The following is a 54,895-nucleotide window of genomic DNA, read 5'->3' as shown; positions in this document are numbered from 1 at the left end:
AACCTTCCACATGAAGCGGAGCTATCCCTTCCTTTTCTAAGGTTTCTGTGATGTATTCCGCAAGGGCTCTTGCGTGAATCGCAGAGTTAGCGGTTGCTATTATAAAGTAATCTGCAATGTTGGTAAGCTCGGAAACATCCAAAATAACTATATCCTCTGCTTTTTTTTCTTCGAGTAAATTTACGATTTTTTTATGTAATTCCATTACCTCTTAGTAAGCTTTTCCAATTCTCTGTAATAGTTATTTTCTCCATAAAGCTCTTTGTATCTCTGCATCAGCCTTATGCCCTCTTCTTTACTACTTTTTGCCAGACCATTCCACCTATTGATCTGTTCTTCAAGAAAAGCTATCCTTTTTTCTACAGCTTTTTTGTCTTCATCTGTTTTTGCCTCTTTCAGACTCTTTTTCGCCTCTTCTAACCAACTTTTGTAAGCTTTCTTCCTTTTTTCAGCTTGTCTTTCCACCAAAAGCAAGGACTTTATGTACCTATATAAAACATCCGCCTGAGAGATTTGCTCGGGGTAATTTATGAGTAGGTCTCTGTATCTTAGGGAAGCAGAGTAGTAAAAACCGTAATCTTCGTAAAACTTACCGATCAGGTATTCATGATCTGCCAGCTTTTTCTCAGCTTTTTCTATAATTTCTAAGACCTTATCCTTATAGGGGCTTTCTGGATACTTGTTTAAAAAGTCCTTTGCCTTTTCTATGGCTATGTAGGTGTAGCTTTGGTCTCTATAAGCATCCGGTGCCACCTTCATGTAGCTATCTATAAGCAAATAATATACCTTTTCCGATTCCCTTGCTTCTGGATAGCTAAAAAGGAAGTCTTCCAGATAGACAATGGCGTTTATGTAATTTTTACTCAGGTAATAACTCTCGCCTAAAACCATCTTGATTTCTTTTATCTGCGATGGCGTGAGGTTCTCAATATACTTTAGAGATTCTTTTAATTTTTCTGTGGCTTTTTTGTAATCCCTGTTGGCAAAGGCGCGCATACCTTCTGTGTAAGACTCTACTGCCAATTGGGCCCTTTTTTCTTCCGTTACTTTTGCGCAAGAAAAAACCAAAAGGAGACCAAGAAAAAAGGTCAGCCATTTATCTTTCATACCTTACCTCATAGTTATTGTAATCTAAATCTTCCTTTTCAACCACTTTTACGTTATCCAAACCCTTAATGGATTCTTCTACTGCCCTTTTCCTGCCTTTTGGCACGAAGATCTCTAAGAACCCAGCGGGATAGTTTTGTATTTCCAAACTAAGCTCAAAAGAGTAAAGGGCATTGCCTTTAACTTTGCCCAATCCGCTACATAGGGGACACTTTTCAAAGAGAAGCTCTGGCACACTTTTCCCTGCCCTTTTCCTTGCCATCTCTAAAACACCCAACTTGGTAAATCCGTAGATCTGCACGTTGCAAAGATCATCTCTAAGAGCTTCCTTTAGAGCGTTCATAACTTTATCTTTATTTTCTTGACTTTTCATGTCTATAAAATCTATCATTATTATTCCGCCAAGGTCTCTTAACACGATCTGTTTTGCTATCTCTTCAGCAGCTTCCAAGTTTGTTTTTAAAGCGTTCTCTTCTTGGGTGTCTCCGCACGGGTCCCCACTGTTTACGTCTATAACAGTCATAGCTTCCGTTTCATCTATGACGATATACCCTCCTCCCCTAAGCCAAACGTACCTCTGAGAAATTTTCCTAAGCGCGTTTTTGAGCAGGAAAGCATCGTGCGTTTGCTTAATGTAAAATACCCTTTTCATAAGACTTCTCTCAAATTCTTCCAAAAAGCCCATTATCTTGTACCATATTTCAACGTCATTGCAAAATATAGTCTCCATATCATACCAGTAGGACCTTATCAGAGATAGATATTCAGGTGGGTCTTCCCATAAAATTTGTGGTTTTTTTAGGATTTCTAATTGATCCTTTAGCTTCATGTATGTTTTTCTTAAAACTTCCAACTCTTTTAGAATTTCTTCCTTCTTTGCCCTTGCGGAAGGCGTTCTTAGGATCACCCCTTCTTTGTCTAAATGATCGGCTATAAAGTTTATCATATCCCACTTTTCTTCTTTTGACAGCTTGGAAGAACACTTTACTTCTTGACTTTCTGGCATATAAACTATGTACTTTCCTGGTATTTTTATTTTAGTTGTTAGCTTTGCTCCCTTTTCCCCTATACCTTCTCTTACCACTTGGACCAAAAGACTTTCTCCTACCTTAACCTCTTCTCCCTTTAAAGGCAAATAGGCTTCCTTTTCCAAGCCAATATCTATAAACACTCCACCCATCCCCTTTGCCAACCTCTTTACTTTGCCTTTAAAAATACTCCCTACAAGTTTTGAAGCGCCTTTTTTATCAACCCTTACTTTTATTACCTCTTCTCCTTCAAAAAGAAAGGAGAATATAGTATCTTGGTGGGTCAAAACCACTAACTTTTTTGCCATGATGAGATTATTTCCCTAATCGTAAGGATTATGACAAAAGACACCAAAGAGACGTAAAGCATCCCCAAAAATGCATTGGTGTAGTCGTTTATTATCACCCTTTGGGCTATTTCTACGGACTTTATGGCGGGCGGAAGCTCTCCTGCGGACAGCTTTTTTGAAAGCCATTCGGCGTGCGACAGAAAACCAACCCTTTGGTCTGGATGGAAAACTTTTAAAATCCCAGCGCTTATGGTGTTTACAGCCATCAAAAGGGCTGGAACGCCTGCCACCCAAATGTACTTAAACCTTCCAGTCTTCGCAAGGTATAAAGTGGCAATGGTCAAAGCGGTGGTGGCCAAAAGTTGGTTTGATATACCAAAAAGGGGCCAAAGGCTTCTTATTCCTCCGTAGGGATCTACCACTCCCCCGTATAGGAAGTATCCCCACAGAGCAACAGTTATAAGACTTGCGGTGATGTTTGCGGTTTTGTTTGAATAATCCTTAAAGCTCTTTATAAAGCTACCCAACAGGTCTTGGAGGATATACCTTCCTACCCTTGTGCCTGAATCTATGGTTGTTAGAATAAACACCACTTCAAAGAGGATAGCAAAGTGATACCAAAAGGCAAGGAGAGTTTCCCCTGTGAGCTTTGCAAAGATTAGAGCTATGCCGAGGGCAAAGGCTGGTGCCCCACCAACTTTGGAAAGTATGCTTTCCTCCCCTATGAGTTCTGCTAGTCTTTTTAGCTCCTGCGCGGAAACGGGAAAACCCCACGAGGTTATTATCTGTGCTGCAGACTCTTCGGTCTTTCCTATAAGGCTTGCTGGGCTATTTACGGCAAAGTATATACCAGGCTCCATAGAAACTGCTGCAATCAAAGCCATTATGGCAACAAAGGACTCTCCGAGCATGCTACCGTAGCCTACCAGTCTGACGTGGCTCTCTTTGTCCAAAAGCTTTGGAGAAGTGCCGGAAGAGATAAGAGAGTGAAAGCCAGAAACTGCACCGCATGCTATGGTTATCATCAAAAACGGAAATAGGTCTCCTTGCCACACAGGACCTATGCCCGTCTCAGCATACTGAGTTAGAGCTGGCATTTTTGTCTGCGGATTGGCTATAAAAACACCTACGCCAAGGATGAAAATAGTTCCAAGCTTCATAAAGGTGCTAAGATAGTCCCTTGGAGCAAGCAAAAGCCAGACGGGTAGTACGGAGGCAAGAAAGCCATATACCATAAGCCCAAAGGCTATTTGCACCTCGGAGTAGGTAAAGAATTTGCTAAGGCTTGGATGATCCGCTACTAGCTTTCCAGCTACCAAAGATGCAATCAAAAGACCTATTCCCAAAAGAGTGGCTTGCAAGACTGCCCCTGGTCTTATCTTCCACATATAAACACCCATCAGCATTGCTATGGGTATGGTTGCGAAGGATGTGAAGGCAGACCAAGGGCTTTGGGCTGTTGCCTTTACTACCACTAAGGCAAGGACCGCTAAAAGGATGATAAGTATGGAGTAAATTACCAAAAGAACCACAATTCCCCCAAACCTTCCAAGGTAATCTCTTGCTATCGCTCCCAAGCTCTTGCCACCGGTGCGCATGGAAATGGTAAGAATTAGCATGTCTTGGACCGCACCCGCTATGACCGCTCCTATGGGGATCCAAAGCACTCCCGGAAGATATCCCATCTGCGCTGCAAGCACAGGACCTACCAAAGGACCTGCACCAGAGATTGACGCAAAGTGGTGTCCAAAGAGAACCCATTTATTAGTAGGCACGTAATCTATACCGTTGTAAAACCTGTGGGCTGGTGTGGGATTTTCGTCAGAAACACCAAAAACTTTGTAGGCTATATAGTAGCTATAGTACCTATAACCGATTATATAGAGGGAAAAAGCGCAAAGAAGAATCCAAAAGGCACTTATGGGCTCTTTTCTGTAGAAGGCAACTACGGAAAAGGCTAAGGCAAAAAGAAGCGATAGAAAGGCAAGGATGAGCTTGTCCCTTAAGCTCATGTAAGGTGTGTTTTGAAGAACTCTATGGTCTTTTGCCACACGTCCCTTGCGTATTCTTCGTGATAAACCTCCGGTCTTGTGTCGTTAAAGAAGGCGTGATCCACGCCAGCGTAGATCAAAAACTGGGCATTTACCTTGTTTTCGTTACACTTTTGGATCGCTTCCATTACCTCAGACAGTGGAATAAAGGCATCCATGCCCGCATGAACTGCAAGCACTGGTGCTTTTATCTTTGAAAAGTCTATGTTTGCTAACTTGTAAAGTCCGTAGTAGGGAACCAAAGCTTTAAAGTCCTCAAACTTGGCGCCAAAATACCAAGTGCACGTGCCACCACAGCAGTAGCCAGTAGCACCAAACATAAAATCACCCACCCTTGGTACATAACCTATGTTCTCCCTCCTGAAGTATTCAAGAGAAGCCCCCACCATTCTTTCTGCTTCATCCAACCTGTTTTGCATAAGGTCCATCATAAGCCTTCCCGCATCTTCTGGATTGTCCGCAGTAGCTCCCTTATACAGGTCTATGGCAAAAGCATAAAAGCCTTTCCTTGCGAACCTATCACAAACATCCTCTATGTGTTTGACAAGCCCCCACCACTCGTGAAAAACCATTATCAAAGGTGCCTGTTTTTGCAGATTTTCTGGCTCTGCCAGGTAGCCAGAAACTTCTATCCCGTTAATGCTAAAGCTTATCCTTTGACCCATAGCTATCACCTCCTGCCTTTGAATTATAACATCTCAAGGGCACTTTTTATCACTTCCTGTGTTTGCTCTTGTGTTGGCATCTCTGCATAAACTCTTATGAGTGGCTCTGTGCCAGAAGCTCTCATAAGCAGCCATCCGTCGTTTTCAAAGACAAGCTTTAGTCCGTCCTTTGTGATAGCCTCTCTGACTTTGAACCTTCCCAAAAGGGAAGGCGGATTTTCTACAAAAGACTTTAGTTTCTTCTTTTTTTCTTCATCGGCGTATAGGTCTTTGCGCTCAAAGTAAGCGCTTCCGTAAGTTTGGAATACTTCCTGAACTATTTCTGAAAGTGCTTTTCCTTTGGTGTACATAAGCTCCAGTATGCTAAGGCCAGAGAAAAGCCCATCCCTTTCTGGCAAAAAGTGAATGATTCCATATCCTCCGCTCTCTTCTCCACCAAAGATGACCTTTTCCTTTAAGATTAGCTCGTTTATGTGCTTAAAGCCCACAGGCACCTCCCTTAATTCCACCCCTTCAGATTTGCAGATTCTATCCACTAAATAGCTTGTGGATACTGTCTTTACTACCAAGCCCTCTTTTATCCCTTTGTTTTTCAGAAGGTGTAACAAAAGCAAAACGTATATGAGCTGAGTATTTATAAACCTTCCCCTTTCGTCGCAGAGAGCTATACGGTCCCCATCTCCATCGTTGGCTATTCCTATTTTTGCCCCCACACCCCTGACCTTTTCAAACATTGGGACTAAGTGCTTTTCTATAGGTTCCGGCGGATGTCCTCCAAAGAGAGGGTCCCTCCGCGATCTTATGGAGATTACCTCCAAAGGAGTGTCAAGCAAGACCTCAGAAAAAAGCCCTGCGGAAGAGCCATACATAGCGTCGTGTACCAAAAGCCCTTCCTCAAATAGCTCAAGATTTATAAGCTCTTTTATCCTTTCCAAGTAAGGACCCTTTAGGTCTATCGTTTCTGGTTTATAGTTTTCCACTTTGACGTTTTGAATGGAGTTGGCCACTTCTTCCACCTTTTTAACAAACTCAGGAGTGGCCGAACCACCAAAGGACTCTTTTATCTTGTATCCGTTGTACTTGCCCGGATTATGGGACGCGGTTATCATAACCCCGCCGTCAAAGCCCATATACTTTACCGCAAAGGATACCATAGGAGTGGTACAGTCTCTATCCGAGATATAAACCTCAAAGCCCAGGGTTTTAAAAACTCTATAAACTTCTTCCGCAAATTCCCTGCTTAAAAACCTTCTGTCGTAGCCTACAACTACCCTTTTTTTGCCCTCCTGCTCCAAAACTTTTGCATGGGCATAGGCCACCTTTCTAACGCTTTCAAAGGTAAATTCGTCTCCTATTACTGCCCTCCATCCATCTGTGCCGAACTTTATAGCCATGCTAATATTTTAATTTAGATAGTGCCCGTAGCTCAGTTGGATAGAGCGTGGGTCTCCGGAACCCAAGGTCGGGGGTTCAAGTCCCCCCGGGCACGCTTATAATTAAAATAAACGGCCCGTAGCTCAACTGGATAGAGCGTGGGACTACGGATCCCAAGGTTGCGGGTTCGACTCCCGCCGGGCTGGCTTGAAACATGAAACAAAGAGAACCCATAGTAGCCATAGCTACACCATACGGAGAAAGTGCTATAGGTGTTGTAAGGTTAAGTGGTCTTGGCGTGCTTGAAAAGGTTTTGCCTTTTGTAAAGACAAAGGGGAAAATAAAAGAGAGGTATGCCCATCTTGTTAAGCTCTTTGACGAAAGAGGAGAGCAGATAGACGAGGGAATAATGATTTACTACAAAGCTCCCAAAAGCTATACGGGAGAGGATATGGTGGAGTTATTTTTGCACGGAAACCCTCTTATTCTCAAAAGGGTTGTTGAGCTTTTCTTGAACAATGGAGTTAGAATGGCTCAGAGGGGAGAATTTACCAAGAGGGCTTTTTTGAATGGAAAGATAGACCTGCTTCAGGCGGAAGCTGTTGGGGACCTAATAGGAGCAAAGTCAGAGCTAGCGCTAAAAAGCGCTCTAAGACAGCTAAGAGGAGATCTATCGGAGTTTATAAAACCGCTTAGGGAAAAACTTATTAACCTCTGCGCCTTTGTGGAAGCAAGCATAGAGTTTGAAGATCAAGACATCCCCACTATCAGCAAGCAGGAGATAATAGAGTCTCTTAAAGATATCTTGGATAAGATAGAGAGCTTGCTTTCTACTGTAAAAACGGGAGAGTTTTTGAGAAAGGGTCTTAACTTGGCTATTGTGGGAAAGCCAAACGTAGGTAAGTCTTCGCTTTTTAACAGATTGCTTGGAACCCAAAGGGCTATAGTAACGGACATACCAGGCACCACAAGGGACTTTTTGCAAGAACCTCTGAACTTGGAAGGTATTCCCATAAACCTCATAGACACAGCGGGGATAAGACACTCTTTGGACCCAGTGGAGAGGATAGGTATCCAAAGGAGCATAGAGAAATTAAACAGCGCGCACTTGATACTTTTCGTAGCCCAAGCCCACGAGCCACTTCAAGAAGAAGACCTTTACATATATTCCCTCGTCAAGGATAAGAACCACATCGTAGTGTTAAACAAGGTGGATCTGGGATTCTGGGATGGGCACATGGAAACGTTTAAAAACTTTGTTAAGGTTAGTGCTAAAAGTGGGGAAGGTCTGCAAGAGTTAAAAGATCTTGTGCTAGAAGTAGTGGGGAGAAGTATGGGCGAGGGACTTTATATTTCAATCAGACATGCAGACCTCTTGCAAAAATCCTCAGAGGTGATAAAATTAGTATTGAATAAAATAAACAGAGAAGAGGTGTCCCCAGAAATCCTAATGCTTTATCTGAGAGAGATCCAAAGTTATTTGGACGAATTGGTAGGTGAAATAGCAACAGAGGAAATTTTAGGAGAAATATTTTCTAATTTCTGTATAGGCAAGTAAGGAGGTAAGCGATGGAGGAATCCCAAATTCAGGAGAGAAAGATTTATTCATACGAAGAGTTAAAGAAGCTCTCCTTCTCCGAGCTTCAGAAAATAGGTAGAGAGTTAGACCTGAAGCGGGTTACTGGACTTAGGAAGGAAGAGCTTATGGAAAGTATCCTGCAGGCGCAAGCCCAACTGGAAGGTTTGAACTTCATAAAAGGTGTGTTGGAAATATTACCTGAAGGTTATGGTTTTATAAGAAGACAGGAAAATAATTACATGCCTAACTCCAACGATGTTTATGTGGCACCATCTCAGATAAAGAAATTTGGCCTTAGAACTGGAGATGTAATAGTAGGTTTTGCAAGGCCGCCCCAAGAGAGGGAAAAGTACCAAGCTCTTATAAAAATAGAAACAGTTTCTGGTTTGAGCCCAAACCCAGACATTTTAAAAGCAAGACCCCAATTTGAAAAGCTTACCCCCTTTCATCCCACAGAAAGGTTTAAGTTGGAAACCACACCGGAAGAGCTGTCCACAAGGGTAGTAAGTCTGATAGCCCCCATAGGCAAGGGGCAAAGAGGACTTATCGTGGCACCCCCAAAAGCTGGTAAAACTGTGCTTTTGCAAAAAATAGCAAAGGCAATCATACAGAACCATCCGGAGGTCTACCTGATTATCCTTCTAATAGACGAAAGGCCCGAGGAAGTGACAGAAATGAGAAGGATCGTGGGCGAAGGGGCCGAAGTTGTTGCTTCTACTTTTGACGAGCCACCAGAAAGGCACATGCAGGTGGCAGAGCTGGTAATAGAAAAGGCAAAGAGGATGGTAGAGCTGGGAAAAGATGTGGTCATACTTTTGGACTCTATGACACGCTTTGGCAGAGCTTCCAACGCAGTAACTCCATCTACGGGTAGGGTCCTATCTGGTGGCATAGAGGCAACCGCCCTTCAAAGACCTAAGAAGTTCTTCGGTGCTGCAAGAAACATAGAAGAGGGAGGCTCTTTGACTATAATAGCTACCGCTCTTATAGAAACTGGTTCAAGGATGGACGATGTTATATACGAGGAGTTCAAAGGCACAGGAAACATGGAAATACACTTGGATAGAAGACTTATGGAAAGAAGGATATTCCCAGCCATAAACATTGAAAAGTCTGGCACAAGGAAGGAAGAGCTTTTACTTGAAGAGTGGGAACTGCAAAGAATATGGGTTCTAAGAAAGTTTTTGGCAACGATGGACCCCATAGAGGCTATGGAGTTTCTACTGGACAAGCTCAGAAAGTTCAAGACAAACAAAGACTTTCTAAAAGCCATGCACTCTTGACAACGATAGACTAAAGTTTATTATAAATATTCATGCAATCTTCAAAAAAAGACTACTATGAAGTGCTTGGGATTTCAAGAAATGCTACCCAGGAGGAGATAAAGAAGGCATACCGAAGGCTTGCCAGAAAGTATCATCCAGATTTTAACAAAGATCCAGAGGCGCAGGAAAAGTTCAAGGAGATCAACGAAGCTTATCAAGTTCTATCGGACCCAGAAAAGAGAAAGCTCTATGACCAGTATGGACACGCTGCCTTTCAGGGGGCCGGTGCTGGAGGATACTCTCAAGAAAGTTGGGGAGATCTGTTTGAAACCATAGAAGACATATTTAAGGGTTTTGGTTTTGAGGATGTTTTTGAAAGGAGAGGAAGAAGGCGCACTCAAAGAAGACCGATTAAAGGTGAGGATATCTATTATACCATAGAGCTAACCCTTGAAGAGGCTTACTCTGGGAAAGTGGTAAGCATACCAGTGGTCAGAGAAGTCCCTTGTCCAGTCTGCGAAGGCTACGGTTATGATAAAAGCAAAGGGGAAAGGACGTGTCCCACGTGCGGTGGAAGGGGTGTAATCTATCAAAGACAGTTTTTTATAAGCATATCTCAAACTTGTCCAACTTGCAATGGAGAGGGTGTGATAAGAGATCCGTGTAGCAGGTGTGCTGGAAAAGGAACCATTCCGCAGAAAGAAGAAATAAAGGTGCGTATTCCACCTGGTGTAGATAATGGAAGTAGGGTTTTTGTGGAAGGTAAAGGTCATGCTGGGCTATACGGAGGACAGGCGGGGGACCTATACCTTCTAATTAAGGTAAAACCCCATCATACGTTTGAAAGGAGGGGGGACAATCTATACTTAGACATCAGTATTAAGCTCACAGAAGCAGTCTTAGGTACAGAGGTTGAGGTGCCCACTCTAACGGGCGAAAGGATCAAGGTAAGGATCCCACCTGGCACAAAGGAAGGGGACACCTTTAAGGTGGAAGGTAAAGGTATGCCAAGGTTGAGAGGTGGCGGTTTTGGAGACCTTATCCTCAGGATACACATAGACGTGCCTAAGCTGGGTCTGGTAGAAAAGCTCTTTGGCGATGGAAGAAGAGTTAAGCAACTTTTGGAAGAGTTAGACAAACTACTGCCAGAACCTCAAAGGATTAAAACGAGACAAGCATGAAGAAGGAAGTTAAGAAAAGATACACCATAAGCGTTGTGGCGGAGATGTATAATATACATCCACAAACTCTCAGGCTCTACGAAAGAGAGGGTTTGATAAAGCCATACAGAAGCAGGGGAAGAACAAGATACTACACGGAGGATGACCTCAAAAGGCTTGAGCTAGTCCTTACTCTTTCCAGAGATCTTGGAGTGAACCTGGCTGGCATTGAGATAATAATCAGGATGAAGGAGCAGATGGAAGAGATGGAAAGGCAAATACAAAAGCTTCTGGAAATCATACAGAGTGGTTTTATTGGAGAGGAAAGAGAAGATGTAAGAGCAATAGTCTTGGCTAGCAAAAACTTAATTGCAAGAGTTAGGGATATAATCTATAGCGATGAAGATAAGAGAGACTGATCTGCCAGGCATAGGCAAAAAATATGGAGTTCTGCTAAAAAGTGGTAAGGAGCTTGTAATAATCATACACAACACTGGACGAAGGGAAATATACCTGATGGAAGATGAGGAGCCAAGTTGTTTTATAGAACTAACGGATGAAGAAGCAAAGGAGCTTGGTTTTCTTGTAGCTGGAGCTACTTACCAACCGGTTTCTGCAGAGAAGATGGAGATGATCCTTCAACAAGTGGTTATGGAGTGGATTAAGGTAGAGGATGGGTCAAACCTTGCTAACAAAACCATTGCCCAGCTTGAAATCAGAAGAAAGACAGGTGTTTCAATAATAGCCATAGAGAGAGGAGGAAAGGTCATACCGAGCCCGGATCCCTATAAGGAGAAGATAGAGGTAGGGGATGTCCTTATAGCGGTAGGAACCAGAGCACAGATAAAGGCATTTTTAGACCTTTGTGGAAGGTGTAGCACTTAAATGCATTCGGAGGAAATCCTAATATGGGTTGGGGTACTATTTAGTCTGCTTTTTTTCTTAGCTCTATCCCTTAAATTCCTGCGCGTTCCGTATATCATCTCCTTTATGTTGGCTGGTTTTTTGGGAAAGGCTATTTTCCCAGAGAAGGTGATTGATTGGGTGGCCATCTTGGAGCACTCCGCCATTGTATTTTTGTTTTTCTTCATAGGGCTTGAATACTCTTTTGAACGCCTGTGGAATATGAAGAATGTGCTAAAGCCAGGTTTGGTTGATTTTGTATTTAACTTCTTCCCGATTTTTTTAGCAGCCTATGCTATTACTAAGGACCTTTCTTTTTCTATCGTAGTTTCAGCCGCCCTTTATCCTTCAAGCACATCCATAGTGGCTAAGCTTCTATCCGACTATAAAAGATTGGTTCTTCCAGAAGCAGACCTTCTTATAGGTATACTCATATTTGAGGATATCCTATCCATAATCCTTCTGTCTCTGATTTCTGGTGTAGGAAAAGTAGATGAGGATCGGACTTTTCTAATACTTAGAAGTGTAATCTTTCTCGTACTTTTGTTCTTTGTATTTTACCTACTTAGAGATTTAGCACACAGAGGAGTTAGCCATGCAGATAAAATCGCTTACGAGCCAATTTTCCCTTTCATGATATTGGGTTTGCTATTACTGTTATGTGGCGTGGGAGAGTGGTTGGGAATATCTTCTGCCATGATTGCCTTTTTACTTGGTGTTATAGTCCCAGAGCAGAGCCTTACCTATAAGGCTGTGGAGGAAAAACTTACAGATCTAAAAGAGCTTTCCTTAGGTGTCTTTTTCTTCAGTTTTACTTACACCTCTGATGTATCCATTGAGCAAAGTCTTTTACTTTTGCTCGTAGCTCTCGTTCTTTCCATAATCACAAAGGCAATTTCCACATACATAGGAGCAAGGCTGTATGGACTTAGCAGAAGAGCAGCCATCAGGGCAAGCCTATCTTTCTTACCAAGGGGTGAGTTTTCCCTGATCTTTGCCAGTCTACTTCCCAGTGCTCAGCCTTTTGTCTTTCTTGTAGTATTTTTGAGCTCAATACTTGGAAGCATAAGCTTTGTCTACTCTCCAAAAATAGCCTCTTTTCTAGGAAAGAAAATTTCTTAGGTAGTTTTTTGTTTTAGATACTCTCTTATTAACACACCCTCCTTAATACCCCAGTCGCTTACGATTATCTCCCTTTTGCCAAACAACATCATAGCTCTGTAGAATATCACAAGCCCCGGGATGATCACCTTAGCCCTCTTTGGTTCTATGTGTGGGAAATGCTTTACTCTATCATCCGCTTTCATACTACTTAGAGTTTCAAGCCAAAACATTATATCGTCCAAGCTAAGCTTAGTTCCATGCACCTTTTCTCCTTCGTATGGAAATACTCCATGCTTTATAGCACTTATGGTAGTTATCGTTCCACCCAAGCCAATCAGCACATCGCAGGGTGTAATTACTTGATAAATAGCATTGTCCAAAAAGTTCTTTAGAGACTCAAGCTCGTAGTTGGTAGGTGGGTCGTTTTTTATAAACTCCTCAGTTAGATTAACTATACCTACTGGTAAAGATCTTAGGTATTCAACTTCAAACCCTCTTCCGCACACAAACTCTGTGGAACCACCCCCCTGGTCTATGATGCAGAATTTACCTTCGGGCTTTAAGGAAAAAGCCACCGCCAGAAAAGCCAAGCTTCCCTCTTCCTCCGGTGTGATGACATTTAAGTCATAACCAGTTTCTTCCTTCACCCTTTTTAAAAAATCGTCAGCATTCTTTGCTCTTCTAAGAGCTTCGGTTCCTACAAGAACTATTCTATCCACTCCTAAATCTTTTGCCTTTGAGATATAGTGCTTTATTACTTTTAGAGTTTCCTCCATCCTTTCTTCCAGAAGGTAATTTCCATCTTTTAGACCAGTTGCCAAGGCTGTGATATTACCCTCTTCATAGATCAGTTGGAAGGAATTGGAAAAATCTGCCACGCTAAACCTACAGGAATAGGAACCCACATCAACAGATGCAAGCCTCATTTGTTCCCCTTCTCAGATTTAGTAAGATTTTCAAATTATATATTAATGTGCTAATATAATTTTTGGAGATGAAAGATGGAGTATCAGGACCAAGAAATACTTGAAGAGTGGGCCGAGTTTCTGAAGGCTTTGGCACATCCTATAAGGTTGAGAATACTGGCAACTTTGATAGAGGGGAAGCAATGCGTTAAAAATCTGAGCGAACTTCTTAAAATCTCTCAACCTAACGTCTCTCAACACCTGGGAATATTAAGAAACAAAGGCATAGTTGGTTGCAAGAGGGACGGTTCCATAGTCTGCTATTATATTAAGGATGATAGAGCGCTTAAAATTTACGAAATCTTAAGCAAGGAGGTGATCAAATGGCAGGAAACGTGATAGTTTTGAGTGAAAGCAATTGGCATGCGGAAGTCCTAAACTCGGACAAGCCGGTTTTGGTGGATTTTTGGGCACCGTGGTGTGGGCCATGTAGGATAATCGCACCTCTGATAGAGGAGCTTGCTATGGAATTTGGAGATAGAGTAAAATTTGGCAAGTTAAACACAGATGAGAACCCTAACATAGCCATGCAGTATGGCATAAGGGCTATACCTACTTTGATGCTTTTCAAAAACGGTGAAGTGGTAGATACAAGGATAGGAGTTCAACCTAAGGAAGCTCTTAGACAGATGATACTAAGCCATATATGATTTCAGAAGACATCCTCTACGACTGCGTGATAGTGGGGGGAGGTCCTGCTGGTCTAACTGCCGGCCTATACTGCGCAAGGGCTAAACTTCATACTTTACTCTTAGAGAAAGGCACCCTTGGAGGACAGATAGCTATAACGGACCTCGTGGAAAACTATCCTGGCTTTCCAGAGGGAATAAGTGGAAAAGAGCTTACCCAGAGGTTCAAACAGCAGGCAGAGCGGTTCGGTTTGGAAATTCACAGAAAGGAAGTAGTGAAGATAGAGAAAATAGAAAAAGAAATCTTTCTCCATCTGAGAACGGGTGAGTTGTTGAGAGCCAAGACAGTTATACTGGCAGTGGGTGCTAATCCAAGAAAGTTGGGAGTCAAGGGTGAAGAGGAATTTCTAAACAGAGGAGTTTCTTATTGTGCTACTTGCGACGGTGCCCTTTTTGACGGTGTGCCCATAGCTGTGGTGGGGGGTGGCGATTCAGCCTGTCAGGAAAGTTTATTCTTGACCCATTTTGCAAGCCTAGTTTATCTGATTCACAGGAGGGACCAGCTTAGAGCTCAAAAACATCTTCAAGAGAGAGTTCTGTCCCATCCAAAGATAAAGTTTATACCTAACAAGGTAGTAGAGGAAATAAGGGGAGGAGAAGCTGTGGAAAGCCTTCTCCTTAAGGATACACAGACGGGAGAATTTTCTACCTTAGCTGTAGAAGGTGTTTTTATATTTATAGGGTTGGAGCCCTCTACTGGTTTCCTTAAAGGGACTGTGGAAATGGACGATAAGGGATACATAATCACCGACAATAGGATGAGGACTAATTTGGAGGGTGTATTTGCATGTGGAGACTGCAGGAGTGGAGCTACTGGCCAGGTGGCAGTGGCAGTGGGGGAAGGGTGTATAGCTGCTATAGAGGCAGAAAGATACATAGAAGAGCATTTTTAAGGAGGACCTCTTCTTTATGAACTATCAGGGAAGATTTGAAACTTTTAAAGAAGCGACAAAATACATGTTTGAGCCCAGCTTGCAGGATATTATAATTTCCCTTTTTGGTCTGTTTGCCTCCATATCAGTTTTGATACTACTTCCCTACTTTATTTCTAAATACATTAAAAGTAACATGTTAAAAAGAGAATTTAAAGTTGTTGGTGAATCTTTTGGACTTGAAGAAGAGGAGATCAATGTGCTATACGAGTGTGCTCGTAATTTAAGTGAGCCTAGTAAACTATTCCATAGCAAGTATGTATTTGAAAAGTGTGCTGGAAAGCTGATTAAAAAGAACTCAGATAATATTCCAATCATAGTAAGTGTTAGGAAAAAACTTAAATTTGAACATCTACCCTGGTTTTTGCCTCTGTCTACCACAAGGGATATAGAGCTCTATCAAACCGGTTTTATTTCTTATAAAGGAAATTCATACAGTGCCGCTGTTTGGGAAAAAACGGAGAAGGAGCTGCACATAGCCATACTGGACAGATTGGAGGATATTCCCGAAGTGGGAGAGAAAATTAGTTTCTCTTTTCTTAGAGAAGACGATGGTAGATACTACTTTCAGGAGGAGGTTTTAAATACTTACCTTGAGGGTAGTAAGATAGTTCTTGTTCTACCGCATACCGAAAAGCTTGGTAAAATACAGTTAAGGGAATCTGTGAGGTGGAAAGTGTCTATTCCTGCCCGCGTTTTTTTCTTTGGAAGGGTTGTAACTCCAGAAGAGCTATCACTTATGGAAAACATACCAAACGAAGCTTTTGTAGAAGGAACTATAGAGGATATAAGTGTTGGAGGTTTAAAAGTGTGCCTCAAGGGCCCTTTCGAACTAAGGGAAGGTGAAAGCCTACTAATAGAATTTGAGTGGAAGAATAATTATTTTGATCGGATACTCTCGGAGATAATAAACATAAGAAGCTTAACAGAAAAAACGTGTATAGGAGTAAAGTTTTTGAACCTAAAAAAATCACAAGAAGAAACCATAAGAAAACTTATCCTTGAAGAACAAAGGGAGGTTCTCAGGAGTTACAAAATGGGAAAGTAAACTGCTTTTAAATAACGTTCCTTTTTTTCATAGCTTTAGCTATTCTCTTTCTTGCCTGGCGTTCTCTTCTTTTCTTCTTTTCGCTTGGTTTTTCATAAAATTGACGCCTTCTTACCTCTGTTAGTATTCCCTCCTTTTCCACTATCCTCTTGAACTTTTTAAAAGCCTTTTCAAAGGATTCATTTTCTCCAACCAATACTAATACCAACCTTTTCCACCTCCTTTTAAGATTATAACATGTTTTCTGAATATTCCGCTTTTGAAGTGGCAGTTTCCCAGAGTATAGTTTTTATCACTCTAACTTCTCCCAACAGTCCCGCCTCTTCCAACCTTCGCTTTACAAAATCATAAAAGAACTTAGCAAGCGCTTCGGCCGTAGGGCAAAAATCTACAGGAAATATCTTTAACGCTCCATACTTTTCTGCCACCTGTTTGAGCTCTGTATACATCGGGTCGTTTATGTCTATTATGAAACTGTGGTCTATGGTATCTATTAACTCTTTTAAAGCATTCTTGACGTGATAAAAATCTATCACCATATCCTGCTCAGAAAGGCTATCTGAACCTAAAACTATTTCCAGAACATAGCTATGTCCGTGTAGGTTTATACATTTGTTTACCGGTATTTCTTTTCCTAAGGTAAAGCTTGCTCCCCTTCCGTGCGTTAAGTTTTGTTTCCAAACCCTGTGCCCCGCCTCGAATCTAAAGGTTTTTGATATCTGCCACTTCAAACAAGCTCCTCCACTATTTCTCTTTTTATCTCTCTTATTCTATTAAATTCATCTACGTAAACAAGAATAGGTTTGAAGTTGTGGAGCTCTTCTTGATTAAATATACTATAGGAAGCTATTATGATTATATCCCCAACTGCTCCAAGCCTTGCTGCAGCTCCGTTCAACCTTACCTCTCCAGAATATTTAGGTGCGGGTATAACGTATGTGGAAAACCTGGCGCCATTATTTACGTTGTATACTTCTATTTTTTCGTAAGGCATCAGATCTGCTGCCTCCATAAGGCTTATATCTATGGATATACTACCCTCGTAATGCAGTTCCGCTCCAGTTATACGTGCCCTGTGTATTTTGGATTTTAACATAAACCTCTTCATGGGAATATAAAAATATAAGGAAATTGTCAAAGCTTTGCAACTTTACCATTTAAGCTCGCTTCTTTTGGCGTAGGTTTGGGGTTTTGCTTGGAAGAAGTCTGTCTTTGTATCGTTTATCGTTCTAAACTGGTCTATCCACTTCATGGGGTTTTCTGTAATTTCTGGATAGAGAGGTTGATACCCAACTTGAGAGAGTCTAAGATTGGATAAATACTTGATGTATCTTTCAATAAGCTTATCGTTTAGTCCAAGTATCTGATTGTTAGTGGTGTATTTACCCCATTCTATCTCTTTTTCTGTCGCAAATTTGAAAAACTCATAAACCCACCTGTTTATCTCGGGAGTGAAAAGATCAGGCAATTCCTCTTTTAAAGTGTTGATTATGTTTCTAAAAAGCGTCACATGGGTTAGCTCATCTCTGTTTATGTACTTTATCTGTTGAACAGTGTTCAACATTTTCCCTTGCCTTCCCAATGTATAGAAAAAGGCAAACCCCGAATAAAAGTAGAGACTTTCAAGCACGTAGTTTCCGAAAACTGCCTTTATGAAATTCTCTTCATTCGGCTTTCTTATAAACTCGTTATACAGCTCAGCTATTAGTTTGTTTCTTTCCATAAGTTTTTGGTCCTCTCTCCAGTAGTTGTATATTTCATCTGCCTTTCTTGGATCTACCACGCTCTCAAGAATAAACTGATAAGAATATGAATGCAGGGCTTCTTGAAATTCCTGAGAAGTTATAGCCATTACAAGTTCAGGTGCGGTCAGGTATCTTGCAAACTCTTTCAGCATGTTTACCTGATAAGAGTCAAGGGCTATCAAAAAGCTAAGCACCATTTCATAAGCTCTTTTCTCGTGCTCAGATAGAAGTTTTTCATACTGTTTTTTGTCTTCCAGCATTGGTATTTCTTCTGGTATCCAGAAGTTGGTAAAGCCCATGGTTTTGTATAGATCAAAAGCCCATTGGTATTTGATGTTGTTTAGTTCCATTATGTTGGTTGGGTTTCCAAAAACAATTTTTCTTTTGCTTGCTTCACGATCCCCTTGTGGGTTAAAAATTAACACTCTGTCCATGGCAGGCTCCTTATTTAATTATCCTTCTTAACTTATATTTTATACGCCGAGTTGGAAATTAGAAAAATATCAAAATTGCCTTTTTAGTGTAAGGCATAGCTCTTTTCAAGAAAAAGTATGTTTTTCGATTAATTCCTCCCTGAGGCTGTTCGAAAAATCCCACATTGGGCCGTCCCCCCAACCTCTAAGGGAACTAACCTTCTCCTCACCTAACACAACTTTTTTGTCTATTGGGTATTGCTTTGCTTTGTATATAGCAGAGTCTATGTATTTGGTAGGCAGGTCAGGAAACAGTTGTCTTAGCTTTTGGTAGATTTGGCTATGGGAGTTTTTGGTTTTTAGCAGTTTATAAGCAGACCTTATGGCAGATGATTGCTTACGCATTAATTCTAAAAGCTTTTTTCTGTCGGAACTGTCCAACTGAAGTTTAAACTGCAAGCTTACATACATCAGGTTTTTATTATAACTACTCAGCATTGCCTAAAGGATTTTTAGAACAACCTTATTCCTCCCTTGACTTATAGAGTTCTTATCCTTATAAAAAAATGCTATGTTAAAAATAGCCCTAACTGGAAACATAGGCTCTGGTAAATCTACGGTGGCTAAGTTGTTTGAAGATTGCGGTTTTTACGTGTACGATGCAGATAAGATAATAAAGGATCTTTATAGAGAGAAGGGGGAAGTGTATGAAAAGGTGATAGAGGTTTTTGGCCGGGAAATCTTATCAGAAGATAACAGCATAGACACAAAAAAGTTAGCGGATATAGTATTTTCGGACAGGGGAAAGTTGAAAATTTTAGAAGATATAACCCACTCAGCTCTTTACAGAAGATTGGATGAGGTCTTTAAAACCTTACCTAAGGACGCTGTAGCAATAGTGGAGGCTTCACTCGTGCTGGAAAAGAAAACTAAAGGGAGATACGATTTTTTAGTTTTGGTCTATGCACCCTATGATGTTTGTAAATTAAGGTCTTTGGCAAAGGGGATAACGCAAGAGGACTTTGAGAGAAGATGGAAAAATCAAATGGATCCGGAGGAAAAGCTCAAGAGAGCGGACTATGTAGTGGATAACAGCGGTGATCTTAAAAAAACAAAGGAGAGAGTAGCTGAACTTTGTAAGCTATTCAAAAATTTTGTTTCATTCCAGCCTTAGATGCTTCTAATCTCATTTTCAGTCTGCATACAGAGCACACGTCACCTGTGGTTGGCTCACCGCATACCTGGCAGGGATTTAACTTTACATTCTGTTTGAGGGCAAACATCGGCCTTACCTTTCTTATAAACTCTAAGTAAAACCTTAACTTTGTCCCTGGGCTTTCCTCTTCTATCTTTGCCATTATAAGTTTGTAGCTTATAGAAGATGCGCCCACTGCGTAGGGACATTCATCTTCCACAAAGTCTATGCCAGATAGGAAGGCATACATAGCGCTTTGCTTTTCTGATACCAGGCACAGAGGTTTTACTTTTCTTACAAAACCGTTGCCTTCTTCCAGCACAGGATACTGCCTTACCAAATAATCTATATTCCAAGAGAGCACATTGCCCATAAGCACCGCGCACTCATCATCCAAATTGTGTCCCGTAGCTATTACAGAATAACCAAGTTTTTTTGCGGTAAGGTTCATGTAGTACCTTTTCAAGGTGCCACATACAGAACAAGCTGGTCTACTCTGAAGCTCTTTTAGAGTAGGTATGTCCATTATGTTCTCTTTGAGATATACAACATGAAGCTTTTTGCCGATCTTGTCCGCAAAGGCTTTAGCTTTTTTCTCCGAAAGCTCAGAGTATTCACCTATACCTAAGTTTATATAAAGGCCATCTGCTTTGTACCCCAACTTCCAAAGGGCATGCCAAAGGCCTAAGCTATCCTTCCCTCCAGAAACCGCAACCAAAATATTATCCTCTTTAGAAAACATCCTAAAGCTCTTTATTGCCTTTTCTACTCTACTTTCAAACCACTCCAAGTAGTGGGTCTTGCAAAGGGATAGTCTGTGCTCTGGCAGGTAGATAGTCCCTTTATCTGAACACTTGGCGCACCTTCTCATATCCGAAAATTTTAAACCCTAGGAAAAGAATATCCATATGAATTAGGAAAGAACGACAAAAGTGTGGTCCTGCAACTTTTCTATAGAGCCTATTTTAATCCCAGTTTAGATGTGTTGCATCATATGTTGCAACATGCAACACTTTTTAAAAAGCGAAGTATTCTAAAAACTTTGAAAATCAAGCTAACAATAAAGGTAATTTTTTGGCATTTTTTTTGCAATAAAAAATAAGTGAAAAAACCTTAAGGAGGTGTAAGCTATGGCTACACTTAGCAAGCTGAAAGAACTTATGTCCATACCTGGAGCCATTGCTGCGGGCGAGTTTTCGGATGATGGTAGGCTTTTGGCTTACTACGGAGATATTGATGAGAAGTCTGCCGAGATTGCCGCTATGATGTGTGCTGCCAACAAGCTTATGGGTAATATGCAGGCAAAGGGATGGAGTGCCTACACTGGACAGGGAGGATTTTATCCTGTTTACGGCTTTGCGGTTGCGGGTGGCAAATACGCTGCGTGCATAATGGGAAACGTGGGAGTCTTTGTGGAGTTAAGCAAGGCAGACTTTGACAAAACCTTTGAAGTTCTATCCAAATACATTTAAGGAGGTAAAGCCATGGCAAACTTGGACAGACTTATGAGCGTAAAGGGTGTTTGGGCTGCTGGGGAGTTTACTCCAGACGGCAAACTTGTTGCTTACAAAGGCAACATATCCGAAGAGCACGCAGCAATGGCTGCGATGATGTGCGCTGCCAACACGATGATGGCTGAAATGCAAACTCAAGGATACACAGCCTTTTCTGGACAAGAATGGACGCCACTTATAGGATGGGCTCTGACTGGGCCAAAGTATTCTGTGTGCGTAGTAGGTAATGTGGGAGTTTTTGTCAACAACGACGAGGTGTCCTTCAACGAAGTGTTCAACGTGCTTAGGGAAGAAGCGGGCAAATAAGAACATCCCTCGGGGGCGCACCTGCCCCTTTTTTACAGGAGGAAAAAATGTATAAGTTTCTTTCGGAGCAGTGGATAAAGGCTTACGCAGAGGATTGGAACAAAAACGAAAAGTTAAAAAATGAGCTAAAGGACTTCTCCGCAAGCATAAAGTATTACATAGAAGGGAGGGATGGAGATGCGGTTCATCTGATAGTGAAAAATGGAGAGGCTATTGAGGCAGAAAAGGCAGACAGCAAAAGTTACGACTTTGAGCTATGGGCTAGTCTGGAAAACTGGAAGAAGTTAGCTACTGGAGACATTGGGCCTAAGGCAGCTATGCTAACAAAAAGGTTAAAGTTCAAGGGTTCTATGATAACCGCCATGAAATACATGTCCGCCTTTGAGGAAAGTTTAAAGATGATGGGAAAAGTTCCCACTGATTGGGATATAAAATGAAAATTGATGGGATTTGAAACCTTTGAAAATCTCTTTGAGGGAGTTTTGGTAATAGACAAAAATCTGAGGATAGTTTATGCCAATCCATCTGCAAAGAGGCTCTTAGGTAGAGATTTAAAAGCGGGGGAGGATTGCAGGGGACTTTTTTCCATATGCGACAGCTGCCCTGCAAGGTTAGTTTTAGAAGAGGGGGAAGGGGTCCAGGTTTACGATGTGGAAATCTGGAATAAAAGGCATGCTTGTTGGAGTATGAGCCTTTTGAATGATGGTTATCTGGTGGAAACCTTCAGGGATGTTACAAACGTGGTCCACTGCATAGTGGAAGCGGAAAGACAAAGATCTTACAAAGAAGCCATACTTAACTCCATAGTGGAAGCTATACTGGTGGTAGATAAAGATGGTTTTGTTTTGGAGCACAACAATATAGCCCATCGTATGCTTTGCAGGGATGAGGAAGAAAATTTAGTAGGAAAGAACTTAAGAGAATTGATAGAACTGTCCGTAGAAGAGCTTCCACCGGAGGGCGAAAGAGCGGACGTTTATATTCAGACTCCCTGCGGAAGGCAAAAGGCCTCTGTGCTTGTCTCTCCCATGAACTCTGGCTTTGGCTATGTGGTATCTTTGTATGCTATTCAGGAAGTTTTAAGTTGTAGCTTTGGGGAAGAAAATACCCTCGTTTTTAAAAGCCCTTCCTTTCAAAAGGTCTTAGAATTAGCCCAAAGCGTGGCCGAATATCCTACAAACGTGCTCATAGAGGGAGAAACAGGAACTGGTAAGTCTTTGCTTGCTAAGTATATTCATTACATATCTCCAAGGAGAGACAAACCTTTTGTGAAGGTGAACTGTGCAGCTATTCCCGAGGGTTTATTGGAGGCTGAACTTTTTGGATACGTGAAAGGTGCTTTTACTGGTGCTTTAAAGGATAAGCCTGGGAAGGTGGAGCTGGCAGACGGTGGAACCTTGTTATTGGACGAGATTGGAGATATGCCTCTGAGCCTTCAGGCAAAGATCCTTCATTTAGCCCAAGAGAAAGAGTTTGAAAGGCTTGGAGATACAAAAACGCGTAAAGTGGATGTAAGAATCATAGCAAGCACCAATAAAAACCTAAGAGAGTTGGTTCAAAGGGGGCTATTTAGAGAAGACCTATACTACAGACTGAGCGTTATAAAAATTCACATTCCACCGCTAAGAGAGAGGGTAGAGGACATTCCCATTTTGGTAAATCACTTTATTCAAAAGTTTTCAAGAGCATACAACAGAAAGATAAAGGGAATATCTTCCGATGCTATGAAAGCTTTACTTTCTTATCCCTTCCATGGAAATATTAGGGAGCTTGAAAATATCATAGAAAGGGCGGTTATAACCGCAAAAGGGACGTTAATAAATTTAGAGGACCTTCAGTTAGATGTTAGAAAGGGTCAAGATTTTGAGGAAGAAATAGAAAGAATAAAAAAGGTGCTTGAACAGGTTGGTGGGAACAAAACGCTTGCGGCGAAAATCTTAGGAATGCACCGGACTACACTCTGGAGAAAGATGAAAGAGTTGGGTTTTAGGTTATAATTTATGTATATCCGGGGTAGCTCAACGGGCAGAGCGGGTGGCTGTTAACCACCAGGTTGGGGGTTCGAGGCCCTCCCCCGGAGCTTAAGAGGGATGATAGAGATAAAAGGAATAACCTTACCTGTAGTGCTCATCAAAGTTGATCAGGCGGATGAGGAATCGGATGTATTTGAACAATTAGACAGGTTTTTAAACTCCAAACTTTCTGAAGGTGCCTATTTTTTGGTAGAAGGGGATAAAAGTCTAACAAAAAAGATTGAGCATTTTCTAACCACAAAAAACCTGAAAAACATAAAGAAGATAGAAAAAGCTCTTGAAGAAAAAAGCACGAAGAGGCTTCTTGTGGTAGAAAAGCATTTAAGGTCTGGGCAGAAAATAGAACACAATGGGGATGTGCTTGTGCTTGGAAACGTCAATAAGGACGCACAAATCGTGGCAACAGGGAACATTGTAGTCATAGGTACTCTAAGAGGTGTAGCAGTGGCGGGAGCCCTCGGTGACGAGAGTGCGGTTGTGGTTGCTCTGCGAATGGAACCTCAACAAATAAGAATAGGGAGAAAGATAGCCATATCACACGAAGAGGAGAGAGTGTCACCCGGCTATCCTGAGATTGCAAAAGTGGAAGATGGTGCTATAATTCTTGAAAGGGTGTAAAAGTATGACCGAGGTATTCGTCGTCACCTCTGGTAAAGGTGGTGTTGGAAAGACAACCATAACTGCCAATCTATCTATAGCACTTGCAAAAATGGGGAAAAGGGTGCTTTGTATAGATGCAGATATAGGCCTTAGAAACCTGGACATGATTTTAGGCTTAGAAAATAGAATAGTTTACGATGTGCTTGATGTTTTGGAAGGAAGGGTGGACTTTCAGAAGGCTTTGGTAAAAGACAAAAGGGGTTTTAGTGTTTGGCTTTTGCCAGCCAATCAAACAAAGAATAAAGATGCGGTTGATCCAGAAAAATGGCTAAGGCTTGTGGATCATATAAAAGAATCAAACCAATATGACTATATATTTATAGATTCCCCAGCTGGTATAGAAAAGGGTTTTCAAATAGCAGCCTCCCCGGCCGATGTTGCTCTGGTGGTGGTAAATCCTGAGGTTTCCTCAGTAAGAGATGCGGATAGAATAATAGGTATGCTAGAGAATATGGGCAAAAGCGAATACAAACTGATTATAAACAGAATAAGATGGGATGCGGTAGATAAAGGTCAGATGCTCTCGGTGGATGATGTGGTGGAAATACTAAGAGCCCCATTGATAGGGGTAATTCCAGAGGAGCCAGAATTGGTGGATTATACAAACAGAGGAGAACCTATTGTGCTTGAGGATGATTATCCAGCCTCAAGAGCCCTTATAGATATAGCTAAGAGAATATTAGGGGAAGATGTGCCCATGATTTTCCATGGACATAAAAAGAGCCTCTTTGAAAAGCTGTTTGGGAAATAGACATGATATCGAATCTTCTTTCTGCACGTAGTAAGAGCAAGGACGAAGCAAAGAAGAGGCTTACTTTAGTCCTTTCCTACGAAAGAAGGGGACTTCCTCCAAATTTTTTAGAGAAATTGATAGATGACTTGGTGCATGTTTTTTCCAAATATTCTCAGTTTGATATAGACAAAATCGAAGTTGATATAAAGAGGAAAAGAGAAAACTTTGATGAGCTTTGGATTAGCATACCCTTCAAGCAATGAAGGTTTTCCTTATCGACCTTGATGGGGTTTTGGTAGGAGACAAAAAATTGAACCCTTTAGATGGATCTAAGGAGTTTTTAAAAAAGCTTGAATCTGAACAAATCCCATTCAGGGTAGTTTCCAACAACTCTACAAGGCCACCGTCAGAATTGGTAAGGCTTTTAAATGAAAAAGGTTTGAGGATCAAAGAAGAAAACCTTTTAACACCGTTGAAAATACTACCTATGTATTTAAAGTCTGTTGGCGTTCAAAGTTTGCTTTTGATAGGTATGGAGTCGGTAGAGAGGTATCTTAAGGAAGAAGGCTTTGAAGTGGTAAAAGATCACAGAGTTCAGGCGGTGGTTGTTGCTCAAGACAGAAATTTAGATTTTCAAAAATTAAAACTGGCAGTATCTGCAGTTTTTCTGGAAGGTGCAAAGATTATCCCGGTAAACCTAAGCAGGATAGTAAAGGATGATGATGGGCTTTACTTTCCAGGGGCAGGGTCTATAGCACAGATGCTAAAACACGCTACAAACTATCAGGAAGATATACCTAACTTGGGCAAACCCTCAGAAGAATTCCTAAGCTATGCTCTGCAAGGGTTAGAAAGAGGCGAAGTGTATCTTATAAGCGACGATATATACACAGATCTGATAGGTGCAAAGGCTATGGGTATAAAAACTGTGTTTATGACCACTGGCAAATACAAAAGGGAAGAGCTCAAAAGGGCTAACTTTGAACCAGAATATAGCTTTGATTCACTCAAGGAGCTAATCTCCGTTCTATTAGGTTAAAATCATCCTTTTAAATGAAGGTTTTAATCCTTGGAAGCGGTCCAAACAGAATAGGTCAGGGCATAGAGTTTGATTACGCGTGCGTGCAAGCCATTTTTGCGCTAAAGGAAGAAGGTATTCAAACCATAATGATAAACTGCAATCCAGAAACTGTTTCCACAGATTACGATACTGCGGACAAACTCTACTTTGAGCCTGTGGTTTTGGAAAATGTGTTGGAAGTCATAAGAAAGGAAAATCCTGACGGTGTTCTAATACAGTTTGGAGGGCAAACTCCACTTAAGCTTTCTATACCACTAAGAAATCTAAATATTCCCATCTTCGGCACAGACCCAGAAAGCGTAGATATAGCGGAAGATAGGGAAAGATTCAGGGACTTGATGAATAGGCTCAATATCAGACAGACGGAGAGCAAAACAGCAAGAACAAAAGAAGAAGCCGTAAAATCTGCAAGGGAAATAGGCTATCCCCTTCTTGTAAGACCTTCCTACGTGCTTGGTGGTAGAGCTATGAGGATAGTTTATGAAGAAGAGGAGCTACTGGATTACCTGGAGGAAGCGGTGGAGGTAAGCTACGAGAAACCCATACTCTTGGACAAATATCTATCTGACAGCGTGGAAGTGGATGTGGATGCTATAGGAGACGGCGAGGAATTTTTAATAGGTGCGGTTATGGAACATATAGAGGAGACTGGCATTCACTCAGGTGATAGCGCCGCATCCATTCCGCCTTACACGCTTAAAGAAGAAGTTGTTGAAGAAATAAAACAAAAGACCAGGCTAATAGCTAAGGCTCTTAAGGTAAGAGGGCTTATCAACCTTCAGTTTGCGGTGAAGGACGGAGAGGTCTACATACTGGAGGTTAATCCGAGAGCGTCCAGAACTGTACCCTTTGTTAGCAAAAGCATAGGTTATCCTCTGGCAAAATTAGCTGCTAAGGTATGCGTGGGTAAAAAGCTAAGGGATCTAGTACCGGAGGTTTTTGAAAGACTTGAGAAAGGTCAAACCCATTACTGTAGCGACTTTTTACCAAAGGACTGGGAATACTATACTGTTAAAGAGGTTGTTTTTCCTTGGAACAGGTTCCCCGAGGTGGACCCAGTTTTAGGACCAGAGATGAAAAGCACGGGCGAGGTGATGGGTATAGACAAAAAGTTTGGACTGGCTTACTACAAAAGCCAGCTTGGAGCTGGCAGTAGGTTGCCAACGGAGGGAAAAATTTTTATAAGCGTAGCTGATAGAGACAAGCCTAAAGTGGTTGATTTAGCAAAGGGTTTTATAGACCTTTGCTTTGAGGTGCTGGCAACCTCTGGAACATATAAGTTTTTGAAAGAGCACGGAGTTAGCGTAAAGCATGTGCTGAAGGTATCCGAAGGAAGACCAAACATAGTGGATATGATAAAGAACGGGGAGGTTCAGGCGGTGATAAACACACCCACGGGCAGAAGGGCAAGAACGGATGCATACCATATCAGAAGGGCCACAGTCCAGCAGGGAATTCCATACACAACTACACTAAGAGGAGGGTATGCCATGCTTGAGGCCATAAGGTGCTATTTGGAAAGTGGAAAAAAGCTAAAAGTATACTCTCTTCAGGAGGTCTTTGATGAGGTATAGATACAGACCATACACTTACAAAGACCCAAAAAGTAAAAGCACGTCTTTTATAAAACTCATAAGAAGGCTAGCCATCCTTTCTTTGGTTTTTATCAGTTTTTACACACTATTTTTGTTAGTTGGCACAAGGCCTGAAGTTGAAAATGTGGATGTCTTGAAGTTAATACCTGCGGAAGGTAACTATGTTTTAAATACGAGTAGTGCCAAAATAAAGAAGGCAGAGCTTGTTATAGAACAAGAGGGAAAATCTCACTTGGTGTTAAAAGAAGAATTTCCCCAAGGTACGGATAGGATAGAGATAAAGATAAACAGTAAGTCCATAGGGCTTAAAGAAGGAAAAGCCACCGTAAGGTTAAAGCTAAACTCTGGCTTTTTAAGGACAAAGCAGTATGTTTTAGATGCGAACGTAGACTTAACTCCACCATCCTTGGAGGTTATATCTCACTCCCGGGATATCAGGCAGGGTTCCACGTTTGCCATAAAAGTAAAAAGCGATGGATCTAAAGCAGACCTTGATGTAAATGGGCTTAAAATTGATATGATAAAAATAAAGGAAAATCAGTATTTTGCTTTAGTTCCCATTCCTTTAGATGGAGAAAGGCTGGAGATAAATCTGACGGCACAGGACTTGGCTGGAAATAAAACCAGCAAAAGCTTAAATCTTGCTGTAAGGAAAGCATACTTCAAAAAAGAGCACATTAGACTGACTGATGACTTTATAAACTCGGTTATATATCCCCTCTTGGGAGAAGAGGCCAGAGGTTTAAGCCCTGAAGAAGCTTTCAGAAAAATCAACGAAGATTGGAGACACAAAGACATACAGAAAATATCCCAAATATGTAAAGAAAGTGAGCCATCAAAACTCTGGAATGGTGAATTTATACGACTTCCCAAAAGTAAAGTAGTATCAGATTATGGAATTGAGAGGTTTTACTACTATGGGGACAAGCAGATAAGCTACAGCAGACACATGGGTTATGACTTTGCTTCTGTGGAGCAGGCTTCGGTTTTGGCGTCAAACGATGGAGTGGTAGTCTTTGTAGGAGACCTTGGAATATACGGCACTACGATCATAATAGACCACGGCCTTGGTCTTTTCAGTCTTTATGGACACCTTTCAAACACTTTAGTAAAAGAAGGTCAGTTTGTAAAAAAGGGAGAAATTATTGGAAACACGGGTAAAACAGGTCTTGCTCTCGGAGATCACCTGCACTTTGGCATTCTTATCCATGGTTATGAGGTAAATCCTATCTATTGGTTGGATGCAAAGTGGATAAAGAATAACATAGAGAGTGTATTAGAACAATGATAAAAAAGCTCAGAAGAGAGCTAACATTAATTTTACTACCTTTTATATCTATCGTCCTTAGAACCTTAGGCAGGACTATAAGATGGCAGAACCGCTATGACTTTGAAAGGGATAGAGGAAAGATATATGCCCTTTGGCACGGAAACGCTTTGGGTTTAGCTTTGTTTGGTATGGATAGGGGTATTGTGGTGTTGGTAAGCAGGTTTAGGGACGGAGATATAGCGGACGGTATTCTAAAAAGACTTGGTTTTGAGACTGTTAGAGGTTCAACGGAAAACGGTAAAGAAGAAAAGGGAGGCAGAACTGCAATTTTGAAGCTTATGGAGCTTTTAAAAAGTGGTAAAAACGTAGCTATCACTGTAGATGGTCCAAAGGGACCAGCCTACAAAGTTAAGGAAGGTGTTGTATTTTTAGCTATGAAAACCAAAGCAAAAATTATTCCTGCCTGTGTAAAGTTTGAAAAGTTCGTAAGATTAAACACCTGGGACAATCTGATAATACCCTATCCCTTCACGAAGGGTTGGCTTTTGGTAGGAAAGGAAATAGAGGTCAAAGAATCTAATGAGCTAAAAGAGAAGCTAAAGGAGCTGGAAGGGGAACTTCTCAGACTTGAAAGTTTATCCTGAGGCAGCCCAGGATAAGATCCTATAAAAACTCCTTTTTTGTCAAAAATGAAAGTTGAGGGGAGAAAAACTATTCTGTAGTAGTCGTTAAATTTAACTTCTGGATCTAAAACTGTGATAAACTCAGGCTTTATTCCTATCTCTTTGTATGCCTTTATTACATCCTCTTTAACCATAGCGACCGCATAGGACAAAACGTAAAGGTCCTTTCTATTTTTGGAGATCTCGTTGAGTAGTTTTAAATCTCCTGCATGTCCTACACACGTCCTACTCCATACGTAAATGACTACCTTTTTCCCTTTTAACTCCTTCAAAGACAACTGCTTGCCTTCTAATGTCTGAAGTTTTACGGGCGGAATGGTCTGCTTTTGACTACAAGAAAGGGCAAAGAAAAAAGCAAAGGCTATTATAAACTTCACACTCTTGCGAGTATCTTTTCCTTGAAGTCTGCCAGGGTAGGCTTTATCCTTACGGTTTCTTTTAGATGACCTTCAAGCACCTCCAAAGTTTTATAGCCGTTGCCTGTGATATAGACTACCACCGTTTCGTCTGGTTTTAAGGCTCCCCTTTGAGCTAACTTCTTTAGAACCGCTATGGTAGTTCCGCCCGCAGTTTCGGTAAAGATTCCCTCCGTTTCTGCCAAGAGCTTGATACCTTCTATAATCTCTTGGTCCGTTGCTATTTCCCAATCTCCTAAGCTTTCTCTGGTAACCTGCAGAGCGTATATGCCGTCCGCTGGATTGCCTATTGCGATAGACTTTGCTATGGTGTTTGGCTTAACTGGTTTTATATAATCCCTTCCTTCCTTCCAAGCTTGGGCTATGGGACTGCAACCCTCCGCTTGAGCCCCATAAACTCTTGTTTTTACCTCATCTATCAGACCTACAAGTTTCATCTCCTTTAGACCTTTCCATATTTTTGTGATAAGAGAGCCAGAAGCAGCTGGAGCTACCACCGCATCCGGAGCTCTCCATCCAAGCTGCTCCACTACCTCAAAGGCAAGAGTTTTGGAGCCTTCCGCATAATAAGGTCTTATGTTTATGTTTACAAAAGCCCAGTAGAGTTCGTTAGCTATTTCAGAACACAGCCTGTTTACGTCGTCATAGTTTCCCTCCACAGCCACAACTGTGGGAGAAAAGACAAGGCTTCCGTATATTTTCTGAGATTCTAAGTTTGCTGGTATAAAAACAAAGCAGTTTAGTCCGGCCTGCGCGCTGTGAGCCGCCACGGAGTTTGCCAAATTACCCGTGGATGCACATGCGGCGGTATCAAAACCAAACTCCACAGCCTTTGAAAGAGCCACAGAAACAACCCTGTCTTTGAATGAGAGGGTAGGATGATTTACCGAATCGTCCTTTATGTATAGCTCTTTTAGACCAAGGACCCTTCCGAGGTTTTCCGCCTTTCTAAGAGGAGTAAATCCCGCCGTAAGCCCAACCTTAGGTTCTTCTACTGGCAAAAGGTCTATGTATCTCCAAAGACTTTTTGGTCCCTTTTCTATTTTATCCCTGGATAGGTTTTTCCTTATCTCTTCGTAGTCATAAACTACCTCCAGGGGCCCAAAGCAAAACTCGCAAACGTGTATTGGCTCTACAGGATACTCTTTTCCACACTCTCTACACTTTAGACCTTTTACCTTAGCCATAGCATTAACATTATAAGTAAAATTTTCCCTTACTGTACTGTTAAAATAAAGTCCAATGTTCAGAGAAAAGATAAAGAACTTACATTTTGTGGGAATAGGCGGTATAGGCATGAGCGGGATTGCTCAGGTGCTTTTGCAGATGGGTTATAAAGTATCCGGCTCGGACCTGAAAGAAAATAAAAACACCCAACTTTTGAGAAGCATGGGTGCAAAGATCTTTATAGGTCACAGGGAGGAAAACATAGGCGATGGGCAAGTGGTGGTATATTCCTCTGCAGTCCCTGAGAACAACCCTGAAATACAGGAGGCAAAAAGAAGGGGTATTCCAGTTATCTCTCGTGGGGAGATGCTTGCGGAGCTCTTTCGCCTAAAAGAAGGTATAGCGGTTTGTGGTTCTCACGGTAAAACCACCACCACCTCTATGATAGCTCACGTTATGTATGAGGGGGGGCTGGATCCTACCGTAGTTGTGGGAGGTATTCTAAAGAGCCTTGGTAGCAATGCCAAGCTTGGAAAGGATAACTTGATTGTCTCGGAAGCTGATGAGAGCGACGGGTCCTTTTTAAAGCTTAAACCAACCGTTTCCGTAATCACTAACATAGATAAAGAGCACCTGGGATTTTACAAAGATATTGAAGAGATAAAGCAGGCTTTTTTGGAGTTTGCAAACAGCGTGCCCTTTTATGGTTTTTGCGTTATGAACGTAGATGATTCAAATAGCATGGAGCTTATTCCAAAGGTTTCTAAAAGAGTAATAACATATGGCATACATCAACCAGCTCAGGTAAGAGCTAAAAATCTAAGTCAAGAATGGGGCCATTACACCTTTGAAGTTTTGTGGAAGGATAAACCAATTGGAAAGGTAAAGCTCGGTGTGCCGGGAAAACATAATATCTACAATGCTTTGGCTTGCATATCTGTATGTCTTGAAATGGATATAAAACCCAGGATTATATTTGACGCTTTGGCGCACTTTAAGAACGCAGAAAGAAGGTTGGAATTTAAGGGAGAGTTCAATGGATGTGTAGTTTACGACGACTACGGACATCATCCAACGGAGATAAGGGTGGTTTTAGATAGCTTAAGGGAACTTTATCCTGGAAAAAAGACATTATTGGTTTTCCAACCACACAGATACTCAAGAACCTACCATCTGTTTGACGAGTTTGTGAAGGTTTTAAAACTGGCGGACATCTGTATAGTTACGGATATATATCCAGCAGGAGAGGAGAACGTCTTTGGTGTATCCTCAAAGACCCTGGCAGAGAAAGCACAGTGCATGTATATTTCAGAAAAAGAAGAGCTCTTTTCATGGTTGGAAGAACATGCTAAGGACTGTGTCTTGCTTTTTATGGGTGCGGGCAGTATAGGAAAGTGGTCTGAGGAGCTTTTAAATGAGAGGACTTTCGGGTAAAAGTTGGGTATTGTTAAGCGAATTAATAAAACCTGATGCAGACAAAATACATAGCCTTGGACCCATAGTAGCTCAAATTTTGGCAAACAGAGGTGTGGATGAATCTGCCTTAGACCTAAGGTTAAAAAATCTTTCCCCCCCTTACAGCATACCCAACCTAAGTAGAGCCGTGGATAGGATAAAGAGGGCCATATTAAAAAAGGAGAAGATAATTCTGTTTGGTGATTACGATGTGGATGGTATAACAGGGACAGCGTTGCTTTATAAGTTCCTAAAAGCTGCAGGAGCTACCGCAATTCCAATAGTCCCAAGCAGGCAGTCTGGTTATGGCCTGAACAAAAAGCTGGTAGATAAGTTTTCAAAGTACGCAGATTTACTCATAACCATAGATAACGGAACAACGGCAGTGGAGGAGCTTAAGGCATTTGGTAAGGATTCTATAGTTATAGACCATCACAATATCGGAGAAGATATACCAACTACTATTTTAGTGAATCCTAAGCTAATTGAAGATTTACCAACAGAATTTAAAGAGCTGTCCTCCGCCAGTTTGGTCTTTTACCTTACAGCAGTCCTATCCAAAGAGTTGAACATGAGTTATGACCCAAGGGTAGACATGTACATACCCGCCATAGGCACGCTGGCGGATTTTATGCCTTTGAACGTGCTAAACAGGATAATAGTGTCTTATGGTATAAGATGTCTTGAATACATTCAAAAAGGGCTTATAGTTTCCCACGGTATAAAGGCCTTGATGGAAACTGCGGGAATAAACGGCGCTATAACTTCAAGGGACATATCCTTTTCTATAGTCCCAAGGCTGAACGCTCCTGGGAGGGTATCAAGACCTTCCATAGCTCTAAAGCTGTTTTTAGCGGAAGATGAAGATAGGGCAAAGGCTTTTGCAAAGAAAATAGAGGAGATAAATCAAAGAAGAAAGCTTATAGCTCAGAAAGCTTATGAGTTGGCTCTAAAGCAGGCTTTATTGCAGGAGGACAGAAGGTTTATCGTGGTTGTTCTGGACAGTTGGGCTGGGGGCGTGGCTGGTATTTTGGCAGGAAGACTTTCTTCCATGTTTCAAAAGCCGGCGGCTGTCTTTGTTGTGGGGGATCACGCTGTTGGCTCTGTAAGAAGCGCCAATGGAATAAACGTTTACGAAGGTTTAAGTAAGATCTCCCATCTATTCCTTAGATGGGGCGGGCACGCTTATGCGGTGGGATTAACCATTGAGAAGGAAAAGATACCTATCTTTAAAGAATTGGTTGAAGAGGTTTTTGTGGATGTACAGGACCTTCCCACTCTTGAAATAGATATGGCTCTACAGCCAGAGTCTATAACTTCAAGGTTAATAGAAGACCTTCACAAGCTTGAGCCCTTTGGAGAGGGTTTCCCAGCGCCTACCTTTATGTGTGATGTTAGACTCGTGCCGATCAGTTGCGATGAGAACAAACTTGAGCTAAGGTCAGATAAATACAATCTCTTTCTGTGCTGGGACAAAGATCTAAAAAGAAAGATTCTCAAAAAAGGTCGTATAGAAGGAAAAGTGGCATATCAAATAGACTTAAGAAATCCAAGGAGATTAATACTGGTAGACGTGGAGGACAATGGGTAAGCTAACTATTTTAGGTGGTGGGCGGTGGGGAACAGCTCTTGGACTGCATCTTTCAAAAAAAGGCTTTGAGATAATTTTCTTTGATAGAAATTCGGCTGTGGTTGAAAGCTTAAGAAAGGGTAAGGATGCATACTGGGGGATGGAGTTTGCGAAAAATCCAAGAGCCACCAACGTATTGGATGAAGCCATAGAATTTTCTGATCTTATAGTGATAGCCCTTCCAGTGCAAGTAATAAGGGGGGTGCTGGAAAAGCCAAACCTTAGAGGAAAGGTGGTAGTATCTGCCTCCAAAGGATTGGAGGTGGGGACTTCCAAAAGAGTTTCTCAGATAGTTCAAGAGCTCTGCCGAGACTGCAAGACCTTCGTTCTGTCTGGCCCATCCTTTGCGGAAGAGGTGGCAAAGGGGCTTCCTTGTGCAGTGGTGCTTGCGGGAAAAGACTTGGATACTTTAAAGGAATTAAGAGGTGTATTCCATTCTGAAACTTTCAGAGTTTATCTTTCTGAAGATACAGTGGGTGTTGAGTTAGGTGGTGCTTTAAAGAATGTGATAGCTATTGCGTGTGGTATATCGGACGGTCTCGGTTTTGGAGACAATGCTAGGGCTTCTTTGATAACCCGCGGTTTGGCGGAGATAGTTAGAATAGGATCTTCTTTGGGGGGTAAAAAGGAAACCTTTTACGGGCTTTCTGGTTTGGGAGATTTAGTGCTAACTTCCACTTCTTCTAAATCCAGAAACAGAACCTTTGGCTTTTTGTTAGGGCAAGGATTGAGTGTAGAAGAGGCAGAAGCTCGCATAGGGCAGGTTGTGGAGGGCAAAGAAACAGTTAAAGCTGTAAAAAAACTAACGGAAGAGCTAAAAATATACGCTCCTATATCTTGGGCTGTTTATCAGGTTGTGGTTGAAAACATTCCACCTGAGCAGGTGGCCCGTGATCTTCTTCTGAGACCTCCTCAGAGAGAGTTTGAATATTTATAAGCTCCCCTGGGTAAAAGTATTCTTTGCAAGCTTCGCATAGAAATATACCACCCCCACAGCATTCTATTATCTCTAAAAGTCTTCCACACTTAGGACAGGTTTCCATTGAGGTTATAATCTATCCCATGGATATTCTTATGGGATTAGGTAAAGCAGGTTTGAAGAAAAGTGGAGAGCCAGACATACTCGTTATCCTCCTTCCTCAGTCCTGTAATGCTTCCTTTTTATTTACGAGCAACCATTTTAAGTCCGCCAGCGTTTTGTACTCAGAAAAGGTGCTTAGAGGAACAGATAGAATAAGAGCTATGGTTATAAACAGTGGAAATGCTAACTGCGGAGTAGGTCAGGAAGGTATAATGCATGCAGAAATGATGGCAAGAGAGGTGGCAAAGCATTTGGACATTGACCATAAGGAGGTTCTTGTTTTTTCCACAGGGGTTATAGGCAAGCCTCTTCCTATTGAAGATGTGTTAAAGGGAATAACATCTGCTTGTAAAATATTGGAGCCTTTGGATTTAAAAAGGGCGAGCCAGGTTATCTCTACAACGGACAGATTCCCTAAGTATGATTTTGTAAAAAAAGGTAGCTTAGAGGTTTTTGGTTTTGCGAAGGGTGCAGGTATGATACACCCTAATATGGCTACCATGCTTAGCTTTGTATTTACTAATGCAGACATTGACAGTTTAACGCTTACGGAACTTCACAGAGAAATAAACGAAAAGACATTTAACTCTATAACCGTAGATGCTTGCACCAGCACCAACGATAGCTTTGGCTTAATAAGCCTTGGAGTCTTAAAAGAAGATTTGGAGAATGTAAGACAAGCAGTAGAAGAAGTTTCGTTAAACTTGGCAAAAAAGATAGTGGAAGATGGAGAGGGTGCAACCAAGATAATAAAGGTCATTGTAAAAAATGCATCCTTGAGCATAAAGGCTAAGGCTATAGCTGAGAAAGTGGCAACATCCAATCTCGTTAAGACTGCTATCTTTGGAAAAGACCCAAATTGGGGAAGGATCGTGGCGGCTGCAGGCTCTACTCCCTTTCCCATAGACCAGTTTAAAATGAAGGTTTATATAGGCAATCATTTGGTATATGACGGAAAGGCCCATCCAAAGGCAGTAGAAGGAGCAAAAAGATACTTAGAGGAAAACAAAGAAATAGAGATAACAATAGACCTGGGGGAAGGAAAAGAGAGCTGGGTTTATTATTCCTCAGATCTTTCCTATGATTACATAAGAATAAATTCAGAATACACTACTTAAGTCTTTATCAGCTCACCCATCTTGAATATGGGCATATACAGTGCGATTAATATAAGACCTACCACACCACCTATAAACACTATAAGCATGGGTTCTATAAGCTTTATCATTCCATCCACAGTTTTATCAAACTCATCCTCGTAAAATCTGGCTATGGTTTCCAGCATGTCGTCAAGTCGGCCAGTGTCTTCACCGACCTTTATCATAGCTATGACTACTTTTGGGAAAAGGCCAGTCTTTTCCAGGGCTCTGTACATAGGTTCTCCTTCTATAACTTCCTTTTTTGCCTGCTCTACCGCCTCTTTTATGACTAAGTTGTCCGTTGTCTGTCCTGCTACTTCAAAAGCCCTTTCCAAAGCTACACCGGCGGAAAACAGAGCGGCCATCGTTCTAGCAAACTTAGCCATTGTGCTTTTTACAACCAAATCATTCATCTTTGGCACTCTTAAGGAAAGCTTATGTACACCTTTTCTAAAAGCGTAGTTATTGCGGTATAAATACCTAAATACAAGCGAAAAAGCAACTATTGAAATTATCACCGTTGGAAGACTGTTTCTCAAGGCGTTTGATGCTGCAATCAGCATCTGGGTTGGCAGAGGCAGTTCTCCTCCTAAGCTGGAGTAAATCTCGGCAAAAGTCGGAACTAGAAAATACAGTATGCCTGAAACTATAAAGGTAGCTACCACAACTACAAAGGTGGGATAAAAAGAAGCGCTCTTTATCTTGCTTTTGATCATAGCGATCTTTTCGTAATAATCCGCAGCTTTAATCAGGGAAGCATCTAAATTTCCAGTTTCTTCACCCACTTTTACAAGGTTTACCACAAACTCTGGGAAAACATTGGGGTGCCTTTGCATTGCAGCCGATACTCCCATCCCTTCATTTATCCTAGTGGCTACATCCTTTGCTGCGGATGCAAGTCTTTTATTAGGCGTTTGATCTGCTATAATGTTTAAAGCGTCTACCAGATTTAACCCAGCGTTAACCATAGTTCCTAACTGTCTGCAGAATATGGATATGTCCCTATCACTTACACCACCAAAGGGTAGTTTTATACGTACACTTTCCTTTTCTCCAACCTTCTTTTCTCCTTTATCAAGCCTTTCTATTTGGACTAGGGAATAATTACCCTTAGAAAGCTCAACCAAGAGCTCATCTTCGCTAGGATAATTTCCTTCCTGTTCTATTATGTTTCCTGCTTCATCTATAACTTTGTACCTAAACCTTGGCATGTTTATCCTCTTAAACCAAGCATACGCTCAAGTTCCTTGATATCTGGAGAGTACTTGTAGGCATCTTCCAAGGTTATTAGACCTCTTTTGTAAAGGGAGAAAAGAGATTGATTCATAGTTTGCATGCCGCTTTCACTTTGGCCACTTTGCATTAAAGAATAAACTTGCTGCAGTTTGTTTTCCCTTATTAAGTTCCTTATGGCTGTGTTTGGGATGAGCAGTTCATATGCCAAAACACGACCCCCACCAATCTTAGGTATTAGCTTCTGGGAGATAACACCCTGCAACACAAAGGACAACTGTATTCTGATTTGTTCCTGTTGGCTTGGTGGAAAAACATCTATTATACGGGTAATTGTGGAAATGGCGGTGTTTGTATGCAAGGTCCCAAAAACCAGGTGCCCTGTTTCTGCAGCTCTTAGAGCTGTTTCTATAGTTTCTAAATCTCTCATTTCTCCCACAAGGATTACATCTGGATCTTCTCTTAATGCCGATCTGAGAGCATCTGCAAAATTATCCACGTCTTCACCTATTTCCCTTTGATTGACTATGCTTTTTTTATGACGAAATACGTATTCTATAGGGTCTTCTATTGTTATTATGTGATAGGGAAAGGTTTCGTTTATATAGTTGATAAGTGCGGCTAATGTGGTAGTCTTACCCGAACCCGTTGGACCTGTTACCAAGATTAGTCCCATACTTTTGTGACAGAGTTCTAAAACTCTATTTGGTAGTCCTACTTCTTCAATTGTCATTATTTTGCTTGGAAGTCTTCTAAAGACTCCGGCCACCGAACCTCTTTGAAAAAAAACATTAGCCCTAAACCTACCCACATCCTTTACTCCAAAAGAAAAATCTACCTGCCCCTTCTCCTCTAACTGTTTTCTGTGCTTTTCTGACATGATTGAATATATGAGGTGCTGGGCCATCTCAGGAGTAAGCACGGGATAATCCGCCAAAGGAGTTATCTTACCATCCACCCTTACTGCAGGCTTAAACCCAGCAGTTATATGTATATCGGATGCCTTTAACAGCATAGCCCTGTATAGTATTTCTACTAATCTTATTTCTTGAGCCTGGACTGTTTCTGTTGGCACCATTGCTTATCCCTCTTTCTGTTTTATTATAATTTAATCCCAGATTTAATAGTTGTGTTTTTTCCAAAAGGAAATTCTGGGCTTTGCGTTTTATTGTGTGGTCAATATATTACTTGCCTTATTAATGTGTAGGCATATAATTAAGAGCGGAGGTTTTTATGGAATTTAATTTTTCACAATTGAGTGAGCAATTAAGGAGGGCTATAAAAGACTTAGGTTTTGAAAAGCCCACTCCTATTCAAAAAGAAGCTATACCCTTAGCACTCAAGGGTTATGATATTCTGGGACAAGCAGCTACGGGAACTGGCAAAACTGCGGCCTTTGGAATACCAATAATAGAGGGTATTAGGAAAGAAGATAGCTTGAAGGCTCTTATACTCACACCTACAAGAGAGCTCGCAATTCAGGTAAAAGAACAAATTCAGCATCTTGCCAAGTATAAGGGACTGAAAGTTTCTGTGTTTTACGGTGGAACGCCTGTAGCAAAAAACATTGAGTTTTTAGAAAAAAATAATCCTAACATAGTGGTAGGAACGCCCGGAAGGATTAAAGACCTGATCAACAGATCTGCCTTAGACCTTAGCAGGGTTTCATACTTCGTGCTTGATGAAGCGGACCTGATGCTTGATATGGGGTTTATTGAAGATGTAGAATACATACTAAAACATGTACCTTTGCAAAGGCAAAACTTTATGTTCTCGGCTACCATACCAAAGCAGGTGGAGGAGCTTGCTAAGAAACATCTTAGAAAGGACTATAAGTTTACAAGAGTCATAAATGCAGAACTTAAGCCCAAAATAGAAGAGAGGTTGATAAAGCTAAATTCTCCAGGACAGAAGATTTCTGAGTTAGAGAAGATATTAAGAGATCATATATTGGAAAGGATCATTATATTCGTCAGAACACGCAAGGACGCTAAGGAACTAGCAGAAAGATTGCTAAGTAAGAACTTTAACGTAGTATCTCTTCATGGAGATATGACGCAAAAACAGAGAGAGAATGCTTTAAGACTGTTTAAAGAAGGAAAGGTAAAAATTGTGGTTGCTACTGATGTGGCATCTCGTGGTTTGGATATAAAGGGTGTAGGTGTGGTTATAAACTATCACATACCCGAAGATCCGGAGGTCTATATACATCGTATAGGAAGGACGGGGAGAATTGGCAATTATGGAAAAGCTTACAGCTTTGTGACACCAGAAGACAGTAGAGCTCTGTGGAGGATAAAAAAATTAAAGGAAAGTTATCAGAATATATGAATATTTGTATTTCTTATGGGTATATAAAAAGTTTTTAGTTGCCAAGTGGCAAGTCTATAGTTTAATTCTAAAGAAAAATCATTTTTGGGAGGTACTCAAATGAAGAAGGCAATTTTTTTATCCTTAGGGATTGTCAGTAGTGGCTTAGCTATCAATGTCTTTATAGGTCCAGAGTACGCGAAAGAGTTGTGCAATGTTTGGAACAACACTCCAAGATTAACCGAAGAGTTGGGCAAGAGTGAGAGCTGGACTGCGGTGCCAGAAAGGAAAATTTTCATCTACAGAGAAGACTGCTCCGCAGAAAAGCAAATACAGCTAACTATAAAGAATGAAGGTGGTAAATCTATATGCGTTTATGGCGGGCCGGCTAAGGATAAAAGGGGAAAGGACGACTTTTTGATGTATGCTGAAACAAAAAGATGGGAGGAAATGGGAAAAGGTCAGTATGGACCTATGAAAGCTATGATGCTTGGTAGATTAAAGTTTGAAGGACCAAAGGGCGTAGCTATGAAGAACATGGGACCCTTTGAGGCATTCCTAACAGCCATAGGCAAACCAGCTTATGATGCAAGCAAGTGCCCTTAAGATAGAATTTCAAAGGTATTACTAGTTCCAATGCGCTGAGCTCCAAGGGACAGGAACTGAGCAACCTGTTCCTTGGTCTTTATCCCACCGGATGCCTTAACTTTCAATCTACCCTTTAAAGCGTTTAAGAGTAATTTAACATCTTCCAGAGTAGCTCCAGTGGGGGCAAAACCGGTGGGCGTTTTCACAAACTCCATACCACTTTCTGCTATGAGCTCCACGGAAAGGACTTTTTGCTCCTCATTTAGGTATGCTGTCTCTATTATTACTTTCCTTATTGACCATTCCGTATTTCTCGCCAGTGCTAATAGCTCTTCTCTCACGTAATCTATAAATCCGCTTCTGAGGGCCGAAAAGTTCATCACTATATCCAAGCATACCCTTAGTTCCTTTCCTGCGAGCTGGACAGCGTAAACCCTCAAATCTACACAGCTATATCCATGAGCTTATGCCGTAGGTCAGGTCATGGTATATTGAAAGCAGAGCCTTTGCGCCATCACCAGCTGCGGTAATTATCTGTTTTGCAAAGATGTTTGTGCAGTCGCCCGCAGCGTATATGCCCCTTTCAGAAGTCCTATTGTTGCAATCTATGATTATCTCACCCTTGCTTGTTAGCATAACTCCAAGCTTTTCTGCAAGCTTCGTGTTTGGCTCAAGTCCAATTTCCACAAAAAGCCCCTCCACTTCTAACTCATATTTTTGTTTTGTCTCCAGATTTTCTACTACGATAGCTTTTAAGAAAAGCCCATCTCCCTTTGCTTCTAAAACTCTATGTCTTAGCAAGGGTGTAACTCTTCTGTCTTTGAGAACTTTCTCTTTTAAAATTTCATCAGCTCTAAAATTGTTTGATATTTCCAGAAGGTAGATACTTTTTGCGTAGTTTAGGAGCTGTTCTGCTGCCTCAAACCCAGAGTTTCCACCCCCCACTACAGCCACGCTTTTGTCTTTAAAGAAAGGTGCATCACAGGTATAACAGTAAGAAACGCCCCTTCCAGTGTATTCCCTTTCTCCGGGTATGTTTAAGCGCCTATGTTCCGCTCCAGTGCAGAAGAGTATGGTTTTTGTAGAATAAGCCTGCCCAGAGGCAGTTATAACCTCAAAGCCCCCATCAATTTTTCTAACATCCACCACCTCGTCTATTATGGGTTCTACCTCCATCTTTTTCATGTGCTCCATCATTTTTTCCACAAAGATGATCCCATCTACTATTGCATAACCAAGGTAGTTTTCAATGTTGCCGGCTTTTATTACCTGTCCGCCCACATCCTTTGTAATTAATAGAAAATCCATCTTTTTCCTGGCAGCATATATAGAAGCTGATATGCCAGCAGGTCCTCCGCCGATGATGATAAGCTGTCTCATAGGTCTATCCTCGCAAATTTCTTTCTACCTTCCTCAAATATATCTCCACCGTATATGTCGTTTGCCACTATCACAGGAAAGTCTTCCACCACGAGCTTTCTTATAGCTTCCGTGCCAAGGTCTTCGTAGGCTATAACTTCTGAAGATTTTATAGCTCTCGCAAGAAGTGTAGCTACTCCTCCTACCGCCGCAAAGTATACTGCTTTGTATTTAACCAAAAGCTCCCTAACCTGAGGACTTCTGTATCCTTTTCCTATCATACCCTTTAGCCCAAGCTTTAAAAGTGGCTCTACGTATTTGTCCATCCTTATGGCTGTGGTGGGTCCTGCAGAGCCTATTACCTGCCCAGGTTTTGGTGGGGTTGGTCCAACATAGTAGATTATTTGACCTTTGAGGTCAAAGGGTGGTGGCTCTCCCTTTTCCAAACTTTCAACCATCCTTTTGTGTGCTGCATCCCTGGCTGTGTATATAACACCGTTTATCAAAACCTTATCCCCGGCCCTTAAGCTTTCTACTATCTCATCCGTTAAAGGAGTGCTAATTCTTATCATGTGTTATAATTTTAACTGAAAGGCCCGGTAGCTCAGTTGGTAGAGCACCCGGCTGAAAACCGGGGTGTCGGCGGTTCGAGTCCGCCCTGGGCCACTTTAAATCTGGGGAACAAAATGAGACGCATAAACGTAGGTATAGCTGGTCTCGGTAAGGTGGGTAGTCAGTTCCTTGATGCTTTGCTCAGTGTTAATACTGACAACGTAAAGATCATCGCAGTTGCAGAGCCAAGAGAGGACTTAGAAAGCGTAAAAAAGGCAAAAGAAAATGGAATAGCTTACTACAGAGACGCGAGGGATATGTTAAGCTCCCTTGAGGATGCGATAGATGTTCTTTTTGAACTAACCGGGGATGCAGTTGTAAGGACAGAACTTTATGATATTTTGAGTAAAACTGCAAACAGAAAAACCGTAATAGTTCCAGAGCCGGTGGCCTTTCTCATATGGAGCCTCATCACCCATAAAAGTTCATAGCAAAACGCTTTCTGAGTTTTTAAATTATTTTGTATGCTCAAGGAAAAATTTGCCTATTACTCTTTAAGAGACTATTTAAAGGGAAAGTATGGCAGAAGGGTCCAAAAGATAACTGTGTCTTTGCCCTTTACCTGTCCTAACATAGATGGGACAAAAGCTTACGGAGGATGCACCTATTGCTTTTCTGGCACAAGACCCGCTCACCTGAGCCCCTCCGTGCCTTTAAAAACTCAGATAGAAGAAGGTATACGTAGGGCAAAGGAAAGATACGGTAGAAATATTCTGTTCTTTGTCTATTATCAGTCCTATTCAAACACTTACGGAGAGAAGGATTATCTAAAGTCTATCTACGACACTGCTTTGGAATTTGACGAGGTGGTGGGAATAGATGTGGGTACAAGACCCGACTGTGCTCCTGAGTGGGTCCTTGACCTTTTGGAGAGCTATACAGAAAAGGGCTTGGAGGTTTGGATAGAGTATGGGCTTCAATCTGCCAACTTCAAAACCCTTAGGTTCATAAACAGGGCTCACGGAGTTTCTGACTTTGTGGATGCGGTTTTAAGGACAAAAAGGAGAAACTTAAAAGTTTGTGCCCACATCATCCTTGGGCTTCCCTTTGAAGACAAAGAAGACATGCTGGAAACTGGAAAACTCTTGAGCGCTTTATCGATAGACGGAGTTAAAATTCACCCTCTGCACATAATAAAGGGAACTAAGATGGCACAGCAGTATTTAAATGGAGAGTTCAAGGTCTTAACTTTGGAAGAATATGCAGAAAGAGCCGCAGATATAATAGAAATACTTCCTCCAAACGTAGTAATACACAGGCTTACTGGAGAAGTGGAGGAGGATAGGTTGATTGCGCCGGATTATTGCACCTACAAAAAGAAATCAGAGGTTATCAAAGCCATAAACGAAGTCTTAGAAAAAAGAGGTAGCTATCAAGGTTGTAAAAGCGCGTTTGTAAGATGAAAAAGGAACATTGGGCTTTGCTTTCACTTTCTGTAAATCTGGTCCAAACCTTCTTGAAGCTAATAGGGGGTATATTGTCCGGAAGTCTGTCTCTTATAGGAGAGGCTATACATTCCCTTTCGGACTCTTTTGCGTCTATTGTTGCTTATTTAACCCTTAAATTCTCAAGCAAGAAAACTGCCCGTTTCCCTTACGGTCTTTATAAGCTTGAAAACGTAGGCTCTTTTATCATAGGTGTTTTCTTGCTATTGGCAGCTTACGAGATAATAAAAAGGGCGCTTACTGAAAAGCTAAGCATAAAGGAAGAAGGTTGGTTTTTTGGTATGGGCGTGGTAGTGTTTTCTCTTTTTAGCTCCTTGATTCTTTCTTTTCTTGAAAGAAGGGCTGCAAAAAAGTATAACTCACCCACCCTTCTTGCGGACTCTTACCATACCCTTACCGATGCCCTGGGCTCTTCTTTGGTGCTCATGAGCTTTCTTAGCGCTTATGTGGGATATCAGTTAGACAGATACTTTGCTTTGGCAGTTGGTCTGCTTATAGTTTGGACTGCGGTTGGGATACTTAAAAAGGAAATGAACGTTCTCCTTGACGTATCTGCAGACGAAGAAACTCTTCAGAAAATAAGGGAGATAATACTCAGTTTTGAGGATGTGGTTGAAATAAAAAATCTCTTTGTTAGATCTTCTGGAGGTAGGCTTTTTGCAGACATAACTATAACCCTTTCTGGTATGAACTTTGAAAGGATGCATTCTTTGGTTGATGAATTGGAAAATAGGCTAAAAGAAGAAATTAATGAGCTTGAGATGGTTTTTATACACTACGAGCCGGCGGAAGGTTGCACACCAAAGATCGGAATCCTTCTAAACTCCGAAAAGGAAGTTTCTTCTAAATTTGATGAGACACGGCATCTTCTGATATTTTGCAACGGCAATAGTAGTTTTATAAAAAACCTTCCGGAGGATGAGTTGGAAATTTCCAAGGAAGTGGTAAAGCATAATATAAACATACTGGTTAGTGGGCATCATCCAGAGGGGCAGGACGCCAAGCTGGTGCTGAGCAAAGCTGGTGTGTTTGTATGGGAGACAGAAGAGAAAAACCCATACAAAGTTTTGTCTCAGATATTCTCAAATTTTTGTAAAATAGCCTAACATGGACAGAGAGAAAAATTTTCCATATGTGATAAAGAGGTTAGATAAAAGGAGTGATAGTCTGTATGTGGAACTAGAAAATACACCTGTTGAACTAAGCAACCCAGCTCTTTGGTCCTACCTACAAACCCTGAGGCATAGAAATATAAATCCTATCAGCTTTCAGGTTCTTACAGAAAACAGGTCTAATACCCCTATGTATAACTTTACGAGGTTTATATACTCAAACTACCCGAGGATAAGAGAACTTTACAGAAGCATGAAGAAAGCTCTCAAATCGTCTTCATTAAATATTGAGTTTCAGGTTCCAGAAGCCGTAGAGGACAAGCTTGCAGAATCCTTTGTAAATCAGCTAAAACAGTTGGCTTCGTTAGGCATCCTAATAAACGTAGATTACACAGATAGGATGATAAAAGTGGGCCAGGTTCTTGATGCAACCTTCCTTACCGGAGGGTGGTTTGAGTTTGCTGTAGCAGACCAGATAATGAAAATATGTCCTTTTCCTAACGCAATTGTGTTGAAAAACTTCTCCTTCTCTGTATCAGGTGCTAAGAACGAAGCAGACCTTGTTCTTATTCATGAAAGAACTTCTTTTCTTTTTGAAATAAAGACGGGTATTAGGTTCCAAAGTTTGGAAGATACACATTACAAGCTCCTCAGAAAAGGCTATTTGCTTAATGCAGAAAACGTTTGTTTAATAGTTCCTTCCATAGAGGATATTTCTGTTTCAGAGGATCAAGACGAAGAGGCTAAACAAGAAGATCACACCCAATCTATACACGAAAAGCTGAGGGGCGTGCACTTGCTAAGTATTCAAAATATTGATTCCAAACTCAAAAGTATGTTTATTGGAGAGATGTTAAAACATTATGAACAATGAAGCATTCGAGATAATGTGTAAAAGCGAAGAGGATACAATAGCGCTTGGGAAAAACTTTGCCAAAAGGCTGAAAGGCAAAGAGGTGATCTGTCTTATTGGGGACCTGGGCTCGGGAAAAACCACCTTTGTAAAGGGTCTTGCTCAAGGTTTGGGCATAGAAGAAGGTTATCAGGTCAGAAGCCCTACCTTTACCATAGTTAATGAGTATCCTACTAAAAAAGGTAAGCTCATACACGTGGATCTTTACAGAGTGGATAACTTTGATGTGGAGTTTTTTTTGGGAGAGGGGATCGTAGTAATAGAATGGGCAAAGGATCTAAGCCTGTGCGATTACATTTTAGAATTTCACTTTGAAAAGAATGGAAGGAAAATTGTTTTAAAGAGGTGTTAAAATAAGCATCATGCGTTTTAGGGGTAAGGTTTGGAAATTTTCAGATAACGTAGATACAGATCAGATAATACCTGCCAGATACCTGAATACTTCGGATCCTTACGAACTGGCTCAGCACGCAATGGAAGACTCAGAACATCCAAACTTTGCAAAAGATCACAAGCCAGGGGACATAATAGTGGCTGGTAGAAACTTTGGCTCTGGCTCTTCCAGAGAACACGCACCAATAGCCATAAAGTACGCTGGGGTACCCGTGGTAGTGGCAAAATCCTTTGCGAGGATCTTTTTTAGAAATGCTATAAACATCGGACTTCCCATAGCAGAGGCGCCCGAAGCGGTGGATGAGATAAGCCATGGAGACGAAATAGAAGTGGATTTGGAAAGTGGAACCATAAAGAATCTTACAACAGGCAAAGAGTATAAGGCTACCAAGTTTCCAGAGGAGTTGCAGGCTATACTGAAGGCAGGTGGTCTTATGGAGTATGCAAAGAAAAAGCTAAAAACCAATGCTGATTGAAAGGCTAAGGAGTTTGATAATTGAGCGTTGTCTTAAGGTAGCTGACGAGCCCATATTTAAGCTGTCTTCTGGAAAGCTAAGCAGGTATTACATAGACCTAAAGCAGCTAACTTTTGATCCAGAGGGAGAATACCTAATCGGCAAGCTTATGTATGAGCTTATCAGAGAATTTGGACCAGACGGCGTAGGTGGTTTAACCCTTGGTGCTGACCCAATAGCCTACGCGGTATCTTTTGTTTCTTATATGGATGGTTATCCCATAAAACCCTTCGTGGTCAGAAAAGAACCAAAAGAACACGGCATGGGCAGGCAAGTGGAAGGGCTTTTAAAAAAGGGTGATAGAGTGGCGGTGGTGGAAGATGTGGTAACCACGGGAGGTTCTTCTTTGAAGGCGGTGCAGGCCTGTAGAAGGGAAGGGTTAGAGGTTATAGGTGTTTTTGCCATAGTTGATAGGCAGGAAGGGGGAGAGGAAAACATAAACAAAGAAGGTCTTGAGCTATACTCCCTTTTTAAACTCTCCCAGCTCTTGTGATGGACATACTCATAAACTCTTTTTTGCTTGTGGTGGGGACGACCGTAGGTAGCATGTTAATCCTACTAAGGAAAAAGCCCTTTTCTTACATAAATGAAGCCCTAGCCTTTGCAGGGGGAGTTATGCTAACTGCCAGCTTTACCAGTCTTATACTACCAGGTGTTGAGACAGGTGGTTTTTTTAAGACTGCTTTAGGTATAGTCCTTGGATTCGTTTTTATGGGTTTTATAGAAAGGCTGTTTCCTCACGAGCACGCTTTTATGGGTCAAGAGGGCCTTTTAAAACTAAGAATGAAAAGGCTCACGCTCTTGGTTATTGGAGTAATAATCCACAACATACCAGAAGGTTTGAGCGTGGGTATATCTACTGCTTACTCAAGCAAAGAAGGGCTTATAACTGCTTTTGCCATATCTATCCAGGACATACCGGAGGGTTTAGTGGTTAGTCTTCCTATCTATGCCCTGACGGGTGCTATGAGCACAGCCATAATGTTAGGATTTTTCAGTGGCTTGGTTGAAGGAATTTTCTCTCTTGCGGGCTTTTTGTTCATGAAAGGCTTTATGCAAACGCTCGCGGTAGGCTTAGGCTTCGGTGGTGGTGCCATGCTATACGTAACAGTGAAGGAAGTCTTTCCGGAGGCATATTCAGAGGGTAGCGGTTTTTACACTACTTTAAGTTTTCTCTTTGGTGTGCTTGTGATGCTCTTTCTTGATACCATGGATTTGTTTGCATACTTACAAAAATGTAAGCAATTTTACCTTAGATGATTTTTCCATCAATCGGCTCAGGGGCTTTAAAATAAGAATATGCAAATTGTGTCAAGTTGGCACGTTTTTTGCAAGAAAACTTGTAGGAGGTTTTCATATGAAAAAGGTGGAAGCTATTATCAAGCCCTTTAAGCTGGATGAAGTTAAGGATGCCCTCGTAGAAATAGGCATAGGGGGTATGACTGTTACAGAGGTCAGGGGCTTTGGTCAGCAAAAGGGACATACAGAAATCTACAGAGGGACAGAATACGTCATAGACTTTTTGCCCAAGGTAAAGATTGAGGTGGTGGTAAAAGACGAGGACGTGGAAAAGGTGGTGGAAACCATCATGAAAACTGCGCAGACTGGAAGGGTGGGAGATGGGAAGATATTTGTTATTCCCATTGAGGACGTTATAAGGATAAGGACTGGAGAAAGAGGTGAGCAAGCAATATAAAACTTTTTATAAGGAGGTTAAACTATGCCTAAGTATTCGCCGGAAGAGGTGCTTAGCCTTGTTGAACAGGAAGGGGTTCAATACGTGGACCTTAGGTTTTCTGACCTTTTTGGTCAGTGGCAACACTTAACCATACCAGCCTACGAGTTGTCCATCTCTACCTTTGAGGAAGGTAGGGGTTTTGATGGCTCTTCCATAAGAGGCTGGCAGTCTATACACGAATCGGACATGATCGCTTTGCCAGACCCAGCCACCGCTTTCATAGACCCATTTATGGAACCCAAAACTTTGGTGATGATATGCGATATATACGATCCTATAACAAGGGAGCGTTATGGAAGGGACACACGCTACATAGCCCAAAAGGCAGAGCAGTATCTAAGACAAACTGGTATAGGTGATACCGCCTATTATGGACCAGAGGCTGAGTTTTTCATCTTTGATTCCGTTGAATTTGGCACCTCCGCTAACTATGCCTTCTGGAAGATAGATTCAGAGGAAGGTTGGTGGAACAGAGAGGTAAGCTCATCGGGCTACAAAATACCTCACAAAAGGGGCTACTTCCCAGTGCCGCCCATAGACAAAACTCACGACCTTAGGAATGAGATGGTGTCCATAATGTCCCAGCTTGGAATTGTGGTAGAACTCCACCATCACGAGGTCGCCACTGCAGGACAGGGAGAGATAGACATTCGCTACGATTCATTACTAAACCAAGCAGACAAGCTTTTTATTTACAAATACGTGGTTAGGATGGTTGCCCACAAATACGGAAAGTTTGCCACCTTTATGCCTAAGGTTCTTCCAAACGACAACGGCTCAGGTATGCACACCCACTTTTCTATATGGAAGGAAGGACAAAACCTTTTCGCCGGCTCCGAGTATGCAGGAGTTTCTGAGCTTTGTCTTTACGCCATAGGGGGTATTCTAAAGCACGGACCAGCACTAACAGCCTTTACTAACCCTACCATCAACTCCTACCATAGGCTCGTGCCCGGCTTTGAGGCGCCTGTGAGGCTTGCCTACTCTGCAAGAAACCGCTCTGCAGCAATAAGGATCCCCATGTATTCCCAATCTCCAAAGGCGAAGAGAATAGAAATAAGGTTCCCAGATCCTACCTGCAACCCATACTTAGCCTTTGCGGCCATCTTGATGGCAGCCATAGACGGTATAGAAAACCGCATCCATCCAGGGGAGCCCTTTGACAAGGACATATACTCCTTACCACCGGAAGAGCTAAAGGACATTCCCCAACTTCCCGGCTCTTTGGAGGAAGCCCTTCGAGCTCTGGAGAATGATTATGAGTTCCTTCTGAAAGGTGGGGTATTTACAGAGGACCTACTGCAAACTTGGATAGAAGCCAAGCGCAAAGAGATAGACGAAATGAGGTTCATCCCCCATCCAAAGGAATTTGAACTTTATTTTGATATTTAAATAAAAAACCGCCCAGCCCCCAAGGCTGGGCAAAGGAGGAGCACAGATGCGTAGCGTAATAAGTATTATACTACTGTTTGCCTCCAGTTTAGCCTTTGCTCAAGAGCAAGCGCCAAAGCTTGATACCGGCGACACCGCATGGATTATCATGGCAACCGCATAGCTATTTACGAACAATGGGGAAAAGTCCCAAACGAGAGTGGGTTTAGAGTTAGGCTTGGTGTTTTAAATAATGATGAAAGCCTTAGCTATAAGACACGTTTTGGCGGAACACTTAGGAGTTGTGGAGCCCATCCTAAAAGGCATGGGCTTTTAGGTGGATTACTTGGATACCGCAAAGGGGGAGGTTTTGTCCAGACCTTTGGAAGAGTATGCCCTTCTTGTGGTCTTGGGTGGATACATGGGTGCATACGAAGAGTTTAGGATTTTAGAGGAGGCTTTGAAGCTTGAAGTTCCCATCGTAGGCATATGCTTGGGTTGTCAGATGCTTGCCAAGGCGCCTGGTTCAAGGGTTTATAGGGGGAGAGGGGCAAGGAAATTGGGTGAGGATTTTCCCAAAAGCTTGAAAGTTTTTCAGTGGCACGGAGACACCTTTGACTTGCCAGCGGATGCCACAAGGATATATGCCTCCGAAAAATACGAAAATCAAGCCTTTGTTTATGGCAAAGCTGTGGGTTTGCAATTTCACATTGAGGTGGATAAAAGCATGGTGGAGGAGTGGGCCAGACTTTACTGGGACGAATTAAAGGAGGAAGGCATAGAAGAAGAGGCTTTGGCTTGGAAAGAGGAATACAGCATAAACTCTACTCTGCTTGGCAATTTATTTTCTATAATCCAACTGCCTTAGGGTAAGTCCCAAAAGCTTTGCCGCTCTGGACTTTACATATATAAACCCTGGTAGATTTTTGGGCTTTTCTCTACCTCCTTCCAGAAAGAGATAAGTAGGTAGGTCTTTTTCGGAGATAGGAAGTGTTCCACAAGCAAAGGGATGTCTTCCTTTCTTTCCCTCAACGGCGGCACATGTATGGGAAATACGTTTATTCTGTAAAATAGGTCCTCTCTAAATTCTCCCCTAAGTTTTAGGAAAGAGCTTCTGTTAGTATTCTCTTTTCCTCTTCCCACTCTCTTTTCTCCTGCTCTCTCTTCTTTACTTAAACCAAAAGACTTTACAATCCTCAAAATATTGTTTTCTCTATCGTAAAGGGCAACATAACTGTGTGGAACGTCCCAGAAGGAGTAAAGGATCTTTAGAAACTCCTCCGCACATCCTCTAAGGTTTTTTGCATCTCCACTTAAGATATTAAAATATAAACCCCTGGAGATGGTTCAAGGCTTTGTGTCCAAAATATATAAGCAGTTCATTAGACTGGCTTTTAATATAACCATAATAGTTCTAATAATTGGCCTTTTTGTAGGAATATTCAGAACCATCTCAGAACTTGGTCTTACCTTCACAGAAGCTACCGTTAGGTTGGGTTTTAAGGAGTTGGTCACCAACGTGCTTTCTTTGATCGTAGTGCTTGAACTTATAAGGGCTTTTATAGACTTTTTTGAGCACGAAAGGTTTAGAGTGGATATACTCTTAGAAGTACTAATAGCTTTTGTTATAAGGGAGTTCATGCTACATCTCTTTGAAGGGAAGCTATCTGGAATGGATGTGTTCTTTTGGTCTTTTGGGATAGTGTCCCTCATAGGTGCAAGGGCTGTTAGCTTCTTTTACAGGGCACCAAAGGCTTAAATCTTTCAGTATTCTTTCATCTCCACCCTTTCAACTCCACACGGTAGATTAGGAACTTAATTGTGTAAAGTCTTGAGGGAAAGGGAAGAGTATGGTAGCTTCCCCAATGCTTAATAACCAAAACTACCAGAAAAGAGGGAAAGCTACCGTGAAAGAAAAAACTAAAACTTTAACAAAACAACCTATTAGAGGTATTTCCAGATGAAGGATCAGTGGAAAGATTATTATACTTGATAAGGAGATGAATGAGAGGTTAAACTTAAGGAGGTTAAGAGGATTTAATGAGATTGAATTTGGGAGCTACCATGCCTTTCCCGGAAAAATTTTTACACAATAAAAGGGACACTATGTCTAAGACTTGCCCACAACCTTTTACAGAAGGTGAGAATACAAGTTTTTAGGTAGGTAAAGAAGATATGAGGTAAAATTTATTAGGGAGCAAGATATGAAGGAAAAAGATTTAACTTTTGAAGATAAGTTATGGAAGGCAGCCGATAAATTAAGAAAAAAAGTAGAGGTTCATGAATACAAGTATATAGTCTTGGGATTAATTTTTTTGAGATACCTTTCTTTTGCCTTTGAAGAAAAAAGAAAGGAAATAGAAGAAAGAGAAGCTAAGCAACTCCCGGAAAGCTTAAGGTCTTATATTTGTGAAGATAGAGATTTCTACATAGCTAATGGGACTTTATACGTTCCAGAAAAAGCACGCTGGGATTACATAGAGAAAAACGCTAATCAGCCAAACATTGGAGAAATAATTGATCAGGCGATAGAAATCTTAGAAAACGAATATCCTAAACAATTAAAAGATGTGATACCTAAGATATACTCTCGGGTCAACCTTGATATGCATGACTTTGCCTATTTAATTAACCTATTTTCTCAAATTCATTTTGGTAAAGACCACCATGCAAAAGATATATTCGGTAGAATTTACGAATATTTTCTTGGCAAATTTACTGAAGCAGAAGGAAAAAAGGGTGGAGAGTTTTACACTCCAAGGTCTTTAACTAAGCTTATTGTTGAGATTTTAGATGTTAAAGAAGGCCGAATATTTGACCCCGCTTGTGGTTCAGGTGGATTTTTTATTTCAGCATTAGAAAAATTGCAAAAAGAAGGTATAGAAAAAGAAAGTTTATCCATTTATGGACAGGAATCAAAGGAGTTTGTCTGGAAGGTATGTAAGATGAATTTAGCAATAAGAGGAGTTGAGGGAGATATAAGGTGGGGAGATTCTTATCATGATGACAAATTTTTTGACCTAAGGGCAGATTATGTTGTTTCAAATCCTCCATTTAATGATAGCGAATGGGGAAGGGATAGAGTAAAACCAAATGATCCAAGGTTTAAGTATGGTCTTCCTCCTGAAAATAATGCCAATTTTGTTTGGATACAACACTATATATACCATCTTGCCCCGCAGGGAAAAGCTGGCTTTGTTATGGCAAATGGTGCTTTGTCAGTGGGTAATCAAGAGGGAGAGATAAGAAAAAAGATTATTGAGGACGATTTAATTTATGGAATAGTTGCAACACCACCAAAGATGTTTTATACGGTCTCTTTGCCTGCTTCTTTATGGTTTTTAAGGAAATCAAAGCCCGAGCACATGAAAGGAAAAATTCTCTTCATCTATGCTAAAAAGATGTACAAACCGATTTCAAGAAGGCAGAACATCTTCACTGAAGAACATATCGCAAAGATTGTTGAAAAATTCAGGATGTTTGAAAACGGTGAGCCAGAAGATAAAATTAATGAAATTGGGTTTGCAAAGGTTGCTACGATTGAAGAAGTTGCTAAAAACGGGTATGTGTTAACCCCTGGAAGGTTTGTCGGGATAAAGACTGATGAAGAAGATATACCTTTTGAGGAGAAAATGAAAGAATATTCGAGAGAGCTTTCCGATTTACTGAGAAAAGAGAAAGAATTAACGGATAAGATTAAAGAAGTATTTAAGAGTTTAGGGTGGGAAATAAAGGAATAAAGGGCTTGAAGGAGTAATGGGCTATGTTCAAATTCCGCTGGGAAACTGAGTTTAAAGAAACGGAGATTGGGGAGATACCAAAGGATTGGGAGGTTAGTAGTTTAAAGAATATTTTAAAAAGTTTAGAAAGTGGTAACAGGCCAAAGGGTGGAGTTTTAGCTCATAATCCATTTGGGATTCTAAGTATAGGTGGAGAAAACATAAATTGGGATGGAAGTTTAGAACTTGAAAATTGTTTAAGATTTGAAGAAAGTTTTTACACGAGTTTGAAGAAAGGGAAAATAGAGGATGGAGATATTTTGTTGGTAAAAGATGGTACGATAGGAAAGATTGCTTTTATAAGTAAAATTCCTGAAGGAAAAGCAATGGTAAATGAACATGTATTTTTGCTTAAAACTGACCCAACAAAGTTTAACTCAAGATTTTTATTTTATTTTTTATTCTCGAAGATAGGGCAACAACAAATTGAAAGTTCAATTTCTGGGAGTGCTCAAGGAGGAATTAATAAATCCATTCAAGACAATATATTAGTGTTTTACCCTCCCCTTCCCGAACAATCCCGCATTGCCACCGTTTTATCTTGGTTTGATGACCTGATAGAAAACAAGAAAAAGCAAAACGAGATTTTGGAAAAAACAGCAATGGCAATTTTTAAAAGTTGGTTCATTGATTTTGAGCCGTTTAAAGATGGAGAGTTTGTTTATAATGAGGAGTTGGGAAGAGAGATACCGAAGGGGTGGGAAGTGAAGAGGTTAGGAGAAGTGGTTAAAACTTTTAAAGGAATCTCTTATAAAGGCTCTGAAAAGTATCAGGACTATATTGAGGGGGCATATATTTTTATTACGCTTGATAATTTTTTAAGAGGTGGTGGATTTAAAAATGAATACACATGGATAAAAAGCGAGAAAATAAAAACATTACACCTGGTAAAAGAAGGAGACATAATTATTGCTTTAACAGATATGACACAAGATGGGCAAGTTGTTGGGGCACCTGCGATTGTTATTTTACCGAATAACTTTAATGTAGGAGTAATCTCGTTAGATTGTATGAAGCTTGAACCAACACTGCAAGAACTAAAATATTATCTTTATTTGTTTCTTAAAGATACACAAGAAGAAAATGCAACTTTTGCTAATGGTGCTAATGTTCTTCACTTAATGGTTAATAATTTTTTAGGAGGAAAACTATTTCCCATTCCCCCTTTCCCCATCCTCCAATCTTTCCACTCCCTCGTAGAGCCCCTATTCCAGAAAATCATCCTCAACCAAAAGCAAATAATAACCTTAC

The 54,895-nt window shown here is 41.2% G+C and carries 62 protein-coding genes, 4 tRNA genes and 1 pseudogene (1 of these 67 only partly in view); 46 read left to right on the top strand and 21 right to left on the bottom strand.

The genetic code is table 11. From position 1 onward, the window contains the following. The 6 genes in view from rsfS to V7P40_RS00510 are tightly spaced (at most 23 nt apart) and all read right to left on the bottom strand, a layout consistent with a single transcriptional unit that may run on beyond the window. Positions 1-205, bottom strand: the 5' portion of a protein-coding gene (gene rsfS, locus V7P40_RS00535) for a ribosome silencing factor (protein WP_333784016.1). It extends 125 nt beyond the left edge of the window; the window shows 205 of its 330 coding nt (coding positions 1-205); its start codon is at positions 203-205; its stop codon lies beyond the left edge, outside the window. Further along, positions 205-1,107: an outer membrane protein assembly factor BamD gene (bamD, locus tag V7P40_RS00530; RefSeq protein ID WP_333784015.1), complete on the bottom strand. Its 903-nt coding sequence runs from the start codon at positions 1,105-1,107 to the stop codon at positions 205-207. The genes rsfS and bamD overlap by 1 nt, the downstream gene beginning before the upstream one ends. After that, positions 1,097-2,443, bottom strand: coding sequence for an Rne/Rng family ribonuclease (locus tag V7P40_RS00525; protein ID WP_333784014.1), 1,347 nt, complete (start codon positions 2,441-2,443; stop codon positions 1,097-1,099). The genes bamD and V7P40_RS00525 overlap by 11 nt, the downstream gene beginning before the upstream one ends. Then, complete coding sequence (locus V7P40_RS00520; RefSeq protein WP_333784013.1) at positions 2,428-4,476, bottom strand: carbon starvation CstA family protein; 2,049 nt, start codon at positions 4,474-4,476, stop codon at positions 2,428-2,430. The genes V7P40_RS00525 and V7P40_RS00520 overlap by 16 nt, the downstream gene beginning before the upstream one ends. Then, entirely contained in the window at positions 4,434-5,141 is a 708-nt protein-coding gene (locus V7P40_RS00515) for a dienelactone hydrolase family protein (RefSeq protein WP_333784012.1), read from the bottom strand. The genes V7P40_RS00520 and V7P40_RS00515 overlap by 43 nt, the downstream gene beginning before the upstream one ends. Positions 5,142-5,164: 23 nt before the next feature. Continuing rightward, positions 5,165-6,535 (bottom strand): phosphoglucomutase/phosphomannomutase family protein, encoded by a 1,371-nt coding sequence (locus V7P40_RS00510; protein WP_333784011.1) that lies wholly within the window; start codon positions 6,533-6,535, stop codon positions 5,165-5,167. Positions 6,536-6,556: 21 nt separating this feature from the next. On the opposite strand from V7P40_RS00510, the gene V7P40_RS00505 reads away from it, so the two are divergent. From V7P40_RS00505 to V7P40_RS00470, 8 genes are all read left to right on the top strand, one after another. After that, positions 6,557-6,630 (top strand) — tRNA-Arg (locus V7P40_RS00505). Positions 6,631-6,647: 17 nt separating this feature from the next. Continuing rightward, positions 6,648-6,721: transfer RNA gene (locus tag V7P40_RS00500), tRNA-Arg, on the top strand. A gap of 8 nt (positions 6,722-6,729) precedes the next feature. Continuing rightward, entirely contained in the window at positions 6,730-8,073 is a 1,344-nt protein-coding gene (gene mnmE, locus V7P40_RS00495; protein WP_333784010.1) for a tRNA uridine-5-carboxymethylaminomethyl(34) synthesis GTPase MnmE, read from the top strand. 11 nt (positions 8,074-8,084) lie between these two features. After that, a complete protein-coding gene (gene rho / locus V7P40_RS00490) occupies positions 8,085-9,377 on the top strand; it encodes a transcription termination factor Rho (protein ID WP_333784009.1) in 1,293 nt (430 codons plus the stop codon). 32 nt (positions 9,378-9,409) lie between these two features. Then, positions 9,410-10,540, top strand: coding sequence for a molecular chaperone DnaJ (dnaJ, locus tag V7P40_RS00485; protein ID WP_333784008.1), 1,131 nt, complete (start codon positions 9,410-9,412; stop codon positions 10,538-10,540). Beyond that, positions 10,537-10,938: a helix-turn-helix transcriptional regulator gene (locus V7P40_RS00480; protein WP_333784007.1), complete on the top strand. Its 402-nt coding sequence runs from the start codon at positions 10,537-10,539 to the stop codon at positions 10,936-10,938. The genes dnaJ and V7P40_RS00480 overlap by 4 nt, the downstream gene beginning before the upstream one ends. Further along, a complete protein-coding gene (locus V7P40_RS00475; protein WP_333784006.1) occupies positions 10,919-11,404 on the top strand; it encodes a cation:proton antiporter regulatory subunit in 486 nt (161 codons plus the stop codon). The genes V7P40_RS00480 and V7P40_RS00475 overlap by 20 nt, the downstream gene beginning before the upstream one ends. Continuing rightward, complete coding sequence (locus V7P40_RS00470) at positions 11,405-12,544, top strand: cation:proton antiporter (RefSeq protein ID WP_333784005.1); 1,140 nt, start codon at positions 11,405-11,407, stop codon at positions 12,542-12,544. Here the strand turns inward: V7P40_RS00470 and V7P40_RS00465 are convergent. Then, positions 12,541-13,452 carry a Ppx/GppA phosphatase family protein gene (locus tag V7P40_RS00465; RefSeq protein ID WP_333784004.1) on the bottom strand — a complete coding sequence of 304 codons (912 nt, stop codon included), beginning with the start codon at positions 13,450-13,452 and terminating at the stop codon, positions 12,541-12,543. The genes V7P40_RS00470 and V7P40_RS00465 overlap by 4 nt on opposite strands. Positions 13,453-13,527: 75 nt before the next feature. Here V7P40_RS00465 and V7P40_RS00460 point away from each other — a divergent pair, with 75 nt between their 5' ends. The 4 genes from V7P40_RS00460 to V7P40_RS00445 are packed head-to-tail and all read left to right on the top strand — an operon-like array spanning position 13,528 to position 16,160. After that, positions 13,528-13,830 (top strand): metalloregulator ArsR/SmtB family transcription factor, encoded by a 303-nt coding sequence (locus tag V7P40_RS00460; RefSeq protein WP_333784003.1) that lies wholly within the window; start codon positions 13,528-13,530, stop codon positions 13,828-13,830. Next, entirely contained in the window at positions 13,815-14,141 is a 327-nt protein-coding gene (gene trxA, locus V7P40_RS00455; RefSeq protein WP_333784002.1) for a thioredoxin, read from the top strand. The genes V7P40_RS00460 and trxA overlap by 16 nt, the downstream gene beginning before the upstream one ends. Further along, positions 14,138-15,073, top strand: a complete 936-nt coding sequence (gene trxB / locus V7P40_RS00450) for a thioredoxin-disulfide reductase (RefSeq protein ID WP_333784001.1) — start codon at positions 14,138-14,140, stop codon at positions 15,071-15,073. The genes trxA and trxB overlap by 4 nt, the downstream gene beginning before the upstream one ends. A 16-nt stretch (positions 15,074-15,089) precedes the next feature. After that, on the top strand, positions 15,090-16,160 hold the full coding sequence (locus tag V7P40_RS00445; protein WP_333784000.1) for a PilZ domain-containing protein: 1,071 nt from the start codon (positions 15,090-15,092) through the stop codon (positions 16,158-16,160). Positions 16,161-16,167: 7 nt separating this feature from the next. On the opposite strand, the gene rpsU is transcribed toward V7P40_RS00445, so the two are convergent. From rpsU to V7P40_RS00420, 5 genes are all read right to left on the bottom strand, one after another. Then, the gene (rpsU, locus tag V7P40_RS00440; RefSeq protein WP_333783999.1) at positions 16,168-16,368 is read right to left on the bottom strand and encodes a 30S ribosomal protein S21; all 201 of its coding nucleotides are present in this window, start codon (positions 16,366-16,368) and stop codon (positions 16,168-16,170) included. 22 nt (positions 16,369-16,390) lie between these two features. After that, the gene (locus V7P40_RS00435) at positions 16,391-16,891 is read right to left on the bottom strand and encodes a 6-carboxytetrahydropterin synthase (RefSeq protein ID WP_333783998.1); all 501 of its coding nucleotides are present in this window, start codon (positions 16,889-16,891) and stop codon (positions 16,391-16,393) included. After that, a complete protein-coding gene (panD, locus tag V7P40_RS00430) occupies positions 16,888-17,268 on the bottom strand; it encodes an aspartate 1-decarboxylase (protein ID WP_333783997.1) in 381 nt (126 codons plus the stop codon). The genes V7P40_RS00435 and panD overlap by 4 nt, the downstream gene beginning before the upstream one ends. Before the next feature lie 42 nt (positions 17,269-17,310). Beyond that, positions 17,311-18,339 (bottom strand): ribonucleotide-diphosphate reductase subunit beta, encoded by a 1,029-nt coding sequence (locus V7P40_RS00425; RefSeq protein WP_333783996.1) that lies wholly within the window; start codon positions 18,337-18,339, stop codon positions 17,311-17,313. A 105-nt stretch (positions 18,340-18,444) separates the two neighbouring features. Continuing rightward, positions 18,445-18,789: a hypothetical protein gene (locus tag V7P40_RS00420; RefSeq protein ID WP_333783995.1), complete on the bottom strand. Its 345-nt coding sequence runs from the start codon at positions 18,787-18,789 to the stop codon at positions 18,445-18,447. A gap of 100 nt (positions 18,790-18,889) precedes the next feature. Between V7P40_RS00420 and coaE the strand changes: the two genes are divergently transcribed. Continuing rightward, positions 18,890-19,492: a dephospho-CoA kinase gene (coaE, locus tag V7P40_RS00415; protein WP_333783994.1), complete on the top strand. Its 603-nt coding sequence runs from the start codon at positions 18,890-18,892 to the stop codon at positions 19,490-19,492. On the opposite strand, the gene V7P40_RS00410 is transcribed toward coaE, so the two are convergent. After that, complete coding sequence (locus tag V7P40_RS00410; RefSeq protein WP_333783993.1) at positions 19,464-20,384, bottom strand: TIGR00269 family protein; 921 nt, start codon at positions 20,382-20,384, stop codon at positions 19,464-19,466. The two genes, coaE and V7P40_RS00410, sit on opposite strands and share 29 nt — an antisense overlap. A gap of 259 nt (positions 20,385-20,643) precedes the next feature. Here V7P40_RS00410 and V7P40_RS00405 point away from each other — a divergent pair, with 259 nt between their 5' ends. The 12 genes from V7P40_RS00405 (at position 20,644) to V7P40_RS00350 (ending at position 29,349) form a co-directional block, all read left to right on the top strand. Further along, on the top strand, positions 20,644-20,985 hold the full coding sequence (locus V7P40_RS00405) for a DUF2173 family protein (protein WP_333783992.1): 342 nt from the start codon (positions 20,644-20,646) through the stop codon (positions 20,983-20,985). 12 nt (positions 20,986-20,997) lie between these two features. Beyond that, positions 20,998-21,333: a DUF2173 family protein gene (locus V7P40_RS00400; protein WP_333783991.1), complete on the top strand. Its 336-nt coding sequence runs from the start codon at positions 20,998-21,000 to the stop codon at positions 21,331-21,333. A gap of 47 nt (positions 21,334-21,380) precedes the next feature. Then, a complete protein-coding gene (locus V7P40_RS00395) occupies positions 21,381-21,770 on the top strand; it encodes an SCP2 sterol-binding domain-containing protein (protein ID WP_333783990.1) in 390 nt (129 codons plus the stop codon). 6 nt (positions 21,771-21,776) lie between these two features. Continuing rightward, on the top strand, positions 21,777-23,330 hold the full coding sequence (locus tag V7P40_RS00390) for a sigma 54-interacting transcriptional regulator (RefSeq protein WP_333783989.1): 1,554 nt from the start codon (positions 21,777-21,779) through the stop codon (positions 23,328-23,330). A 10-nt stretch (positions 23,331-23,340) separates the two neighbouring features. After that, positions 23,341-23,413, top strand: a tRNA-Asn gene (locus V7P40_RS00385). 10 nt (positions 23,414-23,423) lie between these two features. Continuing rightward, on the top strand, positions 23,424-23,984 hold the full coding sequence (minC, locus tag V7P40_RS00380; protein ID WP_333783988.1) for a septum site-determining protein MinC: 561 nt from the start codon (positions 23,424-23,426) through the stop codon (positions 23,982-23,984). Positions 23,985-23,988: 4 nt separating this feature from the next. Continuing rightward, positions 23,989-24,777, top strand: coding sequence for a septum site-determining protein MinD (gene minD, locus V7P40_RS00375; RefSeq protein ID WP_333783987.1), 789 nt, complete (start codon positions 23,989-23,991; stop codon positions 24,775-24,777). 2 nt (positions 24,778-24,779) lie between these two features. Next, positions 24,780-25,022, top strand: coding sequence for a cell division topological specificity factor MinE (gene minE / locus V7P40_RS00370; protein ID WP_333783986.1), 243 nt, complete (start codon positions 24,780-24,782; stop codon positions 25,020-25,022). Then, complete coding sequence (locus V7P40_RS00365) at positions 25,019-25,798, top strand: HAD-IIA family hydrolase (protein WP_333783985.1); 780 nt, start codon at positions 25,019-25,021, stop codon at positions 25,796-25,798. The genes minE and V7P40_RS00365 overlap by 4 nt, the downstream gene beginning before the upstream one ends. A gap of 14 nt (positions 25,799-25,812) precedes the next feature. Then, positions 25,813-27,414 carry a carbamoyl-phosphate synthase large subunit gene (carB, locus tag V7P40_RS00360; protein WP_333783984.1) on the top strand — a complete coding sequence of 534 codons (1,602 nt, stop codon included), beginning with the start codon at positions 25,813-25,815 and terminating at the stop codon, positions 27,412-27,414. Then, positions 27,404-28,723 (top strand): M23 family metallopeptidase, encoded by a 1,320-nt coding sequence (locus tag V7P40_RS00355; protein ID WP_333783983.1) that lies wholly within the window; start codon positions 27,404-27,406, stop codon positions 28,721-28,723. The genes carB and V7P40_RS00355 overlap by 11 nt, the downstream gene beginning before the upstream one ends. Then, a complete protein-coding gene (locus V7P40_RS00350; RefSeq protein ID WP_333783982.1) occupies positions 28,720-29,349 on the top strand; it encodes a lysophospholipid acyltransferase family protein in 630 nt (209 codons plus the stop codon). The genes V7P40_RS00355 and V7P40_RS00350 overlap by 4 nt, the downstream gene beginning before the upstream one ends. A gap of 32 nt (positions 29,350-29,381) precedes the next feature. Here the strand turns inward: V7P40_RS00350 and V7P40_RS00345 are convergent. Both V7P40_RS00345 and thrC read right to left on the bottom strand, forming a co-directional pair. Further along, positions 29,382-29,765 (bottom strand): annotated as a pseudogene (locus V7P40_RS00345) (TlpA disulfide reductase family protein); the annotation flags it as partial. Then, positions 29,762-30,991, bottom strand: a complete 1,230-nt coding sequence (gene thrC / locus V7P40_RS00340; protein WP_333783981.1) for a threonine synthase — start codon at positions 30,989-30,991, stop codon at positions 29,762-29,764. The gene thrC and the pseudogene V7P40_RS00345, both read right to left, overlap by 4 nt. Positions 30,992-31,046: 55 nt before the next feature. On the opposite strand from thrC, the gene murC reads away from it, so the two are divergent. The 4 genes from murC (at position 31,047) to argJ (ending at position 36,255) form a co-directional block, all read left to right on the top strand. Continuing rightward, the gene (gene murC / locus V7P40_RS00335; protein ID WP_333783980.1) at positions 31,047-32,405 is read left to right on the top strand and encodes a UDP-N-acetylmuramate--L-alanine ligase; all 1,359 of its coding nucleotides are present in this window, start codon (positions 31,047-31,049) and stop codon (positions 32,403-32,405) included. After that, positions 32,386-34,017, top strand: coding sequence for a single-stranded-DNA-specific exonuclease RecJ (recJ, locus tag V7P40_RS00330; protein ID WP_333783979.1), 1,632 nt, complete (start codon positions 32,386-32,388; stop codon positions 34,015-34,017). The genes murC and recJ overlap by 20 nt, the downstream gene beginning before the upstream one ends. Next, complete coding sequence (locus V7P40_RS00325) at positions 34,010-34,993, top strand: NAD(P)H-dependent glycerol-3-phosphate dehydrogenase (protein WP_333783978.1); 984 nt, start codon at positions 34,010-34,012, stop codon at positions 34,991-34,993. The genes recJ and V7P40_RS00325 overlap by 8 nt, the downstream gene beginning before the upstream one ends. A gap of 125 nt (positions 34,994-35,118) precedes the next feature. Next, entirely contained in the window at positions 35,119-36,255 is a 1,137-nt protein-coding gene (argJ, locus tag V7P40_RS00320) for a bifunctional glutamate N-acetyltransferase/amino-acid acetyltransferase ArgJ (RefSeq protein ID WP_333784214.1), read from the top strand. Here the strand turns inward: argJ and V7P40_RS00315 are convergent. Both V7P40_RS00315 and V7P40_RS00310 read right to left on the bottom strand, forming a co-directional pair. Further along, on the bottom strand, positions 36,252-37,487 hold the full coding sequence (locus V7P40_RS00315) for a type II secretion system F family protein (protein WP_333783977.1): 1,236 nt from the start codon (positions 37,485-37,487) through the stop codon (positions 36,252-36,254). The genes argJ and V7P40_RS00315 overlap by 4 nt on opposite strands. Positions 37,488-37,489: 2 nt before the next feature. Next, a complete protein-coding gene (locus tag V7P40_RS00310; protein ID WP_333783976.1) occupies positions 37,490-38,587 on the bottom strand; it encodes a type IV pilus twitching motility protein PilT in 1,098 nt (365 codons plus the stop codon). 176 nt (positions 38,588-38,763) lie between these two features. Here V7P40_RS00310 and V7P40_RS00305 point away from each other — a divergent pair, with 176 nt between their 5' ends. Both V7P40_RS00305 and V7P40_RS00300 read left to right on the top strand, forming a co-directional pair. Further along, positions 38,764-39,840, top strand: coding sequence for a DEAD/DEAH box helicase (locus V7P40_RS00305; RefSeq protein WP_333783975.1), 1,077 nt, complete (start codon positions 38,764-38,766; stop codon positions 39,838-39,840). A gap of 99 nt (positions 39,841-39,939) precedes the next feature. Further along, positions 39,940-40,425: an SCP2 sterol-binding domain-containing protein gene (locus tag V7P40_RS00300; RefSeq protein ID WP_333783974.1), complete on the top strand. Its 486-nt coding sequence runs from the start codon at positions 39,940-39,942 to the stop codon at positions 40,423-40,425. On the opposite strand, the gene V7P40_RS00295 is transcribed toward V7P40_RS00300, so the two are convergent. From V7P40_RS00295 to V7P40_RS00285, 3 genes are read right to left on the bottom strand one after another with little or no spacing between them, the layout of a single operon-like run. Next, positions 40,422-40,847 carry a hypothetical protein gene (locus V7P40_RS00295; protein WP_333783973.1) on the bottom strand — a complete coding sequence of 142 codons (426 nt, stop codon included), beginning with the start codon at positions 40,845-40,847 and terminating at the stop codon, positions 40,422-40,424. The genes V7P40_RS00300 and V7P40_RS00295 overlap by 4 nt on opposite strands. A gap of 10 nt (positions 40,848-40,857) precedes the next feature. After that, on the bottom strand, positions 40,858-41,787 hold the full coding sequence (locus tag V7P40_RS00290; protein WP_333783972.1) for an FAD-dependent oxidoreductase: 930 nt from the start codon (positions 41,785-41,787) through the stop codon (positions 40,858-40,860). Further along, on the bottom strand, positions 41,784-42,338 hold the full coding sequence (locus tag V7P40_RS00285; RefSeq protein WP_333783971.1) for a Fe-S-containing hydro-lyase: 555 nt from the start codon (positions 42,336-42,338) through the stop codon (positions 41,784-41,786). The genes V7P40_RS00290 and V7P40_RS00285 overlap by 4 nt, the downstream gene beginning before the upstream one ends. A 21-nt stretch (positions 42,339-42,359) precedes the next feature. On the opposite strand from V7P40_RS00285, the gene V7P40_RS00280 reads away from it, so the two are divergent. From V7P40_RS00280 to V7P40_RS00225, 12 genes are all read left to right on the top strand, one after another. Then, positions 42,360-42,432: transfer RNA gene (locus V7P40_RS00280), tRNA-Phe, on the top strand. Positions 42,433-42,452: 20 nt separating this feature from the next. Next, positions 42,453-42,809 carry a serine kinase gene (locus V7P40_RS00275; RefSeq protein ID WP_333783970.1) on the top strand — a complete coding sequence of 119 codons (357 nt, stop codon included), beginning with the start codon at positions 42,453-42,455 and terminating at the stop codon, positions 42,807-42,809. 33 nt (positions 42,810-42,842) lie between these two features. Beyond that, on the top strand, positions 42,843-43,781 hold the full coding sequence (locus V7P40_RS00270) for a TIGR01212 family radical SAM protein (RefSeq protein ID WP_333783969.1): 939 nt from the start codon (positions 42,843-42,845) through the stop codon (positions 43,779-43,781). Further along, on the top strand, positions 43,778-44,929 hold the full coding sequence (locus tag V7P40_RS00265) for a cation diffusion facilitator family transporter (protein WP_333783968.1): 1,152 nt from the start codon (positions 43,778-43,780) through the stop codon (positions 44,927-44,929). Before V7P40_RS00270 ends, V7P40_RS00265 begins: the two co-directional genes overlap by 4 nt. 1 nt (position 44,930) lies before the next feature. Then, positions 44,931-45,809 (top strand): nuclease-related domain-containing protein, encoded by an 879-nt coding sequence (locus tag V7P40_RS00260; protein WP_333783967.1) that lies wholly within the window; start codon positions 44,931-44,933, stop codon positions 45,807-45,809. Beyond that, positions 45,799-46,200: a tRNA (adenosine(37)-N6)-threonylcarbamoyltransferase complex ATPase subunit type 1 TsaE gene (gene tsaE, locus V7P40_RS00255; RefSeq protein ID WP_333783966.1), complete on the top strand. Its 402-nt coding sequence runs from the start codon at positions 45,799-45,801 to the stop codon at positions 46,198-46,200. Before V7P40_RS00260 ends, tsaE begins: the two co-directional genes overlap by 11 nt. A gap of 10 nt (positions 46,201-46,210) precedes the next feature. After that, complete coding sequence (gene leuD / locus V7P40_RS00250; RefSeq protein ID WP_333783965.1) at positions 46,211-46,717, top strand: 3-isopropylmalate dehydratase small subunit; 507 nt, start codon at positions 46,211-46,213, stop codon at positions 46,715-46,717. After that, a complete protein-coding gene (gene pyrE, locus V7P40_RS00245) occupies positions 46,707-47,249 on the top strand; it encodes an orotate phosphoribosyltransferase (RefSeq protein WP_333783964.1) in 543 nt (180 codons plus the stop codon). The genes leuD and pyrE overlap by 11 nt, the downstream gene beginning before the upstream one ends. After that, complete coding sequence (locus V7P40_RS00240; protein ID WP_333783963.1) at positions 47,249-48,016, top strand: ZIP family metal transporter; 768 nt, start codon at positions 47,249-47,251, stop codon at positions 48,014-48,016. The genes pyrE and V7P40_RS00240 overlap by 1 nt, the downstream gene beginning before the upstream one ends. Before the next feature lie 97 nt (positions 48,017-48,113). Continuing rightward, positions 48,114-48,452 (top strand): nitrogen regulator P-II GlnB, encoded by a 339-nt coding sequence (gene glnB, locus V7P40_RS00235; protein WP_333783962.1) that lies wholly within the window; start codon positions 48,114-48,116, stop codon positions 48,450-48,452. Between the two features lie 24 nt (positions 48,453-48,476). Further along, entirely contained in the window at positions 48,477-49,886 is a 1,410-nt protein-coding gene (gene glnA, locus V7P40_RS00230) for a type I glutamate--ammonia ligase (RefSeq protein ID WP_333783961.1), read from the top strand. Between the two features lie 316 nt (positions 49,887-50,202). Then, positions 50,203-50,733, top strand: a complete 531-nt coding sequence (locus V7P40_RS00225) for a type 1 glutamine amidotransferase (protein ID WP_333783960.1) — start codon at positions 50,203-50,205, stop codon at positions 50,731-50,733. A 32-nt stretch (positions 50,734-50,765) separates the two neighbouring features. Here V7P40_RS00225 and V7P40_RS00220 read toward each other — a convergent pair whose 3' ends face one another. Further along, positions 50,766-51,065 carry a hypothetical protein gene (locus V7P40_RS00220; protein ID WP_333784216.1) on the bottom strand — a complete coding sequence of 100 codons (300 nt, stop codon included), beginning with the start codon at positions 51,063-51,065 and terminating at the stop codon, positions 50,766-50,768. 142 nt (positions 51,066-51,207) lie between these two features. Between V7P40_RS00220 and V7P40_RS00215 the strand changes: the two genes are divergently transcribed. The 3 genes from V7P40_RS00215 to V7P40_RS00205 all read left to right on the top strand — a co-directional run. After that, positions 51,208-51,624 (top strand): phosphate-starvation-inducible PsiE family protein, encoded by a 417-nt coding sequence (locus V7P40_RS00215; RefSeq protein WP_333783959.1) that lies wholly within the window; start codon positions 51,208-51,210, stop codon positions 51,622-51,624. Between the two features lie 445 nt (positions 51,625-52,069). Continuing rightward, entirely contained in the window at positions 52,070-53,605 is a 1,536-nt protein-coding gene (locus V7P40_RS00210; RefSeq protein ID WP_333783958.1) for an N-6 DNA methylase, read from the top strand. A gap of 23 nt (positions 53,606-53,628) precedes the next feature. Further along, positions 53,629-54,895: restriction endonuclease subunit S (locus V7P40_RS00205; RefSeq protein ID WP_333783957.1), on the top strand; the 1,267-nt coding region annotated here is incomplete at its 3' end.

This window comes from Thermocrinis sp. (assembly GCF_036781485.1).
GTDB lineage: Bacteria > Aquificota > Aquificia > Aquificales > Aquificaceae > Thermocrinis.
Note: the sequence above shows the minus strand (reverse complement) of the source record. Positions and strands in the feature narration are given on the sequence as shown.

Excerpts from the sequence above, each read along its gene's own strand:
- bamD (WP_333784015.1), bottom strand. The coding sequence starts at position 1,107 with ATGAAAGATAAATGGCTGACCTTTTTTCTTGGTCTCCTTTTGGTTTTT.
- V7P40_RS00525 (WP_333784014.1), bottom strand. The coding sequence starts at position 2,443 with ATGGCAAAAAAGTTAGTGGTTTTGACCCACCAAGATACTATATTCTCC.
- V7P40_RS00515 (WP_333784012.1), bottom strand. The coding sequence starts at position 5,141 with ATGGGTCAAAGGATAAGCTTTAGCATTAACGGGATAGAAGTTTCTGGC.
- V7P40_RS00510 (WP_333784011.1), bottom strand. The coding sequence starts at position 6,535 with ATGGCTATAAAGTTCGGCACAGATGGATGGAGGGCAGTAATAGGAGAC.
- mnmE (WP_333784010.1), top strand. The coding sequence starts at position 6,730 with ATGAAACAAAGAGAACCCATAGTAGCCATAGCTACACCATACGGAGAA.
- rho (WP_333784009.1), top strand. The coding sequence starts at position 8,085 with ATGGAGGAATCCCAAATTCAGGAGAGAAAGATTTATTCATACGAAGAG.
- dnaJ (WP_333784008.1), top strand. The coding sequence starts at position 9,410 with ATGCAATCTTCAAAAAAAGACTACTATGAAGTGCTTGGGATTTCAAGA.
- V7P40_RS00480 (WP_333784007.1), top strand. The coding sequence starts at position 10,537 with ATGAAGAAGGAAGTTAAGAAAAGATACACCATAAGCGTTGTGGCGGAG.
- V7P40_RS00475 (WP_333784006.1), top strand. The coding sequence starts at position 10,919 with ATGAAGATAAGAGAGACTGATCTGCCAGGCATAGGCAAAAAATATGGA.
- V7P40_RS00470 (WP_333784005.1), top strand. The coding sequence starts at position 11,405 with ATGCATTCGGAGGAAATCCTAATATGGGTTGGGGTACTATTTAGTCTG.
- V7P40_RS00465 (WP_333784004.1), bottom strand. The coding sequence starts at position 13,452 with ATGAGGCTTGCATCTGTTGATGTGGGTTCCTATTCCTGTAGGTTTAGC.
- V7P40_RS00460 (WP_333784003.1), top strand. The coding sequence starts at position 13,528 with ATGGAGTATCAGGACCAAGAAATACTTGAAGAGTGGGCCGAGTTTCTG.
- trxA (WP_333784002.1), top strand. The coding sequence starts at position 13,815 with ATGGCAGGAAACGTGATAGTTTTGAGTGAAAGCAATTGGCATGCGGAA.
- trxB (WP_333784001.1), top strand. The coding sequence starts at position 14,138 with ATGATTTCAGAAGACATCCTCTACGACTGCGTGATAGTGGGGGGAGGT.
- V7P40_RS00445 (WP_333784000.1), top strand. The coding sequence starts at position 15,090 with ATGAACTATCAGGGAAGATTTGAAACTTTTAAAGAAGCGACAAAATAC.
- panD (WP_333783997.1), bottom strand. The coding sequence starts at position 17,268 with ATGAAGAGGTTTATGTTAAAATCCAAAATACACAGGGCACGTATAACT.
- V7P40_RS00425 (WP_333783996.1), bottom strand. The coding sequence starts at position 18,339 with ATGGACAGAGTGTTAATTTTTAACCCACAAGGGGATCGTGAAGCAAGC.
- V7P40_RS00420 (WP_333783995.1), bottom strand. The coding sequence starts at position 18,789 with ATGTATGTAAGCTTGCAGTTTAAACTTCAGTTGGACAGTTCCGACAGA.
- coaE (WP_333783994.1), top strand. The coding sequence starts at position 18,890 with ATGTTAAAAATAGCCCTAACTGGAAACATAGGCTCTGGTAAATCTACG.
- V7P40_RS00410 (WP_333783993.1), bottom strand. The coding sequence starts at position 20,384 with ATGAGAAGGTGCGCCAAGTGTTCAGATAAAGGGACTATCTACCTGCCA.
- V7P40_RS00405 (WP_333783992.1), top strand. The coding sequence starts at position 20,644 with ATGGCTACACTTAGCAAGCTGAAAGAACTTATGTCCATACCTGGAGCC.
- V7P40_RS00400 (WP_333783991.1), top strand. The coding sequence starts at position 20,998 with ATGGCAAACTTGGACAGACTTATGAGCGTAAAGGGTGTTTGGGCTGCT.
- V7P40_RS00395 (WP_333783990.1), top strand. The coding sequence starts at position 21,381 with ATGTATAAGTTTCTTTCGGAGCAGTGGATAAAGGCTTACGCAGAGGAT.
- V7P40_RS00390 (WP_333783989.1), top strand. The coding sequence starts at position 21,777 with ATGGGATTTGAAACCTTTGAAAATCTCTTTGAGGGAGTTTTGGTAATA.
- minC (WP_333783988.1), top strand. The coding sequence starts at position 23,424 with ATGATAGAGATAAAAGGAATAACCTTACCTGTAGTGCTCATCAAAGTT.
- minD (WP_333783987.1), top strand. The coding sequence starts at position 23,989 with ATGACCGAGGTATTCGTCGTCACCTCTGGTAAAGGTGGTGTTGGAAAG.
- minE (WP_333783986.1), top strand. The coding sequence starts at position 24,780 with ATGATATCGAATCTTCTTTCTGCACGTAGTAAGAGCAAGGACGAAGCA.
- V7P40_RS00365 (WP_333783985.1), top strand. The coding sequence starts at position 25,019 with ATGAAGGTTTTCCTTATCGACCTTGATGGGGTTTTGGTAGGAGACAAA.
- carB (WP_333783984.1), top strand. The coding sequence starts at position 25,813 with ATGAAGGTTTTAATCCTTGGAAGCGGTCCAAACAGAATAGGTCAGGGC.
- V7P40_RS00355 (WP_333783983.1), top strand. The coding sequence starts at position 27,404 with ATGAGGTATAGATACAGACCATACACTTACAAAGACCCAAAAAGTAAA.
- V7P40_RS00350 (WP_333783982.1), top strand. The coding sequence starts at position 28,720 with ATGATAAAAAAGCTCAGAAGAGAGCTAACATTAATTTTACTACCTTTT.
- thrC (WP_333783981.1), bottom strand. The coding sequence starts at position 30,991 with ATGGCTAAGGTAAAAGGTCTAAAGTGTAGAGAGTGTGGAAAAGAGTAT.
- murC (WP_333783980.1), top strand. The coding sequence starts at position 31,047 with ATGTTCAGAGAAAAGATAAAGAACTTACATTTTGTGGGAATAGGCGGT.
- recJ (WP_333783979.1), top strand. The coding sequence starts at position 32,386 with ATGAGAGGACTTTCGGGTAAAAGTTGGGTATTGTTAAGCGAATTAATA.
- V7P40_RS00325 (WP_333783978.1), top strand. The coding sequence starts at position 34,010 with ATGGGTAAGCTAACTATTTTAGGTGGTGGGCGGTGGGGAACAGCTCTT.
- argJ (WP_333784214.1), top strand. The coding sequence starts at position 35,119 with ATGGATATTCTTATGGGATTAGGTAAAGCAGGTTTGAAGAAAAGTGGA.
- V7P40_RS00315 (WP_333783977.1), bottom strand. The coding sequence starts at position 37,487 with ATGCCAAGGTTTAGGTACAAAGTTATAGATGAAGCAGGAAACATAATA.
- V7P40_RS00310 (WP_333783976.1), bottom strand. The coding sequence starts at position 38,587 with ATGGTGCCAACAGAAACAGTCCAGGCTCAAGAAATAAGATTAGTAGAA.
- V7P40_RS00300 (WP_333783974.1), top strand. The coding sequence starts at position 39,940 with ATGAAGAAGGCAATTTTTTTATCCTTAGGGATTGTCAGTAGTGGCTTA.
- V7P40_RS00290 (WP_333783972.1), bottom strand. The coding sequence starts at position 41,787 with ATGAGACAGCTTATCATCATCGGCGGAGGACCTGCTGGCATATCAGCT.
- V7P40_RS00285 (WP_333783971.1), bottom strand. The coding sequence starts at position 42,338 with ATGATAAGAATTAGCACTCCTTTAACGGATGAGATAGTAGAAAGCTTA.
- V7P40_RS00275 (WP_333783970.1), top strand. The coding sequence starts at position 42,453 with ATGAGACGCATAAACGTAGGTATAGCTGGTCTCGGTAAGGTGGGTAGT.
- V7P40_RS00270 (WP_333783969.1), top strand. The coding sequence starts at position 42,843 with ATGCTCAAGGAAAAATTTGCCTATTACTCTTTAAGAGACTATTTAAAG.
- V7P40_RS00265 (WP_333783968.1), top strand. The coding sequence starts at position 43,778 with ATGAAAAAGGAACATTGGGCTTTGCTTTCACTTTCTGTAAATCTGGTC.
- V7P40_RS00260 (WP_333783967.1), top strand. The coding sequence starts at position 44,931 with ATGGACAGAGAGAAAAATTTTCCATATGTGATAAAGAGGTTAGATAAA.
- tsaE (WP_333783966.1), top strand. The coding sequence starts at position 45,799 with ATGAACAATGAAGCATTCGAGATAATGTGTAAAAGCGAAGAGGATACA.
- leuD (WP_333783965.1), top strand. The coding sequence starts at position 46,211 with ATGCGTTTTAGGGGTAAGGTTTGGAAATTTTCAGATAACGTAGATACA.
- pyrE (WP_333783964.1), top strand. The coding sequence starts at position 46,707 with ATGCTGATTGAAAGGCTAAGGAGTTTGATAATTGAGCGTTGTCTTAAG.
- V7P40_RS00240 (WP_333783963.1), top strand. The coding sequence starts at position 47,249 with ATGGACATACTCATAAACTCTTTTTTGCTTGTGGTGGGGACGACCGTA.
- glnB (WP_333783962.1), top strand. The coding sequence starts at position 48,114 with ATGAAAAAGGTGGAAGCTATTATCAAGCCCTTTAAGCTGGATGAAGTT.
- glnA (WP_333783961.1), top strand. The coding sequence starts at position 48,477 with ATGCCTAAGTATTCGCCGGAAGAGGTGCTTAGCCTTGTTGAACAGGAA.
- V7P40_RS00215 (WP_333783959.1), top strand. The coding sequence starts at position 51,208 with ATGGTTCAAGGCTTTGTGTCCAAAATATATAAGCAGTTCATTAGACTG.
- V7P40_RS00210 (WP_333783958.1), top strand. The coding sequence starts at position 52,070 with ATGAAGGAAAAAGATTTAACTTTTGAAGATAAGTTATGGAAGGCAGCC.